This window comes from Pseudomonas syringae (assembly GCF_000737245.1).
Classification (GTDB): domain Bacteria; phylum Pseudomonadota; class Gammaproteobacteria; order Pseudomonadales; family Pseudomonadaceae; genus Aquipseudomonas; species Aquipseudomonas syringae_J.
Genome location: NZ_JPQU01000051.1, coordinates 1 through 40,958, shown reverse-complemented (window position 1 = coordinate 40,958; position 40,958 = coordinate 1). Strand labels below are relative to the sequence as shown.

The 40,958-nt window shown below is 57.6% G+C and carries 37 protein-coding genes and 1 pseudogene; 16 read left to right on the top strand and 22 right to left on the bottom strand.

Annotated elements, in window-relative coordinates; translation table 11 throughout:
- Window positions 1-160 precede the first annotated feature (160 nt).
- Window positions 161-1,156 (bottom strand): D-cysteine desulfhydrase, encoded by a 996-nt coding sequence (locus IV01_RS07570; protein WP_032630138.1) that lies wholly within the window; start codon window positions 1,154-1,156, stop codon window positions 161-163.
- A gap of 375 nt (window positions 1,157-1,531) precedes the next feature.
- Between IV01_RS07570 and epsC the strand changes: the two genes are divergently transcribed.
- Complete coding sequence (gene epsC / locus IV01_RS07575; protein ID WP_032630135.1) at window positions 1,532-2,485, top strand: serine O-acetyltransferase EpsC; 954 nt, start codon at window positions 1,532-1,534, stop codon at window positions 2,483-2,485.
- A 74-nt stretch (window positions 2,486-2,559) separates the two neighbouring features.
- Here epsC and IV01_RS0125335 read toward each other — a convergent pair whose 3' ends face one another.
- The 3 genes from IV01_RS0125335 to IV01_RS07580 all read right to left on the bottom strand — a co-directional run bounded on the left by IV01_RS0125335 (window position 2,560) and on the right by IV01_RS07580 (window position 4,534).
- On the bottom strand, window positions 2,560-2,964 hold the full coding sequence (locus IV01_RS0125335; RefSeq protein WP_032630134.1) for a hypothetical protein: 405 nt from the start codon (window positions 2,962-2,964) through the stop codon (window positions 2,560-2,562).
- Window positions 2,965-3,202: 238 nt separating this feature from the next.
- A complete protein-coding gene (locus IV01_RS27530; protein ID WP_050507810.1) occupies window positions 3,203-4,045 on the bottom strand; it encodes a polymorphic toxin type 44 domain-containing protein in 843 nt (280 codons plus the stop codon).
- A gap of 3 nt (window positions 4,046-4,048) precedes the next feature.
- Window positions 4,049-4,534: a hypothetical protein gene (locus tag IV01_RS07580; RefSeq protein ID WP_032630133.1), complete on the bottom strand. Its 486-nt coding sequence runs from the start codon at window positions 4,532-4,534 to the stop codon at window positions 4,049-4,051.
- Window positions 4,535-5,020: 486 nt separating this feature from the next.
- Between IV01_RS07580 and betT the strand changes: the two genes are divergently transcribed.
- Complete coding sequence (gene betT / locus IV01_RS07585) at window positions 5,021-6,976, top strand: choline transporter BetT (protein ID WP_195758805.1); 1,956 nt, start codon at window positions 5,021-5,023, stop codon at window positions 6,974-6,976.
- 145 nt (window positions 6,977-7,121) lie between these two features.
- Here the strand turns inward: betT and ntrC are convergent, their stop codons facing one another.
- The 7 genes from ntrC to glnA form a co-directional block, all read right to left on the bottom strand.
- Window positions 7,122-8,558: a nitrogen regulation protein NR(I) gene (ntrC, locus tag IV01_RS07590; protein WP_032630131.1), complete on the bottom strand. Its 1,437-nt coding sequence runs from the start codon at window positions 8,556-8,558 to the stop codon at window positions 7,122-7,124.
- Window positions 8,555-9,640, bottom strand: coding sequence for a nitrogen regulation protein NR(II) (glnL, locus tag IV01_RS07595; protein WP_032630130.1), 1,086 nt, complete (start codon window positions 9,638-9,640; stop codon window positions 8,555-8,557). Before glnL ends, ntrC begins: the two co-directional genes overlap by 4 nt.
- Window positions 9,627-9,926, bottom strand: a complete 300-nt coding sequence (locus IV01_RS26715; protein WP_154232251.1) for a hypothetical protein — start codon at window positions 9,924-9,926, stop codon at window positions 9,627-9,629. Before IV01_RS26715 ends, glnL begins: the two co-directional genes overlap by 14 nt.
- A gap of 37 nt (window positions 9,927-9,963) precedes the next feature.
- Entirely contained in the window at window positions 9,964-10,608 is a 645-nt protein-coding gene (locus tag IV01_RS07600) for a DUF4124 domain-containing protein (protein ID WP_032630129.1), read from the bottom strand.
- Entirely contained in the window at window positions 10,592-11,122 is a 531-nt protein-coding gene (locus tag IV01_RS07605) for a DUF4124 domain-containing protein (protein ID WP_080290358.1), read from the bottom strand. Before IV01_RS07605 ends, IV01_RS07600 begins: the two co-directional genes overlap by 17 nt.
- Window positions 11,123-11,195: 73 nt before the next feature.
- Window positions 11,196-11,762, bottom strand: coding sequence for a chorismate mutase (locus IV01_RS07610; protein WP_032630127.1), 567 nt, complete (start codon window positions 11,760-11,762; stop codon window positions 11,196-11,198).
- Between the two features lie 255 nt (window positions 11,763-12,017).
- Complete coding sequence (gene glnA / locus IV01_RS07620; protein ID WP_032630125.1) at window positions 12,018-13,424, bottom strand: glutamate--ammonia ligase; 1,407 nt, start codon at window positions 13,422-13,424, stop codon at window positions 12,018-12,020.
- A gap of 333 nt (window positions 13,425-13,757) precedes the next feature.
- Here glnA and thiI point away from each other — a divergent pair, with 333 nt between their 5' ends.
- Window positions 13,758-15,212, top strand: coding sequence for a tRNA uracil 4-sulfurtransferase ThiI (gene thiI, locus IV01_RS07625; RefSeq protein ID WP_032630124.1), 1,455 nt, complete (start codon window positions 13,758-13,760; stop codon window positions 15,210-15,212).
- Between the two features lie 145 nt (window positions 15,213-15,357).
- Window positions 15,358-17,175 (top strand): translational GTPase TypA, encoded by a 1,818-nt coding sequence (gene typA, locus IV01_RS07630; RefSeq protein ID WP_032630123.1) that lies wholly within the window; start codon window positions 15,358-15,360, stop codon window positions 17,173-17,175.
- 181 nt (window positions 17,176-17,356) lie between these two features.
- Here the strand turns inward: typA and IV01_RS07635 are convergent, their stop codons facing one another.
- The 3 genes from IV01_RS07635 to IV01_RS07645 form a co-directional block, all read right to left on the bottom strand.
- A complete protein-coding gene (locus tag IV01_RS07635; RefSeq protein WP_032630122.1) occupies window positions 17,357-17,812 on the bottom strand; it encodes a YkgJ family cysteine cluster protein in 456 nt (151 codons plus the stop codon).
- A 125-nt stretch (window positions 17,813-17,937) separates the two neighbouring features.
- Window positions 17,938-19,326 (bottom strand): DUF3482 domain-containing protein, encoded by a 1,389-nt coding sequence (locus IV01_RS07640; RefSeq protein WP_032630121.1) that lies wholly within the window; start codon window positions 19,324-19,326, stop codon window positions 17,938-17,940.
- On the bottom strand, window positions 19,319-20,698 hold the full coding sequence (locus IV01_RS07645) for a DUF2868 domain-containing protein (RefSeq protein WP_032630120.1): 1,380 nt from the start codon (window positions 20,696-20,698) through the stop codon (window positions 19,319-19,321). Before IV01_RS07645 ends, IV01_RS07640 begins: the two co-directional genes overlap by 8 nt.
- 106 nt (window positions 20,699-20,804) lie before the next feature.
- Between IV01_RS07645 and IV01_RS07650 the strand changes: the two genes are divergently transcribed.
- Window positions 20,805-21,317: a dihydrofolate reductase gene (locus tag IV01_RS07650; protein WP_032630119.1), complete on the top strand. Its 513-nt coding sequence runs from the start codon at window positions 20,805-20,807 to the stop codon at window positions 21,315-21,317.
- Window positions 21,318-21,569: 252 nt separating this feature from the next.
- Complete coding sequence (locus tag IV01_RS07655; protein ID WP_032630118.1) at window positions 21,570-22,628, top strand: phosphorylcholine phosphatase; 1,059 nt, start codon at window positions 21,570-21,572, stop codon at window positions 22,626-22,628.
- A gap of 246 nt (window positions 22,629-22,874) precedes the next feature.
- Here IV01_RS07655 and ilvD read toward each other — a convergent pair whose 3' ends face one another.
- Window positions 22,875-24,722, bottom strand: a complete 1,848-nt coding sequence (ilvD, locus tag IV01_RS07660) for a dihydroxy-acid dehydratase (protein ID WP_032630117.1) — start codon at window positions 24,720-24,722, stop codon at window positions 22,875-22,877.
- A gap of 318 nt (window positions 24,723-25,040) precedes the next feature.
- Here ilvD and IV01_RS07665 point away from each other — a divergent pair, with 318 nt between their 5' ends.
- Window positions 25,041-25,499: an REP-associated tyrosine transposase gene (locus IV01_RS07665; RefSeq protein ID WP_032630116.1), complete on the top strand. Its 459-nt coding sequence runs from the start codon at window positions 25,041-25,043 to the stop codon at window positions 25,497-25,499.
- Window positions 25,500-25,672: 173 nt separating this feature from the next.
- On the opposite strand, the gene IV01_RS07670 is transcribed toward IV01_RS07665, so the two are convergent.
- Both IV01_RS07670 and IV01_RS07675 read right to left on the bottom strand, forming a co-directional pair.
- Window positions 25,673-26,329, bottom strand: a complete 657-nt coding sequence (locus IV01_RS07670) for a TIGR04211 family SH3 domain-containing protein (protein ID WP_229636140.1) — start codon at window positions 26,327-26,329, stop codon at window positions 25,673-25,675.
- A gap of 437 nt (window positions 26,330-26,766) precedes the next feature.
- On the bottom strand, window positions 26,767-27,963 hold the full coding sequence (locus IV01_RS07675) for a class I SAM-dependent rRNA methyltransferase (protein WP_032630114.1): 1,197 nt from the start codon (window positions 27,961-27,963) through the stop codon (window positions 26,767-26,769).
- A gap of 503 nt (window positions 27,964-28,466) precedes the next feature.
- Between IV01_RS07675 and IV01_RS07680 the strand changes: the two genes are divergently transcribed.
- The 3 genes from IV01_RS07680 (at window position 28,467) to IV01_RS07690 (ending at window position 30,716) form a co-directional block, all read left to right on the top strand.
- On the top strand, window positions 28,467-29,279 hold the full coding sequence (locus tag IV01_RS07680; RefSeq protein WP_195758804.1) for an HDOD domain-containing protein: 813 nt from the start codon (window positions 28,467-28,469) through the stop codon (window positions 29,277-29,279).
- A gap of 140 nt (window positions 29,280-29,419) precedes the next feature.
- A complete protein-coding gene (gene mutM / locus IV01_RS07685) occupies window positions 29,420-30,232 on the top strand; it encodes a bifunctional DNA-formamidopyrimidine glycosylase/DNA-(apurinic or apyrimidinic site) lyase (protein ID WP_032630112.1) in 813 nt (270 codons plus the stop codon).
- Between the two features lie 145 nt (window positions 30,233-30,377).
- The gene (locus tag IV01_RS07690) at window positions 30,378-30,716 is read left to right on the top strand and encodes a hypothetical protein (RefSeq protein WP_032630111.1); all 339 of its coding nucleotides are present in this window, start codon (window positions 30,378-30,380) and stop codon (window positions 30,714-30,716) included.
- 9 nt (window positions 30,717-30,725) lie between these two features.
- Here the strand turns inward: IV01_RS07690 and ggt are convergent, their stop codons facing one another.
- The 5 genes from ggt to IV01_RS07715 all read right to left on the bottom strand — a co-directional run bounded on the left by ggt (window position 30,726) and on the right by IV01_RS07715 (window position 36,131).
- Window positions 30,726-32,396 (bottom strand): gamma-glutamyltransferase, encoded by a 1,671-nt coding sequence (gene ggt, locus IV01_RS07695; RefSeq protein WP_032630110.1) that lies wholly within the window; start codon window positions 32,394-32,396, stop codon window positions 30,726-30,728.
- Between the two features lie 230 nt (window positions 32,397-32,626).
- Window positions 32,627-32,878, bottom strand: a complete 252-nt coding sequence (locus tag IV01_RS07700) for a YfhL family 4Fe-4S dicluster ferredoxin (protein ID WP_032630109.1) — start codon at window positions 32,876-32,878, stop codon at window positions 32,627-32,629.
- A 102-nt stretch (window positions 32,879-32,980) separates the two neighbouring features.
- Window positions 32,981-33,460, bottom strand: coding sequence for a pantetheine-phosphate adenylyltransferase (coaD, locus tag IV01_RS07705; protein WP_032630108.1), 480 nt, complete (start codon window positions 33,458-33,460; stop codon window positions 32,981-32,983).
- A 220-nt stretch (window positions 33,461-33,680) separates the two neighbouring features.
- On the bottom strand, window positions 33,681-35,111 hold the full coding sequence (locus IV01_RS07710; protein ID WP_032630107.1) for a coniferyl aldehyde dehydrogenase: 1,431 nt from the start codon (window positions 35,109-35,111) through the stop codon (window positions 33,681-33,683).
- Between the two features lie 117 nt (window positions 35,112-35,228).
- Window positions 35,229-36,131, bottom strand: a complete 903-nt coding sequence (locus IV01_RS07715) for a LysR substrate-binding domain-containing protein (protein WP_032630106.1) — start codon at window positions 36,129-36,131, stop codon at window positions 35,229-35,231.
- A 207-nt stretch (window positions 36,132-36,338) separates the two neighbouring features.
- Here IV01_RS07715 and IV01_RS07720 point away from each other — a divergent pair, with 207 nt between their 5' ends.
- The 6 genes and pseudogenes from IV01_RS07720 to glnQ all read left to right on the top strand — a co-directional run.
- Window positions 36,339-37,184, top strand: coding sequence for a transporter substrate-binding domain-containing protein (locus IV01_RS07720; RefSeq protein WP_050507805.1), 846 nt, complete (start codon window positions 36,339-36,341; stop codon window positions 37,182-37,184).
- 12 nt (window positions 37,185-37,196) lie between these two features.
- On the top strand, window positions 37,197-37,859 hold the full coding sequence (locus tag IV01_RS07725; protein ID WP_032630105.1) for an amino acid ABC transporter permease: 663 nt from the start codon (window positions 37,197-37,199) through the stop codon (window positions 37,857-37,859).
- Between the two features lie 7 nt (window positions 37,860-37,866).
- Window positions 37,867-38,544: an amino acid ABC transporter permease gene (locus tag IV01_RS07730; RefSeq protein WP_032630104.1), complete on the top strand. Its 678-nt coding sequence runs from the start codon at window positions 37,867-37,869 to the stop codon at window positions 38,542-38,544.
- 11 nt (window positions 38,545-38,555) lie between these two features.
- Complete coding sequence (gene argH / locus IV01_RS07735) at window positions 38,556-40,058, top strand: argininosuccinate lyase (protein WP_032630103.1); 1,503 nt, start codon at window positions 38,556-38,558, stop codon at window positions 40,056-40,058.
- Window positions 40,055-40,795: an amino acid ABC transporter ATP-binding protein gene (locus IV01_RS07740; protein ID WP_324294259.1), complete on the top strand. Its 741-nt coding sequence runs from the start codon at window positions 40,055-40,057 to the stop codon at window positions 40,793-40,795. The genes argH and IV01_RS07740 overlap by 4 nt, the downstream gene beginning before the upstream one ends.
- A 9-nt stretch (window positions 40,796-40,804) precedes the next feature.
- Window positions 40,805-40,958: pseudogene (gene glnQ, locus IV01_RS07745) on the top strand (glutamine ABC transporter ATP-binding protein GlnQ); the annotation flags it as partial.

Here is a 40,958-nt window from a genome sequence, read left to right as displayed (position 1 = left end):
GAGCGGTAGCCGGGAAGAGGCCAGTACGTCCATCCGATATTTATCCTCTGAAATGGCGCCTTCCCGGCTAAAGCCGGTCCCACGTCACATCCGCTTGCGAGCAAACACAGAATCTCCCATAGGCGCTTGCATTCCCGCGAGCCAGGATACTGATCGGCTGTTACGCAAACACACCCGGGTAAGCAAACAGCGCTGGCGCTCCTCCGGTGTGGAGGAAGATCAACGGGCCTTCATCGAAGCGCTGGCGGCCGATGCCATCCAGTAAGCCGGCCATGGCCTTACCCGTGTAAACAGGGTCCAGCAGGATGCCTTCATGGCTGGCAACCAGCTTGATCGCCGATAACGTCCCCGCGTTTGGTTCACCGTATCGCGGGCCGAAATACTCGTCCCACAGCTCAACTTTGAAAGCCTCCGGCAGCGCAACGCCCATCAGTTCAGCCGTGCGTTCAGCCAGGCCCTGGACTTTCGGCAGTTGGGTTTCTTCAGGACGCGATACCGTAACGCCAACGACCGGCAAATTCGGCAATGACTCCGCCAGTGCCAGCGCGAGCCCACTGTGAGTACCAGCGCTGCCAGAGGCCAGCACGACTGCGGCGAATTCCAGGCCGGTCTGCTTGATTTGCTCAGCCAGCTCAAAACCCGCCCGCACATAACCCAGCGCACCCAGCGCATTTGAGCCGCCGATGGGCACTACATACGGATTCTTGCCGCTGTTTCTCAGGCGCGCAGCCAAGGCGTGAAGCTGCTCGTCGGCGTTATCGAGGTTTTCAACCAGCTCGACTTTGGCGTCGAACAGCTCCAGCAGCAGACGGTTACCGTTATTCAGGTAGTTGGTGTCTTCGGTCGCAATGGGGTTTTCCAGCAACGCCACGCAGCCAAGCCCCAGGCGCGCGGCGATGGCAGCCGTCTGGCGCACATGGTTGGACTGAATTGCCCCGGCGGTAATCAGCGTATCTGCGCCCTGAGCCAGTGCATCGGCAGCGAGGTATTCAAGCTTGCGGACTTTATTGCCACCCAGCGCCAGGGTCGTGGTGTCATCGCGCTTGATATAGATGTCGCGGCCAGCCCAGAGCGACAGCCGCTCCAGCTTTTCCAAGGCAGTAGGGCCGCCGAGTAGCTGTAGACGATTAAATTCGGCGAGCTTTTGTTTGATCATCATCAGAGGTGAGCCTATAGAGAGTCGTTCGACTATAGGCAGACGTTTCCTACAGGGCAACTTCTTGCGGCTTATGCCATCAGAGCAGAAGGCCTGCCCAATTAGTTATTTTTTCCCACATCAGATTTTCCGTAGAGTGGCCGCATTTGCGGCCAGCGTGAATTTCAGCAGCTATCTAACCCTGTAAAAAAAATCTATGTTTGCCTGCAAGCTTCGCTACGCCAGATTTTCGTGGGACCGGCTTTAGCCGGGAAGAGGCCGGTCCGGTCGCTGCATTGATTCGTCTGAAATGCTGCCTTCCCGGCTGAAGCCGGTCCCGCGGAGTTGCGCTAAGCCACTATTGCAGGCCGTCACCCAAACCGAGGAGAAGTCAGCGTGAGCGATATCCCAGAGGTACCCGCCGAAGGCCGTTCCAGTCACTGGCAGTTGCAGCAGATTGTCAGCGAGTTGCGTGCCGCCCGTGATGACTGGCGGACCCGCAACAAGCGCGTCAGTGGCGAGCATGGCGGTAGGGAGCTGCCTTCCCGGGCTGCGATGCGCGACATCCTTGAAGCCCTCTGCGGTGCCTTGTTCCCCATGCGTCTTGGGCCGGTGGATCTGCGCGAAGAGAGCGAGGATTTCTACGTCGGCCACACCCTCGACGTAGCCCTCAATGCCCTGTTGGCTCAGGCTCGTCTGGAGCTTCGTTACGTAGCTCACCAGCATTCGGAAGCCGTCGACACCTTGGATAAAAAGGCCCTGGACCTGATACAGGACTTCGCCCGAGCTCTGCCCGCCATGCGCACCCTGCTTGATACCGACGTGTTGGCCGCTTACCACGGCGATCCGGCCGCCCGCAGCGTTGATGAAGTGCTGCTCTGCTATCCGGGGATCCTCGCGGTGATCCACCATCGCATCGCCCATCATTTATATCGTGCTGGCTTGCCGCTGCTGGCGCGGATCAGCTCGGAAATCGCCCACTCCGCCACCGGCATCGATATTCATCCCGGTGCGCAAATCGGCCGCAGTTTCTTCATCGATCACGGCACAGGTGTCGTCATCGGCGAGACGGCGATCATCGGCGAGCGAGTACGCATCTACCAGGCCGTAACCCTGGGCGCGAAGCGCTTCCCGGCAGACGAAGACGGCCAACTGCAAAAAGGCCACGCCCGCCACCCCATCGTCGAAGACGACGTGGTCATCTACGCCGGCGCAACCATCCTCGGCCGCATCACCATCGGCAAGGGCTCCACCATCGGCGGCAACGTCTGGCTAACCCGCAGCGTGCCGGCTGGGTGCAATCTGACCCAGGCGAATTTGTTGCAGCAGGATGATGGGGGGCAGAAGTAGGGCGGAAATATGTTGGGTTAATGAGTGGGACCGGTTAGACGAAGGAGCTTGGTCCCACTTTTTCCAATGACGGTTTAGCACGGCCTGCAAGCGACGTCGGTATCGGAAGGGCGAGTGCATAGCATGACTCTGTCCACGTCTGTCGGGCCTTCTGGGCTGATATCTAGGTCACCATTCTTACTTAAGTACAAGTCTGTGCCATACCACTTAGGGCTAACTTTTGCGCATCCCCAATAGACTCGATTTCTCCACCATTCTACGACCATGAAAAAATCCTCCTCGGGAAAAAGCTCCCCTGGCTCTATCGATTTCATACCTGAGTACAGGGTGCCACGGTAAATTCTGTCGTGGGTATTCCAGCGGTAAAAAATTTCATCTTCCCCATCTTCCGGGTAGTGCAGGGTCGCTTTGGGTGTAGCAAAATACCAAACAAAAAATATTGAAGCCATGGCGATAAATAACTTGCCGAATGTCTTCATATTGAATGTCCTGGCTGTTTTTTATAGCAGTCATGTAACTCGACTGCTTCGCCCCAATCTGTCAGGGGTGTGGAAAGTACAAGGTGCATAATTAGCGCAGGAGTTAGGTTGCCATCGGAGTATTGCTGATAAAGCCTTATCCCTATTGATATTGATAAACGGTCAGGGGCATCATCCCACGCGCGTAAACCCTCAACTCCGTTGGAGCGCCGGGGGCCCGGCTTCTCGTTCCAGTTGTTCAATTTTCTCCAGCTATCCGAGCCGATTTGCTCAAGGCCGCGCCATCCAATAATAGGTTTTCCGAAAAGCCAGCAGCAGTTCCAACATAACCGTAATGGATATTAGACCAAATATCATAGAAGTACGTATGCTGACCTTGCTTATGTCGTACTCCGTTGAATTTTCTATTAATGATCGGCTTGTGATCCCAAGGCCGATTCTGCCCAACCCGCTCAGTCCATAATGCAAACGCCCTAGCTTGTTTGGCAAGAGCGAAAGAGTGAAAGTCAGGTTGGCTACCCAGCCGTTTATAAAATGGCAGCGCCATATATTCCCGAGTTTCGGCCACCGGGTCGTAGCTGTTCAGTTCCTTCATTTCCAGCACTGAAGGGTGATTGATATTGCGGTTCATCTCGTCGGCAATGTAGTTGGCGAGCTCTTCCATTCGGTCGGGGTGGTTGCAGAGCTTTGAGCTGACGACGACAGGGGGTATTGGATCAGACGCCCGAGGGGTTGCTGCGGACCTGGTATTTGATTCGCTCACTGTTTGAGCGGAGGCCTTTTGAGCTTGTGGCGCAGGTTTATCCGCTTTTACGTAGGTATGTTTCATCGACGGGATGAACTGAGCGTTGCACGGGCAGGTGCTGAAACTATCCAAAGTCCCTGCCGGGCGCTTGCCATTGCTAGTGATGGTGCCGATGCCACCCCAGATCTTGTAGATCTTGCCGTCCTTACCGCAGCTTACTGGGTCTCCTTCACGCGCATGAGGCATGCCGGCCATGGTGGTGCGTCCATCCCCGGCCATGACTTGGCCGCCGCAGTGGGTCCGGTCGCCTTGGCGAATGAAATGTCCTGTCGCCATGGATTAACCCTCCACAGCTGGCAGGAAGTCCGCTGCACTGGGCACGCCGTCACGTTGTACGAACAGCACTAAGTCTTGTGGGGTGTTGATGATCTGATCGCCGTTACTCAGCAGGCTGCCCACCAATGCGGTATCGCTGTTTTCGTGGCCTGCTCCTGTCACGATCTGCACAGTCTTGCCATCGGGGTAAACGGCGTAATCGCCTTTCTGCGCAACGCGCGCCTGTTGGCCGTCACTTAACTCGATCACCATTTCTGACGTCGCATGCTGGATCACACCGCCGTCGCGGGTTTGGCTGCCTTCAGTTGCCAGTCGGTAAATCGCGATAGGTGGATGGGCATCACAGTGGGCCTTTTGTTGCTGGACGCAGAGGGCGGCCTCTTCATCGAACTCGGCCACTTGCTGATCCGTGAAAGGTGAAGCATCCAGAGTGCGAAGGAATTCCTGCGAGACTTCGTTGGTATACGACGTTGGAAAGGCAGTGCTCATTTCTATCATCCTGATTCGTTGGCTTCGGCATCCGCAGGACTGGTTGTCTCGCGAGAAAACGAACGCTAAACGAAAATTTCGGATGGCTATGTAGGGCAATTCTCTGGAGGGTGAAGGAAACCTCTCTAGATGTTTTCGCCGCAATTGCGTGGAGCAAATGAGTGCGCACTGCGCCTAAAAAAACAGTCAAAAATCGGGCTCGCCGCTTCGGTCACTCGACATGGTTTTATCGCACTGACAGGCGGGAACGATCCCCGTGAAACACCCGTCATAACCTCACTTGAGCCAGCACCCACTGGCCCGCGATTAGGCCTCGCGGGCGCTTCCATGTTTTAATTGAACGCTCGTTCAATTAAAACCGGTGGTTCGCTGCCCGCTCATATCAGGAGGCTTACCCTTGCTTAACCCGTTTGTTGCTGTCTTTTCCTCGGAGTCGGAGGTGCGTGTTTCATGAGTGCATCTGCCCCCGCTAGCGGTTTGGTCCGCATGAATCCGCCGGTTTTTTATTTCGCGGCGACGTTTATTTTGTTGTTCGGTTTGGTGGTCATTGCCTTCCCCGAAGCCTCTGGCCAATGGTTGTTGGCGGCGCAGAACTGGGCGGCCAATACGGTCGGCTGGTATTACATGCTGGCCATGACGATTTATCTGGTCTTCGTGGTGGTCACCGCCTTGTCTGGCTACGGCAAGATCAAGCTCGGTGCCGACCACGACGAGCCCGAATTCAGTTATCTGTCCTGGGCTGGGATGCTGTTTGCCGCCGGGATCAGCATCACGCTGTTCTTCTTCTGCGTCTCTGAACCGCTGACTCATATGCTCGCACCGCCTCAGGGCGAAGGCGGCACAACCGAGTCGGCGCGGCAGGCGATGCAGTTGCTGTTTCTGCATTGGGGCCTGCACGGCTGGGGCGTTTTTGCTTTTGTCGGCATGGCGTTGGCCTACTTTGCGTATCGGCATAATTTGCCGCTGGCTTTGCGTTCGGCGCTGTATCCACTGATTGGCAAACGCATTAACGGGCCGATCGGTTATGCGGTAGACGGCTTCGGCATCATTGCGACGATTTTCGGGCTGGGTGCCGACATGGGGTTTGGGGTGTTGCACCTCAATTCCGGGCTGGATTACCTGTTCGGCATGCCGCATACCCAATGGATTCAGGTCGGCCTGATCACGCTGATGATGGGCGCGGCGATTCTGGTGGCCATTGCCGGTGTCGATAAGGGCGTGCGCGTCATGTCGGACATCAACATGCTGCTGGCGTGTGCGCTGCTGCTGTTCGTGTTGTTCGCCGGCCCGACGCAGCATCTGCTCAACACGCTGGTGCAGAACATCGGTGATTATCTGGGCGCGCTGCCCACCAAGAGTTTTGATGTCTACGCCTACGACAAGCCAAACGACTGGCTGGGTGGCTGGACAGTGTTTTACTGGGCCTGGTGGATTGCCTGGTCGCCGTTCGTGGGGCTGTTCATTGCGCGGATTTCCCGTGGTCGGACCATTCGTGAATTCGTCTTTGGTGTGTTGCTGATTCCGCTGGGTTTCACCCTGGCCTGGATGTCGATTTTCGGCAACAGCGCCATCGATCAAGTGCTCAATCACGGGATGGTCGCGCTGGGCCAATCGGCTATCGATGATCCTTCGCGCACACTGTATTTGCTGCTGGAAACCTATCCGTGGAGCAAAACGGTCATTGGCGTGACGGTGTTCATCAGCTTCGTGTTCTTTGTGACTTCGGCAGACTCGGGCACTGTCGTGCTTTCGACGCTGTCGGCCAGAGGCGGGAACCCTGATGAAGATGGTCCGAAGTGGCTGCGAGTTTTCTGGGGTGTGGCGACGGCGCTGATTACCAGTGGCCTGCTGTTTTCCGGGAGTATCGATGCGCTGAAATCGGCGGTGGTGCTGACTTCACTGCCGTTCTCTCTGATTCTGCTGTTGATGATGTGGGGGCTGCATAAAGCGTTCTTCATGGAGTCCCAGCGCCAGATCGCGCAGCTGTACTCGCTGGCTCCTGCTTCCGGTGCGCGACGTGGCGGTTGGCGTCAGCGCTTGAGTCAGGCTGTGCATTACCCGTCGCGAGACGAGGTTTATCGCTTCCTGGAGCAGACGGTTCGACCGGCCATTGAGGATGTAACCGCAGTGTTTGCCGAGAAAGGCCTGAATGTTGTCACCCAGCCCGATCCGGCCAATGACAGCGTCAGCCTGGAAATCGGCCATGGCGAAGAGCGACCGTTCATTTATCAGGTGATGATGAAAGGCTTCTTCACGCCATCGTTTGCCCGAGGGGGCATGGGTTCCAAGCAGCTGAACAATCGTCGTTACTACCGCGCCGAGGTTCACTTGAGCGAAGGCAGCCAGGATTACGACCTGGTGGGGTACACCAAGGAACAAGTGATCAACGACATCCTTGATCAGTACGAACGCCATATGCAGTTTTTGCATTTGGTGCGTTAGAGAGTGGCTCGCGGCTGAAGCCGCTCCTACGACGGTGCCACACAGAGACCGTAGGAGCAGCTTTAGCCGGGATAGCGTCCTTTGATCCAATAAAAAGCCCGAGGCTGCGTGAGCAACCCCGGGCTTTTTGGTGCGAAGGCTTTAATCAGCCTTCATCACCCTCATCATCGTCACCACCATCGATCTTCATGCCCAATTCCTTGATCTTGCGAGTCAAGGTGTTGCGGCCCCAACCCAGCAATACGGCGGCGTCGCGACGGCGGCCAGCGGTATGCTTGAGTGCGGTTTCGATCATGATGCGTTCGAAGGTTGGTACGGCGCTGTCCAGCAGGCTGGACTGACCGCGTGCCAACGCCTGATCGGCCCATTGACGCAAGGCCTGCTCCCAGTTGGTCACGGGCGCGGCGTCTTGTGGCAGGCTCAGCAGTTCAGGCGGCAAGTCGCTGATGTGCACTTCACGGCCCGAGGCCATGACGGTGATCCAGCGGCAGGTGTTTTCCAGCTGACGCACGTTACCCGGCCAAGGCAGATGCTTGAGGTATTCCTCGGTTTCCGGCTTGAGCAGTTTTGGCTCTACTGCCAACTCCTGAGCGGCACGGCTGAGGAAGTGTTTGGCCAGGGTCGGAATATCTTCGCGGCGATCAGACATCCGCGGGATGTGGATGCGGATCACATTCAGGCGGTGGAACAAGTCTTCGCGGAATTTGCCCGCTTGCACCAGAGTTTCCAGATTCTGGTGAGTCGCGGCGATGATTCGTACGTCGACCTTGACCGGCGTGTGACCGCCAACGCGGTAGAACTCGCCGTCAGCCAGCACGCGCAGCAAGCGGGTCTGGGTGTCGGCAGGCATATCGCCGATTTCGTCGAGGAACAATGTCCCGCCGTCAGCCTGTTCAAAGCGACCGCGACGCAAGTTAGCCGCGCCGGTGAACGCGCCTTTTTCGTGGCCGAACAGTTCTGATTCCATCAGGTCTTTCGGAATGGCGGCCATGTTCAGCGCAATGAACGGCGAAGCCGAACGCGGGCTGTGGCGATGCAGGGCGTGGGCGACCAGTTCTTTACCGGTACCCGACTCACCATTGATGAGTACGGTGATGTTGGAGTGGCTCAGGCGGCCGATGGCGCGAAACACTTCCTGCATTGCTGGCGCTTCGCCAATGATTTCCGGAGTGCGGGTCAAGGTTGGCGCAACGTCCATGCCTTGCTGTTCCTGGGCATGCTGGTTGGCGCGTTTGACCAGGGAAACGGCTTCATCGACGTCGAACGGTTTTGGCAAGTATTCAAAAGCGCCGCCTTGATAGGAGGCTACGGCGCTGTCCAGATCTGAGTGAGCGGTCATGATGATGACCGGCAGACGCGGATGTTGCTCGCGAATGCGTGCCAACAGGTCCAGACCACTGGCGCCCGGCATGCGGATGTCGGAGATGATCACGTCCGGCTGCTGACGGGCCAGGCGGCTCATCACGCCGTCGGCGCTGTCGAAGCTTTGCGTGGTCATGCCTTCCTGCTGCAAGGCCTTTTCCAGCACCCAGCGGATGGAACGGTCGTCATCTACAATCCAGACAGTTTCACTACGGCTCATGTCGAAGCTGCTCCTTGTTCCAGCGGCAGGAAGATCGAAAACGTGGTGTGGCCGGGATGGCTGTCACACTCGATCAGTCCCTGATGCTGACTAATTATGTTCTGCGTAATCGCAAGGCCAAGCCCAGTACCGTCCGGGCGGCCGCTGACCATGGGGTAGAAAATGGTTTCCTGAAGTTCGGCTGGAATACCTGGGCCGTTGTCGATGATTTCGATTTTGCTGACCAGTCGGTGACGGACGTGGCCGATGGTGAACTGACGCATGGCGCGTGTGCGCAGGCTGATACGACCCAGGCGCAACTCGTTCTGGCTGCTGATGGCCTGCATCGCGTTGCGCACAATGTTGAGCACCGCCTGAATCATTTGTTCGCGGTCGATCAATACGTCGGGAATGCTTGGGTCGTAATCGCGCACCAAAGTGATGCAGCCCTGACTTTCAGCCTCGACCAGACTGCAAACCCGTTCAAGCACTTCGTGCACGTTAGTCATGGCCAGGGAAGGAAGCTTGTTGGAGCCGAGCATCCGATCCACCAGGTTACGCAGGCGGTCAGCTTCCTCGATGATGACGTTGGTGTAGTCCTTCAGGCTTTCTTCAGGCAGCTCGCGGGCCAGCAATTGCGCTGCGCCGCGGATGCCACCCAATGGATTCTTTATTTCGTGAGCCAGGCCACGCACCAGCATTTTGGTGGTTTCCTGTTTCGACAACTGAGCCTCTTCCTTGGTGATGCGCAGCAGGCGGTCACGAGGATGAACCTCAAGCAGAAGCATGGTTTGGCCTTGGCTGAGGATTGGCGTCACGGCGTAATCCACCGTGAGCGTCTGGCCGGTCAGGGCCGTGAGCATGGCTTCACGCTTGGTAAACGGATGAGCCTGTTCCACCGCCTGACGCAACGAGCTCAGTGCTTCAGCGGATTCAGTGAACAGCTCGCTGATGAATTGCCCATGGCTGCGCTGGCCGCTGATGGCCAGCAGCATTTCCGCAGCGGGGTTCATGTACTCAAGACGCAAATCGGCGTTGAGCAGAATCGTGGCAGTGGTGAGGTTGTCGAGTAACAAACGGTGCAGCGCGTCACTGATAGTCATTAAAGTCGTTGACCTCTTTTGGCACATTGCAGACCCAGGCGAGCCTTGGATCGCAGGCGCTGGTTGGTCTTACCCAGCTTTGGTAACGCCACGGATACAGTTGTATCCCGCGCAGATAAAGGGCTGTTAATGCCAAGTTGCAAAAACCAAACCAAGGCTCCGAAAAGAAGCGTTTAATCTGCAAAACCGGGCTTTTTTCGGTCGGTGCGTCGCATTGGTTCATCAGTTTCAGACAATCTCGAACCAAAATGGGATGCTGGCTCGGCCGCGCCGCAATATCTTGCACCAATATAGCGCCTGGTTGGCAGTGGCGTGCCCTTGCGTCAGAAGAAAGGCAGGAAGCTGGATTTTTCTTCCGGTTTGTCTTTGAGCGGACACTCCGGACGCACGCCGTACTCAAGCAACTGACAGGGGTTGGCAACGCGTTTCTGTGCCAGCGAGATGCGCTGCATGTGGAAGGGCTGGTTGGGTGTCCTCTCGAGCACCTTGCCGTTTTCGTCCAGGACCACCACTGACAGTTGATGAGTTCCTCGGTCGATGTTCTTCAGCGGGAATACAGGGCTGCGCCCTGGCTCAGCCGTCGGCGCACCGTCTACCAGCAGCTGATAGTTGTGGCCAGGTTGCAATGCTGGATCGCTGGTGACGGTCACGATCATGTCGCCGGGTGTGCTGCGCACTGTGGCGTCCGGCTCGGGTACCAGCACTCTGAGGAGCTGATAGCGAAACAAAGGTTTGTATTTGGCTTTGGCCGGGCTGCTTTGCACCGTTCGTTTTGGCGGCGTCCCGGTGGTGCTGTTGCTGGGCTGAATGTCCACCCGCTTGGCGTTCTTGTGCGGCTGGTCAGTGAAAACCCGATTACCTTCAGCGTCGATGTAGGTGTACACGTCCGCCATTACCGGGATCGACAGTGACATCAGCAGGCACAACAGAGCGCTGCGAACGAAGGTGGAACTACGGTTTGCCGACATGGACTCGCTGCACGGTAAGAGTGATGGTCGGACTTTGCTGGATGATGCGGCCGTTATCCAGTACCACGACAGCGAAGCTATGCTCGCCTCGATCCAGATTGACGACTTGCAAGCGAGGAACGTTGCCCGGCTGCCCATATTGATTGCCATCGACCAGCAGTTGCAGCTGATGCCCAGGTGCGAGGCGCGGCTGAATGGCGACGCCTATAGTGAACGTCCCGTTATTGGCGCGAAGTGCCCCACCGTCGGGCAGGTCCGTCAGCTCGAGCTTCTCATAGGCAACTTCTTTCAGCGGGACTGGAGAGGGAGGGCTTGGGGCGGGCGCGTTCTGGCTTGGCAGTTTCTGCGAATCGACGCTGTTCAGCGGAGGCAATTCGACAACCTTAGCCTTGACCCCATCAGGCGGCTGGTTGCTGAACGCGGTATTGCCGTTGGCGTCGGTATAGCGATAAATCTGCGCTGCGGCAGGAAGCGCGAGCATGATCAGCAGCAGGCAGGTGAGACGTTGAAGCATGCAGACTCCGGTAGCGATAAAGCGGCTGGCGGTGTTGCGCAGCATAGAACACATCAGTTGGGATGCTCAGGTTTCATTTGCGGATCACACACAACTCGCCTGCTGCGCGAATCAGTGCCAGATCGTGAAGGGCATCCGAGGATAGCGTTCGGCGCTGCTGGTTGAGCCAGCTCGGGCATTGCGGATCCTGGCGATAGGGCGCGAATGCGGCGTAATTTTGCAGCAGACGGATTTGTAATTGATCCAGTTGCGGTCGGATTTGCCGAACCAGATCCGGACGGGCTGTGGCGGGCGCGCTGCCTGCTTCGCTCCATTTTGCCAATAAGCCGTACTGCACCAGTTTGTTGGCTTCTATCTGCGCCGCCAGGAATTGGCTGACCTCTTCAACATCGAGCTTGTAAGTGGGCGCAAGCTTTGCGGCCGCAGCGATCACCTGCGCTTCGCGAGGGCTGTCCTGAATAGGCTTGCCGCTGTCCCATTTGGTCAGCGCGACCTGATCGGCGACCTTCAGGCGTTCGCTCATGGTTGTGAGGAGTGGGGCTAGTTGAGGTGGGGCGGGTGGATTCATGGTTGCGTCGGCGCAGCCAGCATTGATGGCGAGTGTTGCAATCAGGGCGGTCAGTCGTGGGAGATTTGGCATGGTTGATCTCGTTTTATTACCCCAGTTGGTGACTGTTGGAGCTCACGAGCAACGCGAGGCAGCGCTTGCGGTGTGTCAGGCATGGCCTCATCGCTGCCTCGCGTTGCTCGTGAGCTCCTACAGGGATTGCTTCCAGATCATGCTCCCGATGCTGCGCAGCCGGGTAGTACATATGTATAGGCGATTAAATCCCGCCCACAAAAAAGACCTCCCGAAGGAGGCCTTTTTTAGCGCGTCATGGATGACGCGACTGGATTAGCAGCTGTAGTACAGCTCGTATTCCAGTGGGTGTACGAAGGTACGTACTTTGATTTCTTCTTCGCTTTTCAGGGCGATGTAAGCGTCGATGAAGTCGTCGCTGAAAACGCCGCCTTTGGTCAGGAACGCACGACCTTTGTCCAGCTCTTCCAGGGCTTCTTTCAGGCTGCCGCAAACTTGTGGGATCTCTTTAGCCTCTTCAGGCGGCAGGTCATACAGGTTTTTGTCAGCTGCGTCGCCAGGGTGGATCTTGTTCTGGATGCCGTCCAGGCCAGCCATCAACAGTGCAGCGAAGCCCAGGTACGGGTTAGCTGCTGGATCCGGGAAGCGAGCTTCGATACGGCGGGCTTTAGGGCTCGACACGTAAGGAATACGGATCGAAGCGGAACGGTTACGAGCCGAGTAGGCCAGCATTACCGGAGCTTCGAAGCCTGGGACCAGACGCTTGTAGGAGTTGGTCGACGGGTTGGTGAAGCCGTTCAGGGCCTTACCGTGCTTGATGATGCCGCCGATGAAGAACAGAGCGGTGTCAGACAGACCGGCATAGCCTTCGCCTGCGAAGGTGTTCTTGCCATCTTTGGAGATGGACATGTGAACGTGCATACCCGAACCGTTATCGCCGTACAGAGGCTTAGGCATGAAGGTCGCGGTGCGGCCGTATGCGTCAGCTACGTTGTGTACGCAGTATTTCAGGGTTTGAACTTCGTCAGCTTTCTTGACCAGGGTGTTGAACTTCACACCGATTTCGTTCTGGCCAGCAGTCGCCACTTCGTGGTGGTGAACTTCAATGACCAGACCCATTTCTTCCATGGCATTACACATGGAGGTACGGATTTCGTGGTCGTGGTCGAACGGAGGAACCGGGAAGTAGCCGCCTTTCACGCCTGGACGGTGGCCTTTGTTGCCGCCTTCTACGTCCTGGTCAGACATCCACGAACCTTGTTCGGAGAAGATCTTGAACATGGAGCCGGAGATGTCGGACTTGAACTTCACTTCGTCGAAGATGAAGAATTCTGGTTCCGGGCCTACGAATACAGTGTCACCGATGCCGGTGGACTTCAGGTATTCCTCAGCGCGGTGAGCGATAGCGCGTGGGTCGCGATCGTAGCCTTGCATGGTCGAAGGTTCGATGATGTCGCAAACCAGGATCAGGGTTGGCTCTTCGGTGAACGGATCGAGAACGGCTGTTGCGTCGTCCGGCATCAGGATCATGTCGGAAGCTTCGATGCCTTTCCAGCCGGAGATGGAGGAGCCGTCGAACATTTTGCCGATTTCGAAGAAATCGTCATCCAGCGCATCGCGAGCCGGCATGGTCACGTGGTGCTGAGTACCTTTTGTGTCCGTGAAGCGCAGATCAATCCACTTTACGTCATGATCTTTGATGAGTTGAACCGACTTCGACATGGTGTCCTCCGGGTGGCTTCGGGCCGTTTTATGTTTTAGGCCCTTAGAATTTGGGTGATGCCGGCGCGAATACTCTGCCAAGGCAACCTGCCTCACAAGGGAGCAAATTGCATGCCAGTGCCCCGAGATGGATTTATTGCCCCAAACCTTAGCAAAAAAGAGCATTTAAGCCAGTTTTCAAAATAATCACGCACCTTAATGATGCTCATCATGGTGCGCGAGACCTTTTTTGGTGCGTCGATGATTGGTTGCACGATAACTGGTTAAACCTTGAACAATTTCCGCTATAATCCCGCCCCCTCTTTTTCGGCTGGCACCTCGCGCGCTGTTTTCATGAAACTAATCGTAAAAGTCTTCCCCGAGATCACTATCAAAAGCCCGCCGGTGCGCAAGCAGTTCATCCGTCAGCTGGGCAAGAACATCCGTACCGTGCTCCGCGATCTGGACCCGGCACTGGTGGTGGATGGTGTGTGGGACAACCTCGAGGTGCAGACCCGGCTGACTGATCCGAAGATCCTGCAGGAAATGACCGAGCGCCTGAGCTGCATGCCGGGCATCTCCAATTTCCTGCAAGTGGCCGAGTATCCGCTGGGTGACATGGACGACATCGTTGCCAAGTGCAAGCTGCACTACGGTGATCTGCTGCCGGGCAAGATGTTTTCAGTGCGCTGCAAACGGGCAGGCAAGCACACCTTCAGCTCCATGGATGTCGAAAAATACGTCGGCAGTCAGTTGCGTCAGCAGTGTGGTGCGGCCGGTATCGAGCTGAAAAAGCCGCAAATCGTGGTGCGGATGGAAATTCGCGACAAACGGTTATTCGTGATTCACAGCCAGCACAACAGCATCGGCGGTTATCCGCTGGGCGCCCTCGAACAGACCCTGGTGTTGATGTCCGGCGGTTTCGATTCGACGGTGGCGGCCTATCAGGTCATGCGCCGTGGGCTTATGGCGCATTTCTGCTTCTTTAATCTGGGCGGTCGTGCCCATGAGTTGGGCGTGATGGAAGTCGCGCATTTCATCTGGAAGAAGTACGGCAGTTCCCAGCGAGTGCTGTTTGTCAGCGTGCCTTTCGAGGAAGTTCTCGGAGAAATTCTGCAGAAAGTCGATAACAGTCATATGGGTGTAGTTTTGAAGCGTATGATGTTGCGCGCTGCATCCTCTATCGCTGATCGTCTAGAAATCGATGTGCTGGTAACCGGCGAAGCGATTTCTCAGGTTGCCAGTCAGACGCTGCCCAACCTTTCGCTGATCGACAGCGCGACCGACAAACTGGTTTTGCGTCCGCTGATCACCAGCCACAAGCAGGACATCGTCGATCAGGCGGTGGAAATCGGCACTGCCGATTTCGCCAAGCACATGCCTGAGTATTGCGGGGTGATTTCGATCAACCCGAAAACCAACGCCAAGCGTAATCGCGTTGAGTACGAAGAGCAGCAGTTCGACATGGCAGTTCTTGAGCGAGCGCTCGAAAATGCCAAGCTGGTATCGATTGATCGGGTTATCGACGATCTGAGTCGCAGTGTCGAGATAGAAGAAGTCAGTCAGGCATTGGCCGGGCAGGTCATCATCGACATCCGTCACCCGGATGCTCAGGAAGATCAACCGCTGATACTGCCTGGCATAGAAATACAGGCGTTGCCGTTCTATGCACTGAACAGCCGCTTCAAGGAACTGGATAACACGCGCCAGTACCTGTTGTATTGCGACAAAGGCGTCATGAGTCGCCTGCATGCTCACCATTTGCTCAGTGAGGGGTATGCCAATGTGCGCGTTTATAGACCGAGCTAAGTGCCCGGGGCTGTTTGCCTGTGGCTTGCGTCACCGGCCCCCCGACGCCAGTCGTCTAGCCGTAACGGCTTTTGGCCGACTCTGACGTTATAAATAGCTGTATAGAAGTATCCAGCTGACCGAATCCTCTGATCGAGATACACAAGTGATCGAAAATCTACGCAACATCGCCATCATTGCTCACGTTGACCATGGTAAAACCACCCTGGTAGACAAACTCTTGCGTCAATCCGGCACTCTGGAACGCGGCGAGCTCAACGACGAGCGCGTGATGGACTCCAACGACCAGGAGAAAGAGCGCGGTATTACCATTCTGGCGAAAAACACCGCCATCAACTGGAACGGCTACCACATCAACATCGTGGATACCCCGGGCCACGCCGACTTCGGCGGTGAAGTTGAGCGCGTAATGTCGATGGTTGACTCCGTGCTGCTGCTGGTTGACGCTCAAGACGGCCCTATGCCGCAAACCCGTTTCGTGACCAAGAAGGCTTTCGAAGCCGGCCTGCGTCCAATCGTGGTCATCAACAAGGTTGACCGTCCAGGCGCGCGTCCGGACTGGGTTCTGGATCAGATCTTCGACCTGTTCGACAACCTGGGTGCTACCGAAGAACAACTGGACTTCAAAGTCGTTTACGCCTCTGCGCTGAACGGTATTGCCGGTCTGGACCACGCCGAAATGGCCGAAGACATGACCCCGCTGTACCAGGCAATTGTCGACCACGTTCCGGCTCCACAGGTTGACCGTGACGGTCCGTTCCAGATGCAAATCTCGGCACTGGACTACAACAGCTTCCTGGGCGTCATCGGTGTTGGTCGTATCGCTCGCGGTAAGGTCAAGCCAAACACTCCGGTTGTTGCCATCGACATCGACGGCAAGAAGCGTAACGGCCGTATCCTGAAGCTGATGGGTCACCACGGTCTGCACCGTATCGACGTTGAAGAAGCAGCTGCCGGCGACATCGTCTGCATCAGCGGCTTCGACCAGCTGTTCATCTCCGACACTCTGTGCGACCCACTGAACGTCGAAGCGATGAAGCCGCTGACCGTTGACGAACCAACCGTTTCCATGACCTTCCAGGTAAACGACTCGCCTTTCTGCGGTAAAGAAGGCAAGTTCGTCACCAGCCGTAACATCAAGGAACGTCTGGACAAAGAGCTGCTGTTCAACGTTGCTCTGCGCGTTGAAGAAGGCGACACCGCTGACAAGTTCAAGGTTTCCGGCCGTGGTGAGCTGCACCTCTCGGTTCTGATCGAAACCATGCGTCGCGAAGGCTTCGAAATGGGCGTTGGTCGTCCGGAAGTGATCATCCGTCTGGTAGACGGCGTGAAACACGAACCGTACGAAAACGTCACCATCGACCTGCCTGAAGAGTCGCAAGGCGCAATCATGGAGCAGATGGGTAACCGTAAAGGCGACCTGACCAACATGGTTCCGGATGGCAAAGGCCGTGTTCGCCTTGAGTACAACATCCCGGCTCGTGGCTTGATCGGTTTCCGTAACGAGTTCCTGACTCTGACTTCCGGTGCTGGCATCCTGACCTCGATCTTCGACCGTTACGACGTGATGAAGTCCGGCGACATGTCCGGCCGTCAGAACGGCGTTCTGGTTTCGGTTGCTACCGGCAAGGCGCTGACCTACTCCCTGGAAACTCTGCAGGCACGTGGCAAGCTGTTCCTGGGCCACGGTGAAGACGTGTACGAAGGTCAGATCGTCGGCATCAACAGCCGCGACAACGACCTGGGTGTAAACCCAACCAAGGGCAAGAAGCTCGACAACATGCGTGCTTCCGGTAAAGACGAAACCATCGCTCTGGTTCCGCCTATCCGTTTCACCCTGGAACAAGCGCTGGAATTCGTTCAAGAAGACGAATTGTGCGAAGTGACTCCAAAGTCGATTCGCCTGCGTAAGAAAATCCTTGGCGAAAGCGAGCGCACCCGCGCTGCCAAGAAAGGCAACTGATTAATCAGTTAGTCTGCTAAAAACAAAACGCCCCCGATCGCAAGATCGGGGGCGTTTTTGTTTGTGTGGTGATGGGTGAGGCAAGACTAGTTGTGGGGCCGGCTTTAGCCGGGAAGGCGGCATGCCTGAAAACTTATGCTTTGGATGTACCGGCCTCTTCCCGGCTAAAGCCGGTCCCACATCAAAACTTCGGAAACGGCACGCTGGTGTTGTTTTTCAGGGTCCCGGTGGCCTGACGCACGACATCCTTGGGCTTATAAGCGCAGTAGCCTGGGCGCGGGCCGATCTTGGGATGGTTGCGGCAGGTATCCGGACGCTTGTCGTAAATGGTGCACATGCGGCTTTTACGGTCCAGATATAGGCAGTCGTTGTTGCTCATGCGCTGCAACGTGAAGATCTCTGACTTCTGGTTATAGCGTTCGACGATGCCTTCTTTCTGCAAACGCTTGGCGATGTTCTTGGCCGGCTCGCCGCGTTCGAAATCATCAACGATGCCGATGCGAATCAGATCCTTGATCTTCACTTCAACAGGCAGCGTGCAGCAGCTGGAGACACAGCCCCCGCACATATGGCTGGAGTATTTGGCCCAGGTATCGATACGGTCGAGTTCTGCGGCGGCGATCAAGGTCGGTTTCATGGGGAATACGGTTCCGGGTGTATCGGGCGCGCGATGATACCGGTGTCCGGGGAAATCGAGTAATCAAAAATTACCAATGCGACTGGTGGACATGGATCTGGGAGGAGATTGCTTGTGGGAGCAGATCACGATTCGAATATAACTCGCGCCAACTCTTCTATCTGCTCCTGCCGCTCCGGCTGATTGAGTTTCGCCCCCGGATTGAGCGATGACCACTGCGGATGGGCGCGGGCCTTGTGCAGGGCTTCGGGGAGTTTGCCTTCGCGCCAGGTTTTATCTTGCGGGGTGGTGAGCTGGATGCTCTCCATCGCCGCATGGCCCCGTGCGCCGAGAGCCTGGAGCAAATGGCGCTGGCGCAGCGCAAGCAGGCGCAGAACGGCATCATCAACGGTCAGCTCCCGTTGGCCTTTGAATTTACCCATCAACCTTCCACCGTAGCTGCGCGCAGTCTGCAAAGCTCCACCGGCGATGGCGCCGACCAGCGCGGCGGCGCCGAGGGTGATGCCACCGACCAGCAGGTCTACACCAGCGCCCGCCGCCGCTCCGGCAGCGATGCCGCCACCGACTCGCACGCCAAGCTGCTTGAGGGTTTCCGGGTTGAACAAATCGTCACCCCAGCGCCCATCCAGCAACGGTAGATCGCTGGCTGCCGCATCCTGGACACGGAAGGCATACAGCTTGAGCAACTCTTCAACACAGCGTTGCTCTCGCTGACGCACGGCTTTGCGCAGCTCATCGATAGCCTGTTGCTCCTGCCCGGCCTCGGTAGAAACACTGCGTCGGCAGGCGGCGCAGTCGATCAGCAATTGGGCGATCAGGCGAGCGGCGCTTTGCAGGCGCGCTTGGCGCTGGACTTCCTGATCAAGGATCAAGCGCTCAAGTTGACCTCGGGAGTTTTCCAGTAACAGAGCCAGGCTTTCATACAAGCGGCGCTCACCATCTTCCGGTGGGGCGACGCTGTCGAAGCGAACCAGCGCATGCAGACCCAGTCGCGCCAGCGCTTCGCGCCACGCCGGTTCGCGATGCTCGGCGCTGCTGACGAAATTCAGCACTGGCAGCAGTGGCTTACCGCAACTGGCAAGGATCGACAGCTCATCCCGGTATTTGGCGAGCACCGGTTCCCGGGCGTCGATTACATAGAGGCCGGCATCCGATGCGAGTAGTTGGCGCAACACTTTGGCTTCCTGTTCAAAGCGCTGCCGAGCTTCGCTGCTGTCGAGGAAGCGTGCCAGCCGCGCCGGCCCATCCAAGCGCTCGCCGGGGCGATCCAGACGTTCCAGATAATCCAGCAGCGCAATGGCATCTTCCAGGCCAGGCGTGTCGTACAGTTCGAGGAGCGCCACGCCATCCACCGAGAGCCGTGCGCCTTCCACGTGACGCGTGGTGCTGGGGCGATGGGAGACCTCACCGAAACCGACATCCCGAGTCAGGGTGCGCAGCAACGAGGTTTTGCCAACGTTCGTGTGGCCGACCACTGCCAGTTTCAGGGCGCGGATGTCGTGCGAGTCAGTCATCACCGGTCTCCAGCCAGTTCAGTGGCGGTTGTTCGCTGCCGGGTAACTCCAGCTGATGCAGTGCGGTTTGCCAGTCACCGACACGCTCTGCGTCCAGATGCTGCCCTGCCGGTGCGGGTAACAGCCAGATGCGCGTCGAGCCTGCGCAACGGGCCAGCTCGGCAATTAACGCGAGGCTGCCCCGATCTGGAGAGCGCCGCGGATCACAGGCAATCAGTAAGCGCGCAGGCGGGAAGCGGGTCAGTTGGTCCAGCAATTTAAGGCGCGATTCGCGGCTGTCGAGAATGCCTGCGTCGGCCACTGTCTCTGGCAACTTGGGCGGCCAAGGCTGCTCATCGTCCAGTTCGATCGCCACCAGCAGCGCGCCATTGCTGTTTTGCGCGCCGCTATTGGGAAGTACTTGATGCAGTTGCTCGGGTGCAGCATCACTGACCCCAAGTCGCTCGCTGCTGGGCATCAGGCGTTCACGCAATTGGTTGTAGCCGGGCAGGGTCAGATCTAGGCTCAGCGCATCCCGACCCTTTCGCCAACGCCATAGGCAGATCAGCGCGAGGATCAGACGTGGCGCAATGCCGTACACCAGAAGCACACCCACCAGCCATGCCGCCCATGCCTGACGACCTGTTTCCACAAGCAGGGCGCTGTCGCCACTGGCGCGGATCATGGCCTCACTCGGCACGCTGAAGCCCAGCAACCCCGGGAGTGAGCCCAAGGTCTGCGTCAGGCTGACGAAGGTGTCGCTGCCCAGAATTGTGGTTTCCCAGATGAAGCCGTAGCGCCGCGTGGCCATCAGCAACAGCAACAGCACCAGCGCGCTGACCAGCGCCAGCAGCCACAGGCTATGGATCAGTGCACCCAACGCCCAGCGATTCAGGCGTTGGCGCTGCAACAGGACAAGCAAGGCGGGGGCGATCTGCGCCGCTTGGGCATCGCGGGCAAGCTTTTCGCTGAGCCAGAGCCAGATACGACCCAGGCTCGCAGTGCTTTGCCCGGAAACGCTAAAGCTCAATGCCCAGCTGATCAGCAGAATAAGGTTCAGCCCCAACAGGCTGCCCAGCGCCCAGAACACATTGACCGGAGTCTGGCCGTCACCAAGGGCGGCAAATGCCAGGCCTGCGCCACTGATGACCGAAAATATCGCCAAGGCAATCAGCGCCAGGCGGGCCCCTTGTTTCCAGTGCCGCAGGGCGCCGAGCATGCCGTCGCGTTCGGCCAGCCACAGGGCGCGGCTTTTGATGCGGCTTGAGAGATCGCCAGCATCGGCTTTGGCGCGGCGGTTGGCTTCAAGGTCTTCCAGTGGGCCAGCCTGTTCTTCGCGCAGGCGCACGGCTTCGGTCAGCCACAGGGTGTCGAGGGGAGTCAGAGCAGTCACACGGTGTCTCGTTGATTGAATCAGTGGGTGAGCATAACCTCTGCGCCCTCTATTCGAGCAATAAGCCCGGTACGAATTCCGTGTCGGCGTCTGTTATTCTCGCGCCATGAAAAAACACCTCCCCCTCAGCCTGATTGCCGCCCTTGGTGAGAACCGAGTGATTGGCGTCGACAATTCCATGCCCTGGCATTTGCCGGGGGATTTCAAATATTTCAAGGCGACGACCCTTGGCAAGCCGATCATCATGGGCCGCAAGACCTGGGATTCGCTGGGCCGACCGCTGCCAGGCCGCCTGAACCTGGTGGTGACCCGGCAAGCGGATCTGCAACTGGACGGTGCCGAAGTGTTCACTTCCCTGGAATCTGCCGTGGCACGTGCTGAAGACTGGGCACGTGAGCAGGGAGTATCCGAAGTAATGCTGATTGGCGGCGCTCAGCTGTATGCCCAAGGGCTGGCGCAGGCCGATCGTTTGTACCTTACCCGCGTTGCGTTGAGCCCTGAGGGCGATGCCTGGTTTCCGGAGTTTGATCTGGCAGATTGGTTATTAATTTCTGAAGATAAATATCCTGCTCTGGATGATAAGCCAGCCTATACCTTTGAGGTTTGGCAGCGCCGGTAGGCGACGTGGGACCGGCTTCAGCCGGGAGGGGGCCCGTACATCCAATGTCTATTTCTGTCAGGGGTTGCCCCTTCCCGGCTAAAGCCGGTCCCACGACATCTGGTAATGGCTGCAACAAATGTCGCAATCGACGATCCCTGTCGCGAATTGTTGTTGCCATGACGCCTTCTGAACACGGGCAGTCGCTGACATCTCCAATCAGTCACAGCAATTTGTTACGGTCGGACCTCTTATTTTCGGAGGGACACCACTATGAAGTTCGCGTCAGGATTGCTTGCCGCTGCATTCTGCCTGGGTATGGCCGGTCAGGCTTACGCGGCCACCGAGCTGAAACACTGGCCTGAGCCTGCCGCCAAGGCCCTCGACGCCATGATCACCGCCAATGCCAACAAGGGTAACTACGCGGTTTTCGACATGGACAACACCAGCTACCGCTTCGACCTCGAAGAGTCGCTGCTGCCGTACATGGAAAACAAAGGCCTGATCACTCGGGAAAAACTCGACCCCTCCCTGAAGCTGATGCCGTTCAAAGACACGGCTGAGCACAAAGAAAGCCTGTTCAGTTACTACTATCGCTTGTGCGAAGTCGACGACATGGTCTGCTACCCGTGGGTGGCGCAGGTGTTCTCCGGTTTCACCCTCAAGGAACTCAAAGGCTACGTCGATGAGCTGATGGCTTCAGGCAAGCCGGTTCCGGCCACCTATTTCGATGGGGATGTGGTCAAGAAGCTTGATGTAGAACCGCCTCGGATCTTCACCGGGCAGAAAGAGCTGTTCAACAAACTGATGGAAAACGGCATTGAGGTCTATGTGATGACCGCGGCTTCCGAAGAACTGGTGCGCATGGTCGCGGCTGATCCGAAGTATGGGTACAACGTCAAACCGCAGAATGTCATTGGCGTAAGCATGCTGCTCAAGGATCAGAAAACCGGCGAGCTGACCACCGCGCGCAAACAAATCACGGCCGGCAAGTATGACGAGAAGGCCAACCTCGGCCTTGAGCTGACGCCGTACCTGTGGACTCCGGCTACCTGGATGGCAGGCAAGCATGCGGCGATTCTGACCTACATCGATCAGTGGAAAAAACCGGTTCTGGTCGGTGGCGATACGCCAACCAGTGATGGCTACATGTTGTTTCACGGTGTGGACGTCAGCAAAGGCGGCGTGCATTTGTGGATCAACCGCAAAGACAAATACATGACCCAGCTGAACGGCATGATCAAAAGCAACGCCGAAGCCCAGGCCAAAGAAGGCTTGCCGGTGACGGCGGACAAGAACTGGGTGATCGTCAAGCCGGATGAGATTCAGTAAATAACCGAATGACGTGACCTTTGTGGGAAATTCTATGTTTGTCCGTAATCTGACGTGGGACCGGCTTTAGCCGGGAAGAGGCGGTTACAGTCCCTGAAAATGGGTCGTTAGAAGTACTGCTTTCCCGGCTAAAGCCGGTCCCACGTCGGCAGGCAAGCAAACATAGAATGCCCCGCAGGTCATTGCCTTGCGAGAGCAACAAAAAACCCGGCATCGCTGCCGGGTTTTTTGTGTTCGCCGAAAAGCTTAAGGCACCAGCTTGTCCAGCAACGCCTTGTCGCGCACAGCGCCTTTGTCGGCGCTGGTGGCCAGCAGGGCGTAGGCCTTGAGCGCGGTGGTCACTTTGCGTGGGCGCGCTTCAACAGGCTTCCAGCCTTTTTTGTCCTGCTCTGCACGGCGCTCGGCCATTTCCGCGTCGTCGATCAACAGGTTGATCGAGCGATTAGGGATGTCGATCAGCACTTTGTCGCCGTCGCGCACCAGACCAATCGCACCGCCGGCGGCAGCTTCTGGCGAAGCATGCCCAATGGACAAGCCCGAAGTACCACCTGAGAAGCGGCCGTCCGTCAGCAGGGCGCAGTCTTTGCCCAAGCCTTTGGATTTCAGGTACGAAGTCGGATAGAGCATTTCCTGCATGCCAGGGCCGCCTTTCGGACCTTCGTAACGGATGATCACGATGTCGCCAGCTTTGACTTCATCAGCAAGGATGCCGCGTACCGCGCTGTCCTGGCTTTCGAAGATCTTCGCGTTGCCTTCGAACACGTGGATCGACTCGTCTACGCCTGCGGTTTTGACCACGCAGCCATCCAGCGCGATGTTGCCGTACAGCACGGCCAGGCCGCCCTGTTGCGAATAGGCGTGCTCGACACTGCGGATGCAGCCGTTCTCGCGATCGTCATCCAGAGTTTCCCAGCGGGTCGACTGGCTGAACGCCGTTTGCGTCGGGATGCCAGCGGGGCCTGCTTTGAAGAAAGTGTGCACGGCCTCGTCGTCAGTCTGGGTGATGTCCCATTTGGCGATGCCTTCGGCCATGGTCGCGCTGTGCACGGTCGGCAGATCGGTGTGCAGCAGACCGCCACGCGCCAGTTCGCCGAGGATGCTGAAGATCCCGCCCGCACGGTGCACGTCTTCCATGTGGTACTTCTGGATGTTAGGCGCGACTTTGCACAGTTGCGGCACTTCGCGGGACAGCCGGTCGATGTCACGCAGGTCGAAATCGATTTCGGCCTCTTGAGCGGCAGCCAGCAGGTGCAGGATGGTGTTGGTCGAGCCGCCCATGGCGATGTCCAGCGTCATGGCGTTTTCGAAGGCCTTGAAGTTGGCGATGTTGCGCGGCAGCACGGCTTCGTTGTTTTCGATGTAGTACTGGCGGCACAGGTCGACGATGGTGCGGCCAGCCTGCAGGAACAGTTGCTCGCGGTCGCTGTGGGTCGCCAGTGCAGAACCATTGCCCGGCAATGCCAGGCCCAGGGCTTCAGTCAGGCAGTTCATCGAGTTGGCGGTGAACATACCGGAGCACGAACCGCAGGTCGGACAGGCGCTACGCTCGTACTCAGCTACTTTTTCATCGCTGGCGGTATCGTCAGCGGCGATCACCATGGCATCCACCAGGTCCAGGCCGTGGGCTGCCAGTTTGGTCTTGCCGGCTTCCATCGGCCCACCGGAAACGAAAATCACCGGGATGTTCAGGCGCAGTGCGGCCATCAGCATGCCAGGGGTGATCTTGTCGCAGTTGGAGATGCAGACGATGGCGTCGGCGCAGTGGGCGTTGACCATGTACTCCACGGAGTCGGCGATGATCTCGCGGCTCGGCAGGGAATACAGCATGCCGTCGTGACCCATGGCGATGCCGTCATCCACCGCGATGGTATTGAACTCTTTCGCGACCCCACCGGCACGCTCGATTTCACGAGCAACCAGTTGGCCCATGTCTTTGAGGTGCACGTGGCCCGGTACGAACTGGGTGAACGAGTTGGCAACGGCAATAATCGGCTTTTTGAAATCCGCGTCCTTCATCCCGGTGGCGCGCCACAAGGCACGAGCGCCGGCCATGTTGCGACCGTGGGTGGACGTTTTCGAGCGGTAATCAGGCATGGAGCACTCCTGGCGGCTAATCAGGTAAATAGAGAGGGAGTGAGCTTCTGGTGTCTTCACCGGCAAACGGCAGTGACCGAATGCTGCGAGGGAAACCGAAACACTACGGGATCACCGTACGCTCGGCCTGAGCTCATAAACCCGCCGGGGATGACTGGCGATGAATAGCGTCGATTCTACACCTGTAAAGGGGAGAAGGAATGTTGAGGGGGGGATTTATGGATGAATGCCTGGGCCGATACATTCGGCAGCACTTGAACCGGGCGGTATCAGGGCTGAATGACTAACGTGTTGATGATCTGAACAGAGGGCAATGGATTGCCAGATTTGCATCGTAGTGAGCAAGCGCGGGCGGGACGATATTCCGAGACTGGCCGAATTTATCTACTTACATCAGTGGTTCAAAATCGACAGCCTGTTTTCTCGGACTGGAGGCTGGGCCGAATAGTAGTCAAAGAATTCCGATGGGCTCACGAGCAGGGGCTGGTCAGGTCTTTGGCCTGGGTCGTAATGCCCGACCACTTTCACTGGTTGATCGAGCTTCAGGCAGGAACATTGCAGAGACTGATGCAAGGTACAAAGTCTCGTAGTGCGATTGCGGTGAATCGTGCGAGGGGATGTAGCGAACAGCTTTGGCAGAAGGGCTATCACGATCGGGCCATTCGGTACGACGGAGATTTACTGAAGGCCGCTCGCTACATCATTGCTAACCCGTTAAGAGCAGGGGTGGTGAAGCGAGTTGAGGATTATCCTCTCTGGGATGCTGTTTGGCTTTGAGGCCGCCATCGCGAGCAAGCTCGCTCCTACAGTTGAAATACGTACCCCTGTAGGAGCGAGCTTGCTCGCGATGACGTCGGGTATCGCAACGCAAAATCAGGTTTGATAATGCGGTCGTATTCTGTAGGAGCGAGCGATGGCGTCATTGGCCGTTCACAAACCCACCTGACGAATCAAACCCACCCATCATTCTTCTTACGGCCGCGGGTCAGGGCCGGGATGATCAGGCCGACCAGCAGGCCGGCGCCGGCGATGCTGCCGCCGTAGACCATATAACGCATTAATACGAGGTTATTTTCGTCGCCAAGCTTGGCCTGGGTGGTGCGAAGCTCTGATTGCGAAGCGCTGAGTTGCTCGTTGAGGTCTTTGCTACGGGCTTCGAGTTCATCGATCAGCTTTTTGCGGGTGTCGAGGGTTTCCTGCATGCCTTGCACGCGGGTTTTCCAGCTGTCGTCGATGGTTTTCAACTGGCCGCTGAGGTCTGCCACTTGCTGCGTCAGCTCCGGCAGACGCTCTGCCTGACCGGGTTCGGCTTGCAGGTCGCTGGTGGGGATCCAGACCGAGCTACCGCCTTCGCCACGCACCTGGCTGTAATCGCCCTGGGTATTGATCAATTCAACTTTTTGCCCGGACTTCAGCGTGCCCACAATGCGGTAGCCATCAGTCGGACCGCTACGCACGAAAGTATTGAGGCTGTCGCTGACCCAGCGGTCGTTAGGTTTGTGTTCTGCGGCGTTGGCGGTGCCACAGACGGCGATCAGTAAGGCGGCGCCCAATGTGCGACGGTTTAGCAGGCGATGAGAAATGAAGGCTGAAAGATGACGAGACATAGACATGGTTATCTTCGATAAAAGGAAAGATAAAGGCGCCGATGGTCGGGCCGGTAAAGATGGTGCAGTGACATGCAGCACAAGCTGCAACGGCTGCGAAAAAAATCGGCATTGGGCGGGGAAGGGGAAACTGCTTGAGCCCTTTTTCAGGGTCTACACCCGAACGCCATCCGTTTTAATCCCAACTCACAGACCATAGGAATCGTTTCAGGTTCATTGCCGGGGCGGGAGGGTGACGGAATTCTGACTTGCGGTAGGGGGGCGGGGATGTGGTGGCACGAATTCGTGGGACCGGCTTTAGCCGGGAAGGCTGCATTTCAGCCAACCCACTTTTGGGGCTGTACCGGCCTCTTCCCGGCTAAAGCCGGTCCTACGAGGATATGCATCGCTGGTTGACGCGTTGGGGTGGACGAAGCACCCCAACCATTCAGAGCGATTTAGCTGTTGGGCAACAACCGGCAAGTAATGCTCTTGATGTAGCGGGTTTCAGCGATAGCTGGGTGGACCGGGTGATCCGGACCCTGGCCGCCGCGTTCCAGCAGCTGGATGTTGCGGTCCAGATGGCGGGCGCTGGTCAGCAGGATGTTTTGCAGATCGTCTTCCGGCAGGTGCATCGAGCATGAGGCGCTGACCAGGATGCCGTCCTTGCTGAGCAGGCGCATGGCTTGCTCGTTCAGGCGACGGTAGCCGGCTTCGCCATTCTTCATGTCTTTCTTGCGCTTGATGAAGGCCGGAGGATCGGCAACGATCACGTCGAAACGCTCTTCGCCTGCTTTCAGCTCTTTCAGGGCTGCGAACACATCGCCTTCGATGCAGGTGAGCTTTTCTGCGAAACCGTTCAGCGCCGCGTTACGCTCAACGCCGTCCAGTGCGAACGAGGACGCATCGATGCAGGTCACTTCGCTGGCACCAAACGCCGCAGCCTGAATACCCCAGCCGCCGATGTAGCTGTAGAGGTCCAGAACCCGTTTGCCTTTGACGTACGGAGCCAGGCGCGCGCGGTTCATGCGGTGGTCGTAGAACCAGCCAGTCTTCTGACCTTCCATGACCGGGGCTTCGAACTTCACGCCGTTCTCTTCCAGGGCAACCCACTCAGGGACCAGGCCGAAGACTGTCTCGACATAGCGATTCAGGCCTTCAGCATCACGGGCAGCGGAGTCGTTTTTGAAGAGAATGCCAGTTGGCTTGAGGACCTGTACGAGTGCCGCGATGACGTCTTCTTTGTGGTTTTCCATGGTGGCCGAAGCCAGCTGGACCACCAGAATGTCGCCGAAACGATCAACCACCAGCCCTGGCAACAGGTCCGAATCGCCGTACACCAAGCGGTAGAAGGGCTTGTCGAACAGGCGATCGCGCAATGACAGAGCCACGTTGATGCGATGCACCAGCAGCGACTTGTCCAGCGGCAATTTAATGTCGCGGGAGACAAGGCGGGCGCAGATCAAGTTGTTGGGGCTCATGGCGACGATGCCCAGTGGCTTGCCGCCAGCTGCTTCCAGCAGCGCTTGATCGCCAGCGGCGAAGCCGTGCAGCGGGGTTGCGGCGACGTCGATTTCGTTGCTGTAGACCCACAGGTGACCGGCGCGCAGGCGACGGTCGGCGTTGGCTTTGAGGCGCAAGCTAGGCAGGGACATGACGTCGCTCCTGAAAAAAGAGCGGGATTATAGCGGGAATCGAATAGTGGTCGTCGGTTTTATGGAGGGTAGAGAGGGGGTTGAGGGTTGGTGCGACTAATGGTAGGCGAGCAAGCCCATTCCTGCAGGACACCGCGCTCCCACAGGTCCCGCGAAGTTAAGCAGAAGGCGCCTGAATCAACTGGACCTGTCAACTCGACTTGTTCAAATCACGTCTGTGACCAGGATGGCGACGCGCTTACCGTTCAAAGATTTAGACATGAATTTTCTCCAGCTTCAGATTCGAGACCGATCCAGACGCATATCCATCATTTTGAATGGGTTGCGAAGCCTGGGCTTACAGTTTCCGAATAGTTGACGCCAATTAAGTTCCAGACATTTGCCCGAGTAGCTGTAAAGCGCATGAGAGGTAGGGGTAGAATCCAAGCCTGTCCTGGAGTGTTACCCCCATGTCCCAAGAGCTAACGGCTGAGCAGATCAAGCAAGTCCTGCAAGGCATAAGTGTGCCGCCGCAGCCGCAAATCATGGTTGATTTGCAGATGGAGCAGTACATGCCGGATCCCGATCTGGGTGTCATAGCCAAGCTGATCGCTCAGGATCCCGGCTTGTCCGGCGCGTTGTTGAAAATCGTCAATTCAGCCCATTACGGCCTGGTCAACAAAATTGCCTCGATTCAGAAAGCAGTGAATCTGCTGGGCATTCGTTCGGTCGTCAATTTGATCAATGCGCAATCGATCAAGGGCGAGATGAGCGATGAAACCATCGTGACCTTGAACCGTTTCTGGGATTCGACCCAGGACGTGGCGATGACAAGTCTGACGATCGCCAAACGCATTGGCTCGCAAACGGTGGATGAGTCCTACGCGCTGGGGTTGTTTCATGACTGTGGCATCCCGCTGATGCTCAAGCGATTCCCGGACTACATGCAGGCATTGGAGCGGGCCTACGCCAACGCCGGGCCGAATCATCGCGTGGTGGACACCGAGAACGATGAGTTCAACACCAACCATGCAGTAGTAGGCTATTTCACTGCCAAATCCTGGCGTCTGCCCGACCATGTCACCAATGCCATAGCCAATCACCACAACGCACTGGCGATTTTTCAGGACGATTCCAACCGTAACGCGCCTTTGAAAAACCTGCTGGCGGTGTTGAAGATGGCAGAGCACATCTGCGCGTCGCATCGGGTGCTGGGCAACGAAGACGAAGATCACGAATGGAATACCATCGGGCATCTGATTCTGGATTACGTGGGCCTTTCCGATTACGACTTCGAAAACCTCAAGGAAAGCATTCGCGAGTTGTCTGCGCATTGACGTGCCGCAAACCTGAATTTGTAGGAGCTCACGAGCACCGCGAGGCAGCAATGGCGGTGTATCTGACAGACGTAATCGCTGCCTCGCGGTGCTCGTGAGCTCCTACAGAAAAGCATTCAAATTCTAATAGTCAGTTACCCATGCCCGAATTACCCGAAGTCGAAACCACCCGCCGGGGCATCGCGCCTCACCTTGAAGGCCAGCGGGTCAGCCGCGTCATCGTGCGTGACCGGCGTTTGCGCTGGCCAATCCCGGAAGATCTGGATGTACGTCTTTCCGGACAAAAAATCGTCGTTGTCGAGCGTCGCGCCAAATACTTGTTGATCCAGGCTGAAGTCGGTACGTTGATCAGTCATTTGGGCATGTCGGGTAATTTGCGCCTGGTCGAAGCCGGGCTGCCTGCGCTGAAACACGAGCACGTGGATATCGAGCTGGAATCCGGGCTGGCGTTGCGCTACACCGATCCACGTCGGTTCGGCGCCATGCTCTGGAGTCTCGATCCACTCAATCACGAGCTGTTGATCCGACTCGGGCCTGAGCCGTTGACGGATCTGTTCGACGGCCTGCGTTTGTATGAGCGGTCGAGAGGTAAGTCCATCGCCGTGAAGCCATTCATCATGGACAACGCGGTGGTTGTTGGCGTCGGTAATATCTACGCCACCGAAGCCCTGTTCGCCGCCGGGATCGACCCACGCCGGGAAGCTAAAAGCATCTCCAAAGCCCGCTATGTGAAGCTGGCCATCGAGATCAAGCGCATCCTCGCGGCTGCCATCGAGCGCGGCGGCACGACCCTGCGTGATTTCATCGGCGGTGACGGCCAGCCGGGTTACTTCCAGCAAGAACTGTTCGCCTATGGTCGTGGTGAATTGCCCTGCAAGGTGTGCGGCACGACGTTACGAGAGATCAAACTCGGGCAGCGCGCGAGTGTGTATTGCCCGAAGTGTCAGAAGTAGAGCCGTTCGCGGCGTAATGCCTGTGAACGCAGTCTCCTGTGGGAACGCATTCCAACATATCGTTGTGATTGCCCCACTTGCTTAACCCCCATCGCTGTTTATAGTGAACGCCATCTCAATTCGTAGTGTTTGAAGGACCAATGCCATGAAGCCGTTTCGTATGCTCGCTGCCACTCTGGCGCTGTTTTTTGGATTGCAGGCAGTACCGGCGATGGCGGGTACGCAGACGACGAGCAGTGGCGATCCGGTTTACGACATTCAGAACCCACCCGCTTTCGCCATGATCGGTGACTTGCTCATCGCCCGGCCGCTGCTGATTGCGGCGACGATCATTGGTACCGGATTGTTCGTAGTGGCCTTGCCATTCACCGCAACCGGCGGCGGCATCGGGCGCACAGGCAAGGCGTTGGTTGTTGATCCAGCGAAAGCAGCGTTTGTGCGCTGCCTTGGCTGCACCGGCGATGGTTACAACCAGCAGGAGTAATCCTGCGGTTTACCGAAGTCGAGGATCAAAACTCTGTGATTCACCCAGGCCGCGAGGATCGCTGGCGGCTTCGACCTTCTTGCCGCTCTTGTTCCAGAACAGCACCTGCTGATTGCCATAGCCCTTTGGCACCTCTTTGAACTGATAACCGCGGGCGTGCAACTGGCTCATTTCATCCGGGGTAAAAGCATCGGGCTCATGCTCGACCACATCCGGTAAATACTGGTGGTGATAGCGCGCCACGGCGGGCCAGCTGGCGACGGGTTGGCCGTCCAGATATTGCAGCATCGATAACAGCACCATGCTCGGAATCCGGCTGCCGCCTGGCGTGCCGAATGCGGCGAACTCCTCAGGACTCTCAATAAAGCTCGGGCTCATGCTCGACAGCGGCCGCTTGCCCGCTGCAATCGAATTCGCCTGACTGCCCGCCAGACCATAAGCATTGCTGCCGTGGGGATCAGCGGCAAAGTCGTCCATCTCGTCATTGAGCACTACGCCGGTGCCGGGCACGGTAAACGCTGAACCGAACGGCAGATTGACCGACAAGGTCGCGGCAACCGCATTGCCATCGTTGTCGAGAACCGCAAAGTGCGTGGTGTGTTCCCCTTCACGCCATGGCGGGGCTGGCGGCAGGCTTTTGCTGGGCGTTGCCTGCTCGGGGGAGATACTGCCTGCCAGCTGAGCCAGGTACTCGCGGTTCAGCAGATGAGTGAGCGGGTTGGCGACGAAGTCCGGATCGCCCAGCAAGCCACGGTCGCGATAAGCGCGGCGCAGCACTTCCAGCACGTAATGGGCGCGCTGCACCTTGTCGGACTCGCGCCACGGCAGTTGTTGCAACATGGTCAGGCTCTGGGCCAAGGCCACACCGCCAGCCGAGGGTGGTGGGGCGCTGATCAGTTCCCGTTGACCGTCCAAGGGGTAGCGCAGCGGGGTGCGCGTAGCGATCTGGTACTGGTCCAGGTCTTCAGGACTCCAGATGCCGCCTGCGACTCGTACCTCGTGGACCATGGATTGGGCGGTCAGGCCGTTGTAAAAGCCATCGCGCCCCCGATCGGCGAGGCGATTCAGGGTGGCGGCCAGTTCCGGTTGTTTGATGACCTCATCCAGCGCTGGCACCTGGCCGTTGCGCAGGAACAGCCGTGCGCTTTCCGGGTCATCCCGTAATGCCGAGAGGCGGGCAGTGGCGCGCTGCTGGTAAATTCGATCAACCGCAAAGCCTTGGTAAGCAACACGGATCGCCGGAGCCATGGAAATGCTCAACGGCAATTTGCCGTAACGCTCGGCCAGCTCGACCAATGCCGCGGGCAGACCTGGAATGGCAGCGGCCAATGGGCCGTTCAGGGACAGCGCGGGTTGCACCTTGCCGTTGCGACGATACAGATCGTAAGTAGCCTTGAGTGGCGCCTTCTCTCTGGCATCAAGGAAGACGTAACCGGCGGGTTGGCCGCTTTGCCGCAGGAGAAAGAACCCACCGCCGCCCAGCCCTGATCCGTACGGCTCGACCACCGCCAGTGTGGCGCTGATGGCTACGGCTGCATCAAACGCGTTGCCCCCGGCGACCATGATTTCCCGACCAGCGGCTGTCGCCTGCGGGTGTGGGCTGGCGATGGCGGACTGTTCCGGACGAGGGAAGGGATTTTCAGCAGCGACGACAACGTGCGTCGTGAGTGCGCAGAGCATGAGCAATGCGCTGGATACAAGCTGCCGCCCGGTCTTCAACGTAATTCTGTAGGAGCGAGCTTGCTCGCGATGAACGATAACGTGGTGTGACAGGCAGACCGAGTCGGCTGCATCGCGGGCAAGCGCGCTCCTACAGGAGAAAGACTTCAAGTCAGATGTTCGGATCATGCCGGGCTCACTTTGGTTAACAGGCTTAAAGCCTGATCCCGGCGAACAGGTGGACGCCGACCTTAGACCTTGCTGGTGAGGATCAGGTACTTCTGCATCAGCTCGTCTTTGCTTTCGACGTGGTTTTCATCCAGAGGGATGCAATCCACCGGGCAGACTTGCTGGCACTGCGGTTCGTCGTAATGGCCAACGCATTCGGTGCACAGGCTCGGATTGATCACGTAGATCTCTTCGCCTTGAGAAATCGCCTCGTTCGGGCACTCGGGTTCGCAAACGTCGCAATTGATGCAATCGTCAGTGATGATCAGGGACATGAAGCACTCCTGCCCCAGCCGACGCGGGGGCACATGAAATCTAATGCGGCGAATTGTGCCGCATTAGTCGTTCCGATGCACCCGGGGCGTGCGGCAAAGAGCTTAGCGCTTGAAGCGTTCAGTCAGCGCCGTGGCGACGGCCGGATGGACGAATTTACTGATATCCCCGCCCAGTGCGGCGATTTCACGGACCAGTGTCGAGGAAATGAACGAATAACGTTCCGACGGAGTGAGGAATAAACTTTCGACGTCCGGTGCCAGTTGGCGATTCATGTTCGCTAGCTGGAACTCGTATTCGAAATCCGAAACGGCACGCAGGCCGCGAAGGAATACGTTGGCGTTCTGCTCCTTGGCAAAGTGCGCAAGCAGTGTCGAAAAGCCCACCACTTCAACATTCGGCAGATGTTTAGTGACCTCGCGGGCCAGCTCAACGCGCTGTTCCAGCGGAAACAGCGGGTTTTTCTTCGGGCTGGCAGCCACAGCAATCACGACTTGGTCGAACAGGCGCGATGCTCGTTCGACCAGATCGCCATGGCCCTTGGTAATAGGGTCGAAGGTGCCTGGATACAACACTCGGTTCATCGCGTCGTCCTGGTCGGAGTCCTTTGGGGAGTCGGATGGTATCGCAGCAATCCCGGTGGGCCAAGTCGGCGTGCTGAAGGCGAAGGTCGTATTGCTATCGATCTGGCCCTGAATACCTCTGTGGGAGCGGTGCTTGCCCGCGATAAGGTTTGGGTGATCTAAAGTTAATTGCGGCCAGCCTTATCGCGGGCAAGCACCGCTCCCACAGGGGGAGAACCTTTTAACGAATAAACAATTTATAGACCAACTTCTGAATCGCCTTGCCATAGGGCGGGTAAATCAGCCGCGCGGCGTTGAAGCGTTGCTTGATGAGCACGCCCTTGGCTTTGCTGAAGGTCATGAAACCTTCGCGACCGTGGTAATGGCCCATTCCAGAAGGGCCTACGCCGCCAAATGGCAAATCATCCTGGGCGACATGGAGCAAGGTGTCATTCAGACACACGCCGCCGGAATGGGTCTGCTCCAGGACGCGAGTTTGTTCGGCCTTGTTGTAGCCGAAGTAATACAGGGCCAGTGGCCGAGGCCGCTGATTGACGTAGGCAAAGGCCTCGTCGATGCGTGAGTAGCTGACGATGGGCAGCAGCGGTCCGAATATTTCGTCCTGCATCACCAACATGTCGTCGCTGACATTGAGCAGCAGGCTAAACGGCATGCGTTGTCCCTGGCCGGTTTCGTACAGGGCAATGACCTTGGCGCCCTTGAGAGTGGCATCGTCCAGATAATGATTGAGTCGTGCCAGCTGTCGCTGATTGATGATTGCCGTGTAGTCCGGGTTATCAATCAGCGTCGGATAAAACCCCAGGACCGCCCTTTTGTAGGCTTCAACAAAGCCCTCGACTCGATCCTCCGGGACCAGCACGTAATCCGGCGCAACGCAGGTCTGGCCGGCGTTCATCGTCTTGCCAAAGGCGATGCGCTCGGCCGCGTCCTTGAGCGGCACGTCGTGGGACACAATCGCAGGGGATTTGCCTCCCAGTTCCAGGGTCACGGGTGTGAGATTCTCCGCCGCAGCGCGCATTACATGCTTGCCGACGCTGGTTGCGCCGGTGAACAGCAGGTGGTCGAACGGGAGGCTGGAAAACGCGATGCCTACGTCAGCTTCACCGAGCACCACGGCAACCAGATCTTCAGGGAACGCCCGCGCTAACAGGCGCTTGAGCAATTCACCGGTGGCGGGGGTCGATTCGCTGAGCTTGAGCATCACCCGATTGCCCGCCGCCAACGCGCCGATCATGGGCCCGATGGCGAGAAACAGTGGGTAATTCCACGGGACGATGATCCCCACCACGCCCAGCGGTTGGTAGATCACCTTGGCGGAGGCTGGTTGAAAGGCAATGCCCACCTTGCGCGGGGATGGCTTCATCCACATCTTCAGATGTTTGAGCGCATCCTTGATGCCGAACAGGCTGGGCATGATTTCAGCCATAAGTGTCTCGTCGGCACTGCGATGGCTGAAATCGCTGCTGATTGCTTCGATCAGCGCCTGCTTCTCGGCGCAAAGCAGATTATGCAAACGGGTCAACCATTGCGAGCGCTCATCGTGAGTCGGCATCGGGTTGGCTGCGAAAGCCTTACGCTGGGTGGCGAACACGCGCTCAAGTTCACTGAGTGGTGAAGTCCGGTCCGGCAACCAGGCGTGTTCGGCGGGCATGTGGGTGATTCCAGTTGGAGTTATCTGTCGGTTTTAGAGTTGTTGCTCTAGGAAGTCAAATGTTCAGGCACCTGTGCGCAGGAGCAGACAGGCATAGACTTCCCCATAGGGCGAGGCTCACTGCCAGTCCTTTGAGGCACTGCTGAGCATTTCATGAATCATCTGCCCAAAACGCTTTGTCAGCATGCTTTGTGGTCGATCAGACGGCAGCAACAGATAAGTCGTGAAATGTATCTGCGGGCGAAATGGCCGAATTCCGATTCCGGTATGCAAGTAATCCAGCGCCACCATCGGGCTGACAATGCTGACTCCCAGGCCAAGCCCTACCAGCGAGCACACGGTCGCTGCATAGGGAGTCTCCAGGCTCAGTTTTCGATAGCCCTTGCTATCAGGAAACGCTCGATCAACACGGGTCCGTGAGCCGTCATTGAGGGACAGTGAGATAAATTCTTCGTCCCGCAGATCCTCCGGCGTCACTGACTCAAGCGTGCTCAGGCGATGATCTTTGGGAAATACGCAGACGCCTGGCACATCGCAGATCATCTGCGCGTTCACCCCCGGCATGTCTTCGCCGATGTATGACACCAACCCAAGGTCACAGAATTGCGAGGCAGCCCAATGCGCCACCATTGGAGAGTCGCTGGTGTGAATCGAGATCGTGACGGCTGGATTTTCCTGGCGAAAGCGCTGGATAACTTTGGGCAGAATCGTCAGCGACAGTGAGGGTACCGCCGCGATACGCAAACGGCCGGTACCACCCCGGCGAATGTTCTGTGCCGATTTTTCCAGGCTCTGCAGGCCAATGAACGCCCGCTCTACGTCGGCGAAGAGCGATGCGCCCTCATCGGTAGGCAGCACTCGCCCACCCACTCTTTCAAATAGCTTGAAACCACTGCTGCGTTCCAGCTGCGCAATGAGTCTGCTGATGTTCGGCTGGGAAGTGTGCAAAGACGCCGCGGCAGCGGTCATCGAGCCGCTCAGCATCACCGCGCGGAAAGCTTCAATTTGTTTGAAGTTCATAATCGGGCATATCAAATCGGTATGGATGCCTACTGTATTGTCATTTGTTGACATGATCCAGAGGCTTTATAACTGATTGCGAGATCGAAATAACCGCGCAGACGGACTCGATCTAATCCGCTCCATCATCACCTTGTTCTGCCCTTGAATTCATTGCGTCGTCCCGTGCCACTGGTCGGTCGTCGCTGTTATGTACCAGGAGGCATCATGTCGTTTTCTTACAAGAAATTGGGTAGCGCGCTGGCATTGTCGTGCGTTGCATTCGCAGGAATCGCGCAGTTGCAGGCGGCCGAACTTCCCGCTGTACCCGCCGAGATCAAAGACGCCGGGCAACTGCGCGCTGGCGTGCGTTGTGACCAGCCACCCTACGGCTTTCAGGACGGCAGCGGCGAATTCGCCGGTGTCGAAGTGGAAATGGCCAAGCAGATTGGATTGTGGGCGCTGGGCTCCAAAGACAAAGTGACCTTTACCTGCGTGACCGCTGAAAATCGCGTACCGCAGCTGCTGGGTCGCAAGGTCGATTTCCTTATCGCCACCCTTGGTGTGACGCCTGAGCGTCAACGCGTGATCGACTTCACGACGCCGTACCGATGGGGTGCCAGCGACGTGATTGTCAAGAAAGACAGCGCGATCAAGAAAATCACCGACCTTAAGGGCAAAACGCTCGCCACCCTGAAGGGCTCAGTGCAGGCCAAGTGGTTTGAAGATCACATGCCCGAGGTCAAAACCCTGCGAATGAACAGCGCTGCCGACGCGCTGCAGACGTTCCGTCAAGGCCGTGCCGACGCTTACACCCACGATGCCGCCACGCTGGTGGTTGTCATTGACAACGATAAAGACGCGCGACTGCTCAATGAGCCGTTCCAGATTTCCGATGCTGCCATTGGCGTGCGCAAGAACGAAGATCAGTGGCGCGATTACCTGAGTGCGGCCGTAGCCCGCATGCACGAAGAGAAGCTGTTTCGTGTGTGGGTACAGCAATTCGTCCCGACCAATATCCAAAGCTATTACCTGAGCGTCTTCGAGCAGGCCAAACCTGCTGAAGCCCTCTGACGGGCGCCACTCATGGACTTTGATTTCAACTACCTGCTGGCGCAATGGCCTGCACTGCTCGACGGCGTGTTGATGACGTTGCGGGTGTCTTTGCTGTCCATCGTGCTCGCATTGCTCATCGGTGTCGTGGGCGGCGCCGCGCGAGTGATGAAAGTCCCGGTGATCTCGCAATTGGTGGTGCTGTATGTGGAGTTGATTCGCAACACACCAATTCTGGTGCAGTTGTTCTTCATCTTCTACGGGCTGCCAGCCATTGGCCTGGAGTTGTCGCTGTTCTGGTCCGGAGTGTTTTGCCTGTCGTTATGGGCCGGTGCTTACCAGATTGAAAACATGCGCGGCGGTCTGGCGACCGTCGAGCATGGGATGCGCGAGGCAAGCATGGCCCTGAGCCTGAAGCCGAGTCATTACTTCTGTCTGGTGGCCTTGCCCATCGCATTTCGCACCAGTTTGCCGGCGGTGCTCAATACGTCGATATCACTGCTCAAGAACTCCTCGTATCTCCAGGCGATTGGCTTGGCGGAGCTGACTTTCGTGGCGGTGGATCGAATTGCGACGGATTTCCGGGCCATCGAGATGTTCAGCGCTATCTGCGTGATGTACCTGGCATTGGTGGCGATTCTGGCGCTGTTGACCGGACGTCTTTCGGCTCACTTGCAACGACCTTTCCGGCAGTGAGGCAACGATGAATTTTCTAGTCGAAAACTGGGGTTTCGTTTCCAAAGGCTTGTGGATGACGCTACGCCTGGCCCTGGTGGTGCTGCTGTTCACCACGTTGATCTCCGCGCTATTCGGGGTGCTGGCAACGCTGAAAAACCGCCTCCTGCGCTGGGCAATACACGGTTACGTTGAGCTGTTCCGCTCGATCCCGCTGATCGTCAACGTGTTCTTCATTTTTTTCGGCGCACCCATGTTAGGGCTCGACCTGAGCCCTTTCGCGGCGGTGACCACCGGCCTGACGTTGTGGGGCAGTGCCAATGGCATCGAAATCGTGCGTGGCGGGCTTGAGTCGGTCGCTCGCCATCAATGGAAAAGTGCCTGGGCCTTGGGTTTACGGCCCTGGCAGATCTATCTGCACGTGATAGTCCCGCAGTCGATGCGCGCCATTCTGCCGGCCTATACCGGGTTACTGACCATGCTCGTGCAAGCCACTTCCCTAGGTGCGCTGGTGGGTGTCGGTGAGTTCCTCAAAGTCGGCCAGATCATCATCGAACGCACTACGGTCATGACCGGTGCCAGCCCTGCATTCACCGTCTACGGCGTGGTGTTGCTGGTGTACTTCGTCATTTGTTCACTTCTGAGCTGGCTCAGTCGTTATCTCGAACGTCGCCTGGGTCGCCCAGTGACGCGTGCCACTATTTAAGAGGTTTCACCATGCAAGAATCCAAAGTCAGCAGGCGTTTGAAAGAAGCCACCGCCCCGGAAGTCAACGAGTTTATCTACCGGCCGCGCCTGGAGGGTTTCGCCGATGGGTTCGATAACCTTGGCAACGTCAATAAGGCGCACATCGTCATGCTCGCCGAGCAAGGCCTGATTCGTGGTGAGCACGCCGCCGCGCTGGCCAAGGGCGTCCTGGACATGGAGGCGGCAGGAGCGAGTGTCGTGCCACTGGATCCGTCCCGGGAAGATGCGTATTTCAACTACGAAGCGCATCTGATTGAGCAGATCGGCACCGACATTGGCGGGCGCTTGCATACCGGCCGTAGCCGTAACGACATTCTTGCCACGCTGGATCGCTTGCGCTGCCGTGAAGTGTTGATGGATCTGATCGATGCGTTGATTCAAGTGCGCCAGACCGCCCTCAACAACGCCGAAGTGTTCGCCACAGTGGTCATGCCCGGCTACACCCACCTGCAACCCGCGCAGCCGATCACCTACGGTTATTACCTGTCGGCCGTTGAGCAGGCACTGGAACGTGACTGCAAGCGTCTGACCCGGACGCTGGAAACCATGAACCAAAGCCCGCTCGGTGCTGCAGCCTTCGCTGGCACACCTTTCGATATCGATCGTGCGCGTACCGCAGAACTGCTGGGTTTCGATGGTTATCTGGATAATGCGCTGGACGCAGTGGGTTCGCGGGACTTCATTCTGGAAAGCCTGTCGCATTTGAGCCTGCTTTCGGTGTTCTGGAGCCGGGTGGCACAGGATTACTTTATCTGGAGCACCCACGAGTTCAGCCTGATTGACTTCCCGGACAGCGTTGCCGCCACGTCAAGCATCATGCCGCAGAAGAAAAACCCGACCGTGCTCGAATACCTCAAGGGCCGCACCGGGCACATCGTCGGCCTGTTGATGGGCGCGAGCATGAGCATCAAGGGCAGCAACTTTTCCCACACCGGCGACGCCAACCGCGAAGGCACTCGTGGCTTCTGGGAAGCGGCTGAAGAAAGCCTGCGCTGCCTGAAATTGCTGGACCTGGTACTGCGTACCGCGACGCCAAATGCCGGGCTTGCGGTCAAGCGTGCGGGTGAGGACTTCTCGACAGCAACCGGTCTGGCGGACTTGATCGTACGTGAGGCAGACCTGTCGTTCCGTGAGGCCCACCACGTGGTGGGCGGCGTGGTGCGTATGGCGATGGATGCCGGTATGCCCGCCCACCAGATCGACACAGCCATGGTAGACACCTGCGCCATCGAGCAACTGGGCCACGCGCTGAATTTGCCCGCGCAGAAAGTCCGGGACTGCCTCGACCCTGTCGCCAACGTTCAAGCGCGCAGTTCCGCAGGTGGGCCGTCGCAGGCTTCGCTCGCACCGAGCCTGCAACGTGCCGGAGTACGTCTGGCGAGTGAGCGTCAAGCCAATCAGGCGCGTCGTGATCGTCTGACAGCCGCTCATGATCGTTTGCAAGCCGCCACCAAGGCACAGGCTGGCCTATGAGCGCGATCCTGACCGTACGCGGGCTTCATAAGCATTTTGGCGATCACGAAGTCGTCAAAGGCGTGGACATGGACGTCCACCAAGGGGAGGTGGTGGTCATCATCGGCCCTAGCGGCTCGGGAAAGTCCACGTTCATTCGTTGCCTGAACAGTCTCGAAGAGCCCTCGGCCGGGAGTGTCGTGATCGCCGGTGGTGAATCGGTCAAGGCGGGCAACCGCAAGGCACTGGCCAGGTTGCGCGAGGAAGTCGGCATGGTGTTTCAGGATTACACCTTGTTCCCGCACATGACGGTGATGGCGAATATGATATTGGCGCCTGTCAAGCTCAAGCGCGCGTCCAAGGCTGATGCGCAGAGCAATGCCCTGGCGCTGCTGGATCGCGTTGGACTTCGGCACAAGGCTGACGGCTATCCGTCCGAGTTGTCAGGCGGACAGCAACAGCGCGTGGCGATTGTCCGCGCGCTGGCGATGAAGCCCAGGTTGATGCTGTTCGACGAACCGACCTCGGCCCTGGACCCGGAAACCGTGGGCGATGTGCTCAACGTCATGAAGGGGCTAGCCAGCGAAGGCATGACTATGATCGTCGTAACCCACGAAATGGGCTTTGCTCGGGAAGTGGCGGACCGAGTGGTGTTTTTTGATGGCGGCCGGATAGTCGAAATGGGGCCGCCGTCGCAGATTTTCAGCGCGCCGAAAGAAGCCCGTACCCGGCAGTTCTTGCAGAGTGTTCTTCACTAGGAGCTTGTGATGAGTGACGTGATCAATAAGCCTCTGGGCGCCGAAGGCATGATCCGCATGGAGGGCGTACACAAGTGGTACGGCCAGTTTCACGTGCTCAAGGACATTAACCTGAACGTGCGTCAGGGCGAGCGTATTGTGTTGTGCGGGCCGTCGGGCTCGG

Excerpts from the sequence above, each read along its gene's own strand:
- IV01_RS07570 (WP_032630138.1), bottom strand. The coding sequence starts at position 1,156 with ATGATCAAACAAAAGCTCGCCGAATTTAATCGTCTACAGCTACTCGGC.
- IV01_RS0125335 (WP_032630134.1), bottom strand. The coding sequence starts at position 2,964 with ATGAAGACATTCGGCAAGTTATTTATCGCCATGGCTTCAATATTTTTT.
- IV01_RS27530 (WP_050507810.1), bottom strand. The coding sequence starts at position 4,045 with ATGGCGACAGGACATTTCATTCGCCAAGGCGACCGGACCCACTGCGGC.
- IV01_RS07580 (WP_032630133.1), bottom strand. The coding sequence starts at position 4,534 with ATGAGCACTGCCTTTCCAACGTCGTATACCAACGAAGTCTCGCAGGAA.
- betT (WP_195758805.1), top strand. The coding sequence starts at position 5,021 with ATGAATCCGCCGGTTTTTTATTTCGCGGCGACGTTTATTTTGTTGTTC.
- ntrC (WP_032630131.1), bottom strand. The coding sequence starts at position 8,558 with ATGAGCCGTAGTGAAACTGTCTGGATTGTAGATGACGACCGTTCCATC.
- glnL (WP_032630130.1), bottom strand. The coding sequence starts at position 9,640 with ATGACTATCAGTGACGCGCTGCACCGTTTGTTACTCGACAACCTCACC.
- IV01_RS07600 (WP_032630129.1), bottom strand. The coding sequence starts at position 10,608 with ATGTCGGCAAACCGTAGTTCCACCTTCGTTCGCAGCGCTCTGTTGTGC.
- IV01_RS07605 (WP_080290358.1), bottom strand. The coding sequence starts at position 11,122 with ATGCTTCAACGTCTCACCTGCCTGCTGCTGATCATGCTCGCGCTTCCT.
- IV01_RS07610 (WP_032630127.1), bottom strand. The coding sequence starts at position 11,762 with ATGCCAAATCTCCCACGACTGACCGCCCTGATTGCAACACTCGCCATC.
- glnA (WP_032630125.1), bottom strand. The coding sequence starts at position 13,424 with ATGTCGAAGTCGGTTCAACTCATCAAAGATCATGACGTAAAGTGGATT.
- thiI (WP_032630124.1), top strand. The coding sequence starts at position 13,758 with ATGAAACTAATCGTAAAAGTCTTCCCCGAGATCACTATCAAAAGCCCG.
- IV01_RS07635 (WP_032630122.1), bottom strand. The coding sequence starts at position 17,812 with ATGAAACCGACCTTGATCGCCGCCGCAGAACTCGACCGTATCGATACC.
- IV01_RS07640 (WP_032630121.1), bottom strand. The coding sequence starts at position 19,326 with ATGACTGACTCGCACGACATCCGCGCCCTGAAACTGGCAGTGGTCGGC.
- IV01_RS07650 (WP_032630119.1), top strand. The coding sequence starts at position 20,805 with ATGAAAAAACACCTCCCCCTCAGCCTGATTGCCGCCCTTGGTGAGAAC.
- IV01_RS07655 (WP_032630118.1), top strand. The coding sequence starts at position 21,570 with ATGAAGTTCGCGTCAGGATTGCTTGCCGCTGCATTCTGCCTGGGTATG.
- ilvD (WP_032630117.1), bottom strand. The coding sequence starts at position 24,722 with ATGCCTGATTACCGCTCGAAAACGTCCACCCACGGTCGCAACATGGCC.
- IV01_RS07670 (WP_229636140.1), bottom strand. The coding sequence starts at position 26,329 with ATGTCTCGTCATCTTTCAGCCTTCATTTCTCATCGCCTGCTAAACCGT.
- IV01_RS07675 (WP_032630114.1), bottom strand. The coding sequence starts at position 27,963 with ATGTCCCTGCCTAGCTTGCGCCTCAAAGCCAACGCCGACCGTCGCCTG.
- mutM (WP_032630112.1), top strand. The coding sequence starts at position 29,420 with ATGCCCGAATTACCCGAAGTCGAAACCACCCGCCGGGGCATCGCGCCT.
- IV01_RS07690 (WP_032630111.1), top strand. The coding sequence starts at position 30,378 with ATGAAGCCGTTTCGTATGCTCGCTGCCACTCTGGCGCTGTTTTTTGGA.
- ggt (WP_032630110.1), bottom strand. The coding sequence starts at position 32,396 with ATGCTCTGCGCACTCACGACGCACGTTGTCGTCGCTGCTGAAAATCCC.
- IV01_RS07700 (WP_032630109.1), bottom strand. The coding sequence starts at position 32,878 with ATGTCCCTGATCATCACTGACGATTGCATCAATTGCGACGTTTGCGAA.
- coaD (WP_032630108.1), bottom strand. The coding sequence starts at position 33,460 with ATGAACCGAGTGTTGTATCCAGGCACCTTCGACCCTATTACCAAGGGC.
- IV01_RS07710 (WP_032630107.1), bottom strand. The coding sequence starts at position 35,111 with ATGCCCGCCGAACACGCCTGGTTGCCGGACCGGACTTCACCACTCAGT.
- IV01_RS07715 (WP_032630106.1), bottom strand. The coding sequence starts at position 36,131 with ATGAACTTCAAACAAATTGAAGCTTTCCGCGCGGTGATGCTGAGCGGC.
- IV01_RS07720 (WP_050507805.1), top strand. The coding sequence starts at position 36,339 with ATGTCGTTTTCTTACAAGAAATTGGGTAGCGCGCTGGCATTGTCGTGC.
- IV01_RS07725 (WP_032630105.1), top strand. The coding sequence starts at position 37,197 with ATGGACTTTGATTTCAACTACCTGCTGGCGCAATGGCCTGCACTGCTC.
- IV01_RS07730 (WP_032630104.1), top strand. The coding sequence starts at position 37,867 with ATGAATTTTCTAGTCGAAAACTGGGGTTTCGTTTCCAAAGGCTTGTGG.
- argH (WP_032630103.1), top strand. The coding sequence starts at position 38,556 with ATGCAAGAATCCAAAGTCAGCAGGCGTTTGAAAGAAGCCACCGCCCCG.
- IV01_RS07740 (WP_324294259.1), top strand. The coding sequence starts at position 40,055 with ATGAGCGCGATCCTGACCGTACGCGGGCTTCATAAGCATTTTGGCGAT.